The 48,208-nt window shown below is 61.1% G+C and carries 46 protein-coding genes and 1 pseudogene; 19 read left to right on the top strand and 28 right to left on the bottom strand.

Going from position 1 to position 48,208, the window contains the following annotated elements; genetic code table 11:
* Positions 1 to 85: 85 nt before the first annotated feature.
* The 7 genes from AC07SU_RS07115 to AC07SU_RS07085 all read right to left on the bottom strand — a co-directional run bounded on the left by AC07SU_RS07115 (position 86) and on the right by AC07SU_RS07085 (position 7,755).
* Positions 86 to 1,444 carry a DUF1329 domain-containing protein gene (locus AC07SU_RS07115; protein ID WP_176996968.1) on the bottom strand — a complete coding sequence of 453 codons (1,359 nt, stop codon included), beginning with the start codon at positions 1,442 to 1,444 and terminating at the stop codon, positions 86 to 88.
* A 26-nt stretch (positions 1,445 to 1,470) separates the two neighbouring features.
* On the bottom strand, positions 1,471 to 3,261 hold the full coding sequence (locus AC07SU_RS07110; protein WP_494996596.1) for a DUF1302 domain-containing protein: 1,791 nt from the start codon (positions 3,259 to 3,261) through the stop codon (positions 1,471 to 1,473).
* A gap of 483 nt (positions 3,262 to 3,744) precedes the next feature.
* A complete protein-coding gene (locus AC07SU_RS07105; RefSeq protein ID WP_494996595.1) occupies positions 3,745 to 4,656 on the bottom strand; it encodes an SDR family oxidoreductase in 912 nt (303 codons plus the stop codon).
* Between the two features lie 206 nt (positions 4,657 to 4,862).
* Positions 4,863 to 5,768, bottom strand: a complete 906-nt coding sequence (locus AC07SU_RS07100; RefSeq protein WP_494996594.1) for an alpha/beta fold hydrolase — start codon at positions 5,766 to 5,768, stop codon at positions 4,863 to 4,865.
* Entirely contained in the window at positions 5,768 to 6,550 is a 783-nt protein-coding gene (locus tag AC07SU_RS07095) for a class II aldolase/adducin family protein (RefSeq protein WP_494996593.1), read from the bottom strand. Before AC07SU_RS07095 ends, AC07SU_RS07100 begins: the two co-directional genes overlap by 1 nt.
* Positions 6,551 to 6,692: 142 nt before the next feature.
* Complete coding sequence (locus AC07SU_RS07090; RefSeq protein WP_176996963.1) at positions 6,693 to 7,379, bottom strand: LrgB family protein; 687 nt, start codon at positions 7,377 to 7,379, stop codon at positions 6,693 to 6,695.
* The gene (locus tag AC07SU_RS07085) at positions 7,369 to 7,755 is read right to left on the bottom strand and encodes a CidA/LrgA family protein (RefSeq protein WP_176996962.1); all 387 of its coding nucleotides are present in this window, start codon (positions 7,753 to 7,755) and stop codon (positions 7,369 to 7,371) included. The genes AC07SU_RS07090 and AC07SU_RS07085 overlap by 11 nt, the downstream gene beginning before the upstream one ends.
* 98 nt (positions 7,756 to 7,853) lie before the next feature.
* Here AC07SU_RS07085 and AC07SU_RS07080 point away from each other — a divergent pair, with 98 nt between their 5' ends.
* Positions 7,854 to 8,750, top strand: coding sequence for a LysR family transcriptional regulator (locus tag AC07SU_RS07080; RefSeq protein ID WP_494996592.1), 897 nt, complete (start codon positions 7,854 to 7,856; stop codon positions 8,748 to 8,750).
* On the opposite strand, the gene AC07SU_RS07075 is transcribed toward AC07SU_RS07080, so the two are convergent.
* Entirely contained in the window at positions 8,731 to 9,186 is a 456-nt protein-coding gene (locus tag AC07SU_RS07075; RefSeq protein ID WP_016971066.1) for a flavodoxin, read from the bottom strand. The two genes, AC07SU_RS07080 and AC07SU_RS07075, sit on opposite strands and share 20 nt — an antisense overlap.
* Positions 9,187 to 9,315: 129 nt before the next feature.
* Between AC07SU_RS07075 and AC07SU_RS07070 the strand changes: the two genes are divergently transcribed.
* Together AC07SU_RS07070 and AC07SU_RS07065 are read left to right on the top strand one after the other, a co-directional pair.
* Positions 9,316 to 9,783, top strand: a complete 468-nt coding sequence (locus AC07SU_RS07070) for a PAS domain-containing protein (protein ID WP_494996591.1) — start codon at positions 9,316 to 9,318, stop codon at positions 9,781 to 9,783.
* Between the two features lie 56 nt (positions 9,784 to 9,839).
* Positions 9,840 to 10,445 (top strand): hypothetical protein, encoded by a 606-nt coding sequence (locus AC07SU_RS07065; protein WP_494996590.1) that lies wholly within the window; start codon positions 9,840 to 9,842, stop codon positions 10,443 to 10,445.
* Positions 10,446 to 10,447: 2 nt separating this feature from the next.
* Here AC07SU_RS07065 and AC07SU_RS07060 read toward each other — a convergent pair whose 3' ends face one another.
* Positions 10,448 to 11,404 (bottom strand): MerR family transcriptional regulator, encoded by a 957-nt coding sequence (locus tag AC07SU_RS07060; protein ID WP_494996589.1) that lies wholly within the window; start codon positions 11,402 to 11,404, stop codon positions 10,448 to 10,450.
* A gap of 212 nt (positions 11,405 to 11,616) precedes the next feature.
* Here AC07SU_RS07060 and AC07SU_RS07055 point away from each other — a divergent pair, with 212 nt between their 5' ends.
* Genes AC07SU_RS07055 through AC07SU_RS07030 form a run of 6 tightly spaced genes read left to right on the top strand, consistent with a single transcriptional unit; the run spans position 11,617 to position 14,550 of the window.
* Positions 11,617 to 12,177: a putative antibiotic biosynthesis monooxygenase gene (locus AC07SU_RS07055; RefSeq protein WP_176996956.1), complete on the top strand. Its 561-nt coding sequence runs from the start codon at positions 11,617 to 11,619 to the stop codon at positions 12,175 to 12,177.
* 56 nt (positions 12,178 to 12,233) lie between these two features.
* On the top strand, positions 12,234 to 12,944 hold the full coding sequence (gene folM / locus AC07SU_RS07050; protein WP_494996588.1) for a dihydromonapterin reductase: 711 nt from the start codon (positions 12,234 to 12,236) through the stop codon (positions 12,942 to 12,944).
* Positions 12,945 to 12,964: 20 nt separating this feature from the next.
* A complete protein-coding gene (folE, locus tag AC07SU_RS07045; RefSeq protein WP_176996954.1) occupies positions 12,965 to 13,525 on the top strand; it encodes a GTP cyclohydrolase I FolE in 561 nt (186 codons plus the stop codon).
* 2 nt (positions 13,526 to 13,527) lie between these two features.
* Entirely contained in the window at positions 13,528 to 13,899 is a 372-nt protein-coding gene (gene folX, locus AC07SU_RS07040; RefSeq protein ID WP_003176029.1) for a dihydroneopterin triphosphate 2'-epimerase, read from the top strand.
* A gap of 23 nt (positions 13,900 to 13,922) precedes the next feature.
* Positions 13,923 to 14,219, top strand: a complete 297-nt coding sequence (locus tag AC07SU_RS07035) for a DUF1244 domain-containing protein (protein ID WP_176996953.1) — start codon at positions 13,923 to 13,925, stop codon at positions 14,217 to 14,219.
* Complete coding sequence (locus tag AC07SU_RS07030) at positions 14,212 to 14,550, top strand: HopJ type III effector protein (RefSeq protein ID WP_312493766.1); 339 nt, start codon at positions 14,212 to 14,214, stop codon at positions 14,548 to 14,550. Before AC07SU_RS07035 ends, AC07SU_RS07030 begins: the two co-directional genes overlap by 8 nt.
* 170 nt (positions 14,551 to 14,720) lie before the next feature.
* Here the strand turns inward: AC07SU_RS07030 and trxB are convergent, their stop codons facing one another.
* On the bottom strand, positions 14,721 to 15,683 hold the full coding sequence (gene trxB / locus AC07SU_RS07025; protein WP_010206474.1) for a thioredoxin-disulfide reductase: 963 nt from the start codon (positions 15,681 to 15,683) through the stop codon (positions 14,721 to 14,723).
* Between the two features lie 281 nt (positions 15,684 to 15,964).
* On the opposite strand from trxB, the gene cysZ reads away from it, so the two are divergent.
* Positions 15,965 to 16,732: a sulfate transporter CysZ gene (cysZ, locus tag AC07SU_RS07020; protein WP_494996587.1), complete on the top strand. Its 768-nt coding sequence runs from the start codon at positions 15,965 to 15,967 to the stop codon at positions 16,730 to 16,732.
* A 54-nt stretch (positions 16,733 to 16,786) separates the two neighbouring features.
* Positions 16,787 to 17,965, top strand: a complete 1,179-nt coding sequence (locus tag AC07SU_RS07015; RefSeq protein WP_494996685.1) for a glycosyltransferase family 4 protein — start codon at positions 16,787 to 16,789, stop codon at positions 17,963 to 17,965.
* Between the two features lie 383 nt (positions 17,966 to 18,348).
* Here AC07SU_RS07015 and AC07SU_RS07010 read toward each other — a convergent pair whose 3' ends face one another.
* The 7 genes from AC07SU_RS07010 to rplU form a co-directional block, all read right to left on the bottom strand.
* The gene (locus AC07SU_RS07010; protein ID WP_494996586.1) at positions 18,349 to 19,452 is read right to left on the bottom strand and encodes an NADH:flavin oxidoreductase; all 1,104 of its coding nucleotides are present in this window, start codon (positions 19,450 to 19,452) and stop codon (positions 18,349 to 18,351) included.
* A gap of 202 nt (positions 19,453 to 19,654) precedes the next feature.
* Positions 19,655 to 20,137 (bottom strand): glutathione peroxidase, encoded by a 483-nt coding sequence (locus AC07SU_RS07005; protein ID WP_494996585.1) that lies wholly within the window; start codon positions 20,135 to 20,137, stop codon positions 19,655 to 19,657.
* 101 nt (positions 20,138 to 20,238) lie between these two features.
* Positions 20,239 to 20,703 carry a CreA family protein gene (locus AC07SU_RS07000; RefSeq protein ID WP_015885841.1) on the bottom strand — a complete coding sequence of 155 codons (465 nt, stop codon included), beginning with the start codon at positions 20,701 to 20,703 and terminating at the stop codon, positions 20,239 to 20,241.
* A gap of 15 nt (positions 20,704 to 20,718) precedes the next feature.
* A complete protein-coding gene (gene proB, locus AC07SU_RS06995) occupies positions 20,719 to 21,837 on the bottom strand; it encodes a glutamate 5-kinase (protein WP_494996584.1) in 1,119 nt (372 codons plus the stop codon).
* 111 nt (positions 21,838 to 21,948) lie between these two features.
* Entirely contained in the window at positions 21,949 to 23,172 is a 1,224-nt protein-coding gene (gene cgtA, locus AC07SU_RS06990) for an Obg family GTPase CgtA (RefSeq protein WP_176996947.1), read from the bottom strand.
* A 194-nt stretch (positions 23,173 to 23,366) separates the two neighbouring features.
* Entirely contained in the window at positions 23,367 to 23,624 is a 258-nt protein-coding gene (rpmA, locus tag AC07SU_RS06985) for a 50S ribosomal protein L27 (protein WP_003176049.1), read from the bottom strand.
* Positions 23,625 to 23,658: 34 nt separating this feature from the next.
* Positions 23,659 to 23,973, bottom strand: coding sequence for a 50S ribosomal protein L21 (rplU, locus tag AC07SU_RS06980; RefSeq protein WP_007950961.1), 315 nt, complete (start codon positions 23,971 to 23,973; stop codon positions 23,659 to 23,661).
* A gap of 239 nt (positions 23,974 to 24,212) precedes the next feature.
* On the opposite strand from rplU, the gene AC07SU_RS06975 reads away from it, so the two are divergent.
* The 3 genes from AC07SU_RS06975 (at position 24,213) to AC07SU_RS06965 (ending at position 26,152) form a co-directional block, all read left to right on the top strand.
* Positions 24,213 to 25,181 carry a polyprenyl synthetase family protein gene (locus tag AC07SU_RS06975; protein ID WP_176996946.1) on the top strand — a complete coding sequence of 323 codons (969 nt, stop codon included), beginning with the start codon at positions 24,213 to 24,215 and terminating at the stop codon, positions 25,179 to 25,181.
* A 211-nt stretch (positions 25,182 to 25,392) separates the two neighbouring features.
* Positions 25,393 to 25,734: a zinc ribbon domain-containing protein YjdM gene (locus AC07SU_RS06970; RefSeq protein WP_017735022.1), complete on the top strand. Its 342-nt coding sequence runs from the start codon at positions 25,393 to 25,395 to the stop codon at positions 25,732 to 25,734.
* A gap of 160 nt (positions 25,735 to 25,894) precedes the next feature.
* A complete protein-coding gene (locus AC07SU_RS06965; RefSeq protein ID WP_003194088.1) occupies positions 25,895 to 26,152 on the top strand; it encodes a PA4570 family protein in 258 nt (85 codons plus the stop codon).
* A 151-nt stretch (positions 26,153 to 26,303) separates the two neighbouring features.
* Here the strand turns inward: AC07SU_RS06965 and bamJ are convergent, their stop codons facing one another.
* Complete coding sequence (gene bamJ, locus AC07SU_RS06960; RefSeq protein WP_106578202.1) at positions 26,304 to 26,921, bottom strand: BamJ family beta-barrel-assembly machinery protein; 618 nt, start codon at positions 26,919 to 26,921, stop codon at positions 26,304 to 26,306.
* A 176-nt stretch (positions 26,922 to 27,097) separates the two neighbouring features.
* Between bamJ and AC07SU_RS06955 the strand changes: the two genes are divergently transcribed.
* The 3 genes and pseudogenes from AC07SU_RS06955 (at position 27,098) to AC07SU_RS06945 (ending at position 34,879) form a co-directional block, all read left to right on the top strand.
* Complete coding sequence (locus tag AC07SU_RS06955; protein WP_494996583.1) at positions 27,098 to 32,794, top strand: membrane-targeted effector domain-containing toxin; 5,697 nt, start codon at positions 27,098 to 27,100, stop codon at positions 32,792 to 32,794.
* Between the two features lie 75 nt (positions 32,795 to 32,869).
* A pseudogene (locus AC07SU_RS06950) lies at positions 32,870 to 34,024 on the top strand (methyl-accepting chemotaxis protein); the annotation flags it as partial.
* Positions 34,016 to 34,879: a methyl-accepting chemotaxis protein gene (locus tag AC07SU_RS06945; RefSeq protein ID WP_371319360.1), complete on the top strand. Its 864-nt coding sequence runs from the start codon at positions 34,016 to 34,018 to the stop codon at positions 34,877 to 34,879. The pseudogene AC07SU_RS06950 and the gene AC07SU_RS06945, both read left to right, overlap by 9 nt.
* Positions 34,880 to 35,522: 643 nt before the next feature.
* Here AC07SU_RS06945 and AC07SU_RS06940 read toward each other — a convergent pair.
* The 4 genes from AC07SU_RS06940 to AC07SU_RS06925 form a co-directional block, all read right to left on the bottom strand.
* The gene (locus AC07SU_RS06940; protein ID WP_494996582.1) at positions 35,523 to 35,891 is read right to left on the bottom strand and encodes a glyoxalase superfamily protein; all 369 of its coding nucleotides are present in this window, start codon (positions 35,889 to 35,891) and stop codon (positions 35,523 to 35,525) included.
* 157 nt (positions 35,892 to 36,048) lie between these two features.
* Entirely contained in the window at positions 36,049 to 37,515 is a 1,467-nt protein-coding gene (locus tag AC07SU_RS06935; RefSeq protein ID WP_494996581.1) for an N-acyl-D-amino-acid deacylase family protein, read from the bottom strand.
* A 1-nt stretch (position 37,516) separates the two neighbouring features.
* Positions 37,517 to 38,377 (bottom strand): MurR/RpiR family transcriptional regulator, encoded by an 861-nt coding sequence (locus AC07SU_RS06930; protein WP_494996580.1) that lies wholly within the window; start codon positions 38,375 to 38,377, stop codon positions 37,517 to 37,519.
* Between the two features lie 12 nt (positions 38,378 to 38,389).
* Entirely contained in the window at positions 38,390 to 39,739 is a 1,350-nt protein-coding gene (locus AC07SU_RS06925) for a GntT/GntP/DsdX family permease (RefSeq protein WP_256349852.1), read from the bottom strand.
* 261 nt (positions 39,740 to 40,000) lie between these two features.
* Here AC07SU_RS06925 and AC07SU_RS06920 point away from each other — a divergent pair, with 261 nt between their 5' ends.
* Positions 40,001 to 40,393, top strand: coding sequence for a lysozyme inhibitor LprI family protein (locus AC07SU_RS06920; RefSeq protein WP_494996579.1), 393 nt, complete (start codon positions 40,001 to 40,003; stop codon positions 40,391 to 40,393).
* 145 nt (positions 40,394 to 40,538) lie between these two features.
* Here the strand turns inward: AC07SU_RS06920 and AC07SU_RS06915 are convergent, their stop codons facing one another.
* From AC07SU_RS06915 to AC07SU_RS06895, 5 genes are all read right to left on the bottom strand, one after another.
* Positions 40,539 to 41,984: a SulP family inorganic anion transporter gene (locus tag AC07SU_RS06915; protein ID WP_178923599.1), complete on the bottom strand. Its 1,446-nt coding sequence runs from the start codon at positions 41,982 to 41,984 to the stop codon at positions 40,539 to 40,541.
* A 220-nt stretch (positions 41,985 to 42,204) separates the two neighbouring features.
* Complete coding sequence (locus AC07SU_RS06910; protein WP_494996578.1) at positions 42,205 to 43,098, bottom strand: NAD-dependent epimerase/dehydratase family protein; 894 nt, start codon at positions 43,096 to 43,098, stop codon at positions 42,205 to 42,207.
* Between the two features lie 158 nt (positions 43,099 to 43,256).
* Complete coding sequence (locus AC07SU_RS06905) at positions 43,257 to 44,153, bottom strand: LysR substrate-binding domain-containing protein (protein ID WP_494996577.1); 897 nt, start codon at positions 44,151 to 44,153, stop codon at positions 43,257 to 43,259.
* Between the two features lie 30 nt (positions 44,154 to 44,183).
* On the bottom strand, positions 44,184 to 44,774 hold the full coding sequence (gene mdaB, locus AC07SU_RS06900) for an NADPH:quinone oxidoreductase MdaB (RefSeq protein WP_176996934.1): 591 nt from the start codon (positions 44,772 to 44,774) through the stop codon (positions 44,184 to 44,186).
* Positions 44,775 to 44,892: 118 nt separating this feature from the next.
* A complete protein-coding gene (locus AC07SU_RS06895; protein WP_494996576.1) occupies positions 44,893 to 45,657 on the bottom strand; it encodes a sulfite exporter TauE/SafE family protein in 765 nt (254 codons plus the stop codon).
* Positions 45,658 to 45,846: 189 nt separating this feature from the next.
* On the opposite strand from AC07SU_RS06895, the gene AC07SU_RS06890 reads away from it, so the two are divergent.
* The gene (locus AC07SU_RS06890) at positions 45,847 to 46,737 is read left to right on the top strand and encodes a LysR substrate-binding domain-containing protein (protein ID WP_176996932.1); all 891 of its coding nucleotides are present in this window, start codon (positions 45,847 to 45,849) and stop codon (positions 46,735 to 46,737) included.
* Here AC07SU_RS06890 and AC07SU_RS06885 read toward each other — a convergent pair.
* A complete protein-coding gene (locus AC07SU_RS06885) occupies positions 46,683 to 48,089 on the bottom strand; it encodes an amino acid permease (protein ID WP_176996931.1) in 1,407 nt (468 codons plus the stop codon). The two genes, AC07SU_RS06890 and AC07SU_RS06885, sit on opposite strands and share 55 nt — an antisense overlap.
* Between the last annotated feature and the right edge of the window lie 119 nt (positions 48,090 to 48,208).

The raw sequence follows: 48,208 nt of genomic DNA, 5'->3' as shown, positions 1-48,208 counted from the left end.
ACTCCCCCCCCCCCCCCCCCCCCCCCCCCCCCCCCCCCCCCCCCCCACCCCAGCTCCCACAGTTGAACAACATTTCACATTGCGATCAGCGAATGCCCTCGGACCTCAGGGCTGCCGGGGTGTAGTCCGCCGCTTTCGCTGCGAAGCCGAACACGAAGCTGCTCTTCTCTTCGTTTTTCATGCCCAGGGCGATGTAGCGTCCGGCGATGAGGTCATACAGGGTTTCCACGGTGTAGGCCGGCACCTGATGGTCGTAGTAGAACTGTGCATGACCTTCGGCCACCCGCCACAGTTGGCCACGGCCGTCGTAGTGATCGACCAGCGCCACCTGCCAGCTGTCTTCGTCGATGTACATGTGGCGCTTGGCGTAGATGTGCCGCTCGCTAGGCTTGACCGTACCGACCACTTCCCACACGCGGTGCAGCTCATAGCGGGTGAGATCCTGGTTGATGTGGCCTGCCTTGATGATGTCGTCGTATTTGAGGGTTGGCTGGTCGAGCTTGTAGCTGTTGTAGGGAATGTACATCTCCTTCTTGCCCACCAACTTCCAGTCGTAGCGGTCCGGCGCGCCGGAGAACATGTCGAAGTTGTCCGAGGTGCGCAGGCCGTCGGACGCCGTGCCCGGCCCGTCATACGCCACTTGCGGCGCGCGACGCACGCGGCGCTGGCCGGCGTTGTAGATCCAGGCCAGGCGCGGTTCCTTCACTTGGTCGAGGGTCTCGTGCACCAGCAGCACGTTACCGGCCAGGCGCGCCGGCGCGGTCACCGACTGCTTGAAGAAGGTCAGCACGTTGGCGCCCTTGGCCGGGTCCATGTCCGGGATCAATTGCGGTACCGCCACCTCCTCTTCGAAGCGGATCGGGGTGTAGCTGCCGTTGGTCTGCGGGGTGGCCTGGGTGATGATGCGGCGCAGGTTGCCACCGTGGTAGCGGGTGATGTGGTTCCACAGCACCTCCACGCCGTTCTTCGGAATCGGGAACGCGTAGTAGCGGTTGCCGGTGAAGTTCTCCAGGCCGTTACCGTCGTTGATCGCGTGCACGTTCAAGGCGCTGCGCTTGATCGACTCGTAGATGTCCGCCGGCAGGTTGACCGTGCGATGGCTGGGGTAGACAGGGATCTTGTAGGTCTCAGGGTAACGCTTGAACATCGCTACCTGGCCGTCGGAGAGTTTGTCCTTGTACTTGTCGACGGTGGCTGCGGTGATCACGAACAGCGGTTTTTCGCTGGCGAACGGGTCGGCGAGAAAGCCCTTGCTGTCGACCGCACCGGCGTTTTTCGGGATGCCGCCGGTCCAGGCCGGGATCGAGCCATCGGCGTTGCCGGCTTTTTCCGAGCCCATGGGCGTCAAGGTGGTGCCGAGCTTGGCGGCTTCTTCAGGCGACACCGCCGCCATCACGTTGGCGGCCAACAGGCTGAGGGCCATCACCGCAAATATCTTACGCATAGAGTCTTATCCTTCTTTAAGCCAGATCAGAAGTTCGCGCCGAAGCTGAGGGCGATAAAGTCACGGTCGGTCAGGGTGTTGTAGTCACCGCCAAAAAAGTCGGTGTAGCTCAGGCTTGCGGTATAGGTGCTGCGGTAATCCGCATCCACCCCAACGCTGATGGCCTTGGCGCCTTTGTTGAACAGGCCGTTGGGGCCATAGCCGGCCACGTCATGGGACCAGGACAGGTTAGGCTTGAGGTTCACCCCGGCAATGGCGTTGTTGTAATCGAGGATCGCCCGGGCGCGGTAACCCCAGGAGTTGGCCGTGACGAAACCGTCGGTGTCACCCTGGAAACCGTAGGCGCCGTATACCGAGTCGCGGCCATAACGCAGTTTGGATTTGTCTTCCAGCCCGCCGACGTGCACGTAAGCCGCTTCGCCTACCAGTGTCAGACGTTCAGCGCCCAGCACCTGGTCGAAGAACTGGGTCATGGTGCTTTGAATCTGGGTGATTTCCTTGCGGCGGTAACCTTTGTTGTCGTCACCGAAGTTGCTGCGGATCGGCGAAGCCAGTTGCCCGGCGACCGGGTTGATCAGGGCCAGGGTCAGGTCGGTGGTGTTGAGTTGCACCGGAGCGTTGGGGCGGTAGCTGATCTCGCCGGTCCACGCCGTGCCGGTGGGCAAGGTGGTGGAGAAGCTGGCGCCGAACAGGCGGATATCTTCCGGGTAGTCGAGGTAATACTGGCCACGCCCGAGCATCAGGCTCTGGACCAGACCTGCGCCAGAGCCGGGCGCGAGACCATTGGCTGCACCGGCGATCGCACCGAGCCTGGCCAGGCTCGTGTTGTTGGTGATGGTGCCCACGGTCGGGGTGCGGCTGTGGTAGTTCATGAAATACAGGCCGTATTCCGTATCATCCCCCAACCAACGCAACGCCGTACCGAATTGGCCACTGTCACGGGCGTCGCGATCCTGTGCACGCTGCACGATCACCCCTTCGCGCGTCACTTGAAAGCCCTGCCCAAACGCGGCGGCGACGGGCTGCAACGGCGCAATCGCCGGGTTACCGACCGTGTAGTTGTCATTACAGCCATGGGCCGCCACATCCCCACCAAAGAATGTGCCGCAGTTATCCAGCACGGTGTTTTCCCAGTTCAACTGGTAGAAACCTTCCACTGTCAGCTGGTTGGTCAGGCTCTGGGAGGCGAACAGCATGTTCACCGGGATCAGCCCTTCCTTGATCTCTGCGCCTGGGCGACGGAACGCCGAAACGTCGATGGGGTTGATGCTATTGATGGAATTACCGATAAAGGTGCTCTCGCCCCAGCTGACCACTTGCTTGCCCAGCCGCACGTTGCCCGGTTGATCGCCGATGGAGTAATTGTGATAAACGAAGGCGTCGAGCAATTCATAGCCCGAAGAACGCGCGCCCTCGTCACGATGGTGGTTGCTGATCTGCTTGAACTCGCGGTCTTCGTCCTGCAACTCGAAGTCGTACCAGTACTTGCCGCGCACAAACACGCCGCTGTCACCGTACTTGAGTTCCAGGTCGTGAATGCCCTTGAAAATCTTGGAAAAGGTCTCGCCTTTCTTGAAGTTCAGGCGTCCGTCATCGCCGGTAGACGCCTGGCCAGTACCACCGTTGACGGTGCCCACCAGCTTCTTGTCGGCATCGCGCATGCCCCAGCTCGCGCCGACCGACAGCGAGGAGTCGAATTGCCCTTCGATCTCGCCAATGTTGAACGAAACAGCCTGCGCCTGGGCACAGCAACCCAGTGCAACCGCAGCCGCCAGCGCTTGCGGCGTGAAGATGGCGCGCATTGTTGTTTTTGTCATGCGTCTTCCCCGGTGAGTGACAGAAGGCCCCACCCTACTGCCGCGCATCAGGAGCGATAAGCGCACCAAAGGGGTATTCGTGCTGTCGCTCGAAAGGATTAACCGGCGCGCTGGCCGGGGTTTTGGCGGGGGCATGGACCAGGTGGATGGTGGGTTATCAGGGGGATGGATAGCACGCAAAGCAACTGTTGCCGATTCAGTAACAGTCCTTGTCCCGATCCGCTATTACTCATTCTGTTACAACCGACTATTCTTAGCGGGCTTTCAGGGCGAACCGCCCGCTTCCCCAGCCGGAAGAAAAGCTGGATTCAAATGGATTGATGCCTGTTTTCAATCTGTTATCGGTGTTCACTGACGTTGATTTGTTGCTCCTTGATCCAACGTCTTACTTCGGCCGCTGCCTTTGCAGCGGCCTTTTTTATGCCCAAAACAAAACGGGGCGCTATTCGCGCCCCGTGGGATTCAACAGCGTTCAAGCAACGATCAGAGGCTGAACTTCTGTAAGTTGGCCATCATCTCCTTCAATGCTTCGATGTTGTCCTTGGGATGAGCGGCGCCTTCGAAGTCGCAGATCTGTGCCCAATGCGCGGCCACATCGTCCGGCGAGAACCCCGCGTCCGGGTCGAAGCCCACGCCCAGGCTGCGTTCCCAACGGGTCTTGCCGATCCAGCCACCGCCCACTTCAAACAACCCCGACGTTTCCTGACAGGCCTCACTGCCCAGGTACACCACCAACGGGCTGACCAGTTCCGGCTTGAGCCGCTCGAACACTTGCGGCGGGATCAGGCCTTCGGTCATGCGCGTACCGCCCGTGGGAGCAATGGCGTTGACCAGGATGTTGTTCTTGCGCCCTTCCAGCGCCAGGGTGCGGGTCAGGCCATACAGGCCGAGCTTGGCCATGCCGTAGTTGGACTGGCCGAAGTTGCCGTAGATGCCGGAGGTGGACGCCGTGAAGATCACCCGGCCGTAAGCTTGTTCACGCAGGTGCGGCCAGGCGGCGCGGGTGACTTTGTAGGCGCCTTCGACATGCACCCGGTAAACCAGGTCCCAGTCGCTGTCGTCCATTTTGTGGAAGGTCTTGTCGCGCAGGATGCCGGCGTTGTTGACCACCACGTCGATGCGGCCGAAGGCGTCCAGCGCGTTCTGGACGATCTTGTCGCCATCGGTGACGGAATCATGGTTGGCTTCGGCAATGCCGCCTGCTTCGCGGATTTCGGCGACCACGCGGTCGGCAGCGGAGGCATTGGCGCCTTCGCCCTGGGTAGAGCCGCCCAGGTCGTTGACCAGCACTTTGGCCCCATGCCTGGCGAACAGCAGCGCATGGGCCCGGCCCAACCCGCCGCCGGCACCGGTGACGATCACGACCTTATCCTGGAACTGCACTGACTCACTCATACCGAACTCCGCTGGCGACAATGGGAATAGGTTGAGTGTCAGGCACAGGGCCTGCGGTCACAATAAAGTCAGCCAGGGCTGAATGGTGCTCGATAAGGCAGCGGGATGATTGTGCGAAGGTTCACGTATTTGGACGCTGGCTTATGTGGGAGCCGGGCTTGCCCGCGATGCAGGCACCTCGGTTTTTCAGTTGTACCCAGGTGATGCTATCGCAGGCAAGCCAGCTCCCACACAGGCCCGGCGATGCGCTCGCGAAACGCCAGGTAATGCTTGAGCACCTGCACCGGCGCCTCGATCTGCGGGTAATGACCAATGCCGGCCAGCAACACCGTGTCAGCGTGCGGCACCAACTGGTGATAACGCTCCACCATGTGCGCACCGGAGATCGGGTCGACCTCGCCGTCGATCACCCGCAAAGGCACGTCACCGCGCTGCATCGCCGCCACCCACCGCTCACGCTGGCGACGGCGCTGGGGAATGTAGGCGATCAGTTTGTGCAGGATGCGCGTGCCGTCGTTGCAATTGATCAGGCTCCAGAAGTCATCCAGAGCACTTTCGCTGGGCCGGGTGTGAGGCCCGAAAATCTGGCTGAAGCTGTCCGACAGCGCGTTGCGCCCGAAGGCGCGGCCGATCATCCACCCCAGGGGGCTGAGCAGCAGTTTCTGCACCAGGGCCGGGCGATGGGTTTCCGGAAACAAGCCACCGTTAAGGAACACACAACTGGCCATCTGAAACCGGCCTTCGTAGTGCCGCGCCAATAATTCCTGGGCGACGCTGTCACCATAATCATGGGCCAACACGTGCACCGGCTGCTCCACCCGCAAATGGTCGAGCAAGGCCTGTTGCAAGTCAGCCTGCTCCAGCAGGCAGTAGTCGTGATCCAGCGGCTTGGCGGACTCACCGAACCCCAGCATGTCGCACGCGATCACCAGGTTGCGCTGGGCCAGGGGTTGCCACAGGTAATGCCAGTCCCAGCTGGCGGTGGGGAAGCCATGAATCAACAGCAGCGGTTCGCCTTGCCCGGCCACCCAGTAACGGATCGTGCGGCCACGGAAGTCGAAGGCCTGGCTGCGTTTGCGCCAGGCTCTGAGCGGGATCTCGGCGAGTGGCATCAGCTTTTATACCCCGGGTCTTGGCTGTCCAGCTTACGCAGCAGCGCCGGCCAGGCCAGCGCGCCTCCCATGCCTTGCGCGCTCTTTGTGACAGCGGCCACCATCGCCTTGGCCCCGGCCAGAATCTGCGGCCCGATGGCGATCAGTTCCGCCCCACCGTTTTGCGCCAGCACCTGGATTTCGCAGGCGCGCTGGAAGGTGAACATCATCAGGAAGGTGTCGGCGATGGTGCTGCCGCAGGTGAGCAGGCCGTGGTTGTGCAGCATCAAAAAGCTGTTTTCGCCGAGGTCGGCCTGCAAGCGGGCTTTCTCTTCGTGGTTCAGCGCCACGCCTTCATAGGCGTGGTAAGCCAGGCTGGACAGCACGAAAATCGATTGCTGGCTGATCGGCAACACGCCCTGCTTCTGCGCAGCCACCGCCACACCTGCTGCGGTGTGGGTATGCAGTACGCACGTCACATCGTGGCGCACTTCATGGATGGCGCTGTGGATGGTGTAGCCCGCCGGGTTGATCTCGTAGGGGCTGTCCATCAGCTTGTTGCCGGCCTGGTCGACCTTGACCAGGCTCGATGCGGTGATCTCATGGAACATCAGCCCATAAGGGTTGATCAGGAAGTCATCGGTGCCCGGCACCTTGGCCGATATGTGAGTGAAGATCAGGTCGTCCCAGCCATGCATCGCCACCAGGCGATAACAGGCCGCCAAGTCGACACGGGCTTGCCATTCGGCAGCGCTGACTTGGGCTTTTACATTATGTGGCGTGAGAGCGGGGGCTAGGCTCACGGCAATGACCTCCTTGGCGCACTTCTTATTTATTGTTTTTTTAGTGATGGGCCAGTCTAGTCAGACACCCCAGCCGCCGTAGTTGCCTTGGCAGCCAGCTTGATGACCGTACGAGTCAGTCAGAAGAATAGTCCAAATGGCGTCAGAGAAGCGCCGCCAATAAAGGCACGGCAAACAGGTTAAGCAACCCCGTCAACACCATCACCAGGCCCGCCACCGAGCCCTCTTCGCCGCCCACTTCCCTCGCCCGGCTGACACCCGCGCCATGGGCGCCCACGCCAAACAGAGCGCCCCGCGCCAGCGGTGTGCGCAGTGGCAACCACTTGAGCAGCACACCGCCGAGCATGGCGCCGAACACACCGGTAAACATCACGAACACGGCGGTGAGTTCCGGCACGCCGCCGAGGTCGGAAGATACGGGCATGGCAAACGGTGTGGTGATGGAGCGCGGCACCAAGGACATCGTCACCGAGCTGTCCAGCGCCAACGCCTTGGCCAGGCCGAACGAGGTGGCGATGGACGCCGCGCTGCCTGCGACCATGCCCAACAGCAACGCCGACCAGTGACGTGCCAGCAAGCGGCGCTGTTGCCAGATCGGCACGGCGAACGCCACGGTAACCGGGCCCAGCACGAGCATCAGCCAATGGGTGTCGGCGGCGTATTCGGCGTAGGCGGTTTTCATCGGCACGGCCACCGCCAGTAACAGCACGGGTACCAGGATCAATGGCGACAGCAGATAGCGCCCGGTGCGGCGATAGATCCAGCGGCTGAAAATATAGGCACCCAGGGTCAGGGCGAGCCAGAACACCGGCATCAGCTCAAGCTTCACGGCGCATTCTCCAGCGGCACACCAGCTCGACGGTGAACGCGGTCACCAGCATCACCGCCAACGTGCTGAAGCCGATCACCAACAGGATGCGCCAGCCATCGTTGCGCAACAGGCCGCCGTAATCGAGCAGGCTCATCAAGGCCGGAATGAAGAACAGCAGCATCTCCGCCATCAACACCCCGGCGCCCAGTTGCAGGGCGGCCGGCTTGACCAGCCCACTGGCAAAGGTCGCCAGCAACAGGCCCAGGCCCACCACGCCGCCCGGGATTGGCCAGTTCAGCCACACGGCCAGTTCGCAGCCCAGCAGGTAGATGGCCAATAGCACGACCAGCTCAGTCAGCAGGCGGCCGAGATGTTTGAGGGTGAAACGTTTCATGGGCTTGGGTTCCTCGCAGAAGGCCATTTTAAAGAGGCCATGCCCATCCCCACAGCGAATTGTTAGACTGCCAACTATTCCAAACTGGAATTTGGCCCATGGAATTCAAACAGCTGCGCAGCTTTGTCGAAGTGATCCACCGAGGGGGTTTTACCCAGGCCGGTAAAACCCTGCACATCAGCCAATCGGCCGTGAGCAAACAGGTTGCGCAACTGGAGCAAAGCCTGGGCACGCCGTTGCTGGAGCGCACGGGCTCGCAGATCCGCCTGACCGCCGCGGGCGAGGTGGTGTTGCAGCGTGCCGAGGCCATGTTGCGCCTGCAGTCCGAATTGCTCAGCGAACTGGATGACATGCAGCAACTGACCCGTGGCGAGTTGCGCCTGGGCCTGCCGCTGCTGGCGGGGGACACGTTGTTTGCCGGGCTGTTTGCCGAATACCGCAGGCGCTACCCGAACGTCACCATCCAATTGCTGGAAGGCGGCAGCCGCACCATCGAGCAGGCGATCTTGAGTGGCGAACTGGACGTGGGTGGCAGCCTGATGCCGAGCGACCCGGCCTTTGCCTGGCAAGCCTTCTGCGATGAACCGCTGGATGCCCTGCTGCCGATGGACCACCCCTTGGCGGAAAACGCCCAGGTGCGCCTGGAAGAATTGGCCGACACGCCATTCCTGATGTACCAGCGCAGCTTTGTGTTGAACGATCGGTTGATGCAAGCCTGTCAGCAGCTGGGCTTCACCCCGAAGGAGATCGGCCGCAGCGGGCAGGCGGATTTTCTCGTGGCACTGGTGGCAGCCGGCCAGGGGGTGGTGCTGCTGCCCAGTGTGGTCGCCCGTGGGCTAGTGCGACCGGGGGTGGTGCGCCTGACGCTCAAGGCGCCGGACTATCTGCGCTGGGACATCGCCTTTATCTGGCGTGAGGGCGCCTATCTGTCGAAAGCCGCCCAGGCCTGGTTGGCGTTGCTGCGCGAGTTTCCGGTCAGCCGCGCAGTGCAGTGACCAACTCCGCCAGCCACGGCTCGGCATCGGCTTCGGGGGTCACGCTTTCGCTGGCGTCCAGGCGCAGCATTGGCAGCACTTCGCGCACGCCCAACTCGCCGAACAGCTCGCGCATTTGCTCGCCGCCGCCGCAGAAGGTATCGCCGTAGCTCGCGTCGCCCAAGCCGATCACGGCGCCAGGCAGGCCGCGCCAGGCGGCAGGCAGTTGGTCACGAATAGTCGAGTACAGCGGCTGCAGGTTGTCGGGCAGCTCACCCATGCCGGTGGTGGACGTCACCGCCAGGAACGCCTCGGGAGCGAAGGCCTGCACGTCGGCCAAGGTGGCGCGCGGGTTGTGCCAGGCTTCGAAACCGGCGGCGTTGAGGATGCCGGCGGCGTGGCGGGCGACTTCTTCTGCGGTACCGTACACCGAGCCGGAAAGGATGGCGACTTTCATCAATCTGATCCTGTAGTTGAGCGAAAGCGTGGGATATTAGCAGCTACCGCAAATGTTTCGGCGTGCGTCGTGCAACATTCAAGGCATGCCATAAACTCCACTTTTCAAACTCCAGCCATGGACCGCTCAATGATCAACGCCCAACTGATGCAAATGGTCATCAACGCTTCCAACGATGGCATCGTCATCGCAGAGCGCGAAGGCAAGGACAAACCGCTGATCTACGTCAACCCGGCGTTCGAGCGGATAACCGGCTATGGTGTGGACGACATCCTTTATCAGGATTGCCGCTTCCTGCAGTCGGGCGACCGTGACCAGCCCGCCTTGATCGCCATTCGCCAGGCCCTCGACAGCGGCGATTCCTGCCGGGAAACCCTGCGCAACTATCGCAAGGACGGCACCCCCTTCTGGAACGAGCTGTCGATTTCGACGGTGTATAACGAGGCCGACAGGCAGACCTACTTTGTGGGCGTGCAAAAAGACGTGACCACGCAGGTCAAGGCGCAGCAGCGCGTTGCGCAGTTGGAGGCACAAGTGGCCGAATTGAAAGACCAGTTGGCGGCCCTTCAGGCGACGAGCGGAACCAACAAATTGTAGAAAACGCGGCCTTTAGAGCGATAATGGCTTTTTAATGTCTCACCGTGAGCACCCTCATGCATCGCGACGCTCTACTGACCCAGGACGAACTGGACTTCATCCAGAACATGCAGCACAACCCGCAGCTCAACCTGCGGGACGCATCGTCGAGCCTGACCGTCAACGGCGGCGCGCAGATCCGTGACTTGCTCACCCGGCTGGCCGCTCACGACCACCTCACCATCCAGGCACAATTCGACAACCAGCAACTCACCTTCCCCCTGCATCTGGTGGAGGATGAGTTTCACGCGGTGCATTTGCGCCTGGGCGTGCCGAGCATTTTTGAAGATGGGCCGATGATCCGCCCGTGGCGGCTGGCACTGGAAACCCCGGTGGCACTGGAGAACGTCAAGGGCAACCTGGGCGCGCTGTGGGTGCACGAGGTGTCATTCAAGGGTGTGTTGGTGGAAATTCGTGGCCGGATCAAACCACCGAAAACCTTTTCGCTGTGGTTCAGCCCTTCCGGCTACGAACGCATCGCACTGCGCGGCACGCTGGAGCGGGAAACCGCCCGGGGTTTGTTCGCCTATCGCCTGAGCCAGGGCGATGCGGATGAGACCGAGCGCCTACGCCAGTTCATCCTGCATCAGCACCGTTTGGTGCATCCACAGGTGCACGCCTGAGATCAGGTATCCAGCTGACCGCTGAGAAACTGCTGCAAGCGACGCTGCATCAGCCGTGCGTCGTTGCCCAGGCAGCCAATCGACGAGCCCATCAGGCTCGCCTCTGCCAAGTCTGATGCATCACCGGCCAGCAGCAGCGGGCAATCCAGCGTCATGGCGAGGCGCTTGAGGCGCAACGGCAACTCACTGCCAGGAAAACGATTGGAAAACATCACCAGCGCCTGGGGCCGGGTCTTTTCGCAGACCAGCGTCAGCTCATCGAAGGGCTGACCAACCCCCAGGACTTTGACCGCGAGGTTTTCCGTCGACATCAACAAGCCTGCAACCAACAACTCCAGCTCGCGGCACTCCCCGGCGATGGCGGATAACAGCACCCTGGGCGCAGGCGTTGCCGTCGCCATTTGCAGGCGTTGCGCGGTACGTGAGCGCAGGAAGTTGTCGAAGAACAGCCACTCGCTGGCCTGGCCGAAGTCACCATGGTGACGCAGCAATTGCTGCCACAGCGGCATCAGGATGTCCTGGAACACCACGGCCATGGAGTAGGCCGAGAAAATCTGGCCGTATAGGCGGTCAAGCTGGCGGTCATCGAATGCACTGATGGCCTGGCGCAATTGCACTTGCCATTGGCTCCACTCCATCTCGGTATCGATGCGCGATGTGCTGGTTGGCGCGCTGCGCAACTCATCCCGCGCCAGGATCTTGCTCACCTTGCTCACCGCTACGCCGCGCTCGATCCAGTCGAGAATGCGGTGCACGGTGTCGATATCGCTGCTTGAGTACAGCCGATGCCCACTTTCGGTGCGCACGGGCTGGATCAGCCCGTACCGTCGCTCCCACGCACGCAATGTGACCGGGTTGACGCCGGTCAGCCTTGCGACTTCGCGAATCGGAAACAACACCACGTCGTCAGCCTGGCTGTCTTGTGTGGTTTCACGCTGTGGGGCAATGATTTCGGGCATCTGGAGTCGGAAACAGCCGTGCAAATGTGGATCCTATTTAACGCCGATTGCCGTCGTCGATTCAAGGTCTGCGGCGATCTGTCCGAAGTCTCTGGCGTATTTGGGCAAAACAGGAATAATCCTTGCCTGTTTTTACGTAGCAGCCCCACCCGGCCGCTACGTTTGTGCGCCGCCTACCCGGCCCAGCGCACCTGATTACTTGGAGATACACAATGTCTACCTCACCCGTCACCCTGATGGTTGCGCGCCGCGTGGCCAAAGGGCGCTATGAAGAATTGATGAGCTGGCTGCGCGAAGGCGAACAACTGGCCACCGACTTCCCTGGTTACCTGGGCTCAGGCGTGCTTGCCCCGCCGCCCCACGACGACGAATTCCAGATCATTTTCCGCTTTGCCGACGAAAAGACCCTGCATGCCTGGGAGTTTTCCGCCTCCCGCAGCGCCTGGCTGGGTCGTGGCAGTGAGCTGTTTGCCGACCCGTCAGAGCATCGCGTGAGCGGCATTGATGGCTGGTTTGGCGCAGCAGGTTCACGACCACCGCGCTGGAAGCAGGCGGTGGCGATCTGGCTGGCGTTTTTCCCGGTGTCGCTGATTTTCAACTTTGTACTGGGCCCGTTGCTCGGCGAGTTGGACCTGGCTCCCCGCGTATTGGTCAGCACCCTGGCACTCACGCCATTGATGGTTTACCTGTTCATTCCGCTGTCGACTCACCTGCTGGCCAGCTGGCTGCATCCCGCACCCGCACCTCGCAAGGCTACTGAAGCCGCCGCGTGAGTACAGGGGGCGCGGTCGCTGGTATGATTTGAGCCTGCCAGCGAATCGAGTCCCCCATGATTGCAACAGACGCCCCGATCCTGATCACCGGTGCCGGCCAGCGTGTCGGCCTGCATTGTGCCGAGCGCCTGCTGGATGACGGCCACTCGGTGATTTTCAGCTACCGCAGCGAACGCCCTGGCGTACACGCCCTGCGCGAGCGTGGCGCCGTGGGCGTGTTTGCCGACTTCTCCAGCGAGGCCGGGATCCTGGCCTTTATCGCTGAGCTGAAGACTCACACCGACAGCCTGCGCGCGATCATCCACAACGCCTCGGCGTGGGTTGCAGAAGCCCCAGGCGACGAGAGCCAAGCGTTTAGCGACATGTTCGGCGTGCACATGCTTGCGCCCTACCTGATCAACCTGCATTGTTCACCCTTGCTGCAACGCTCGACACCGGCAGACATCGTGCACATCAGCGATGACGTGGTGCGCAAGGGCAGCCGCCAGCACATCGCCTACTGCGCCACCAAGGCCGGGCTCGACAGCCTCACGTTGTCGTTCGCCGCGCAGTTCGCGCCGCTGATCAAGGTCAACGGCATTGCCCCGGCGATGGTGATGTTCAACGAGGGCGACGACGCGGCCTACCGCGCCAAGGTGCTGGCCAAGTCGGCCCTGGGCATCGAGCCCGGGCCCGAAGTGATCTACCAGAGCGTGCGTTACCTGCTGGATAACCCTTATGTCACTGGTACCACCCTGACCGTCAACGGCGGGCGGCATATCAAGTAAGCCGTTTGTGAGGATGTTGTATGACCTTGTCCCTGCCCCAACACTACCGCGAGATCCTCAAGAGCCTGGGCGAAGACCCGGAGCGCGAAGGGTTGCTCGACACGCCCAAGCGCGCCGCCAAGGCCATGCAGTATCTGTGTCATGGCTACGAGCAGAACCTGGAAACCATCGTCAACGGCGCACTGTTCACCTCCGATAACGACGAGATGGTGATCCTCAAGGACATCGAGCTGTACTCACTGTGTGAGCATCACCTGCTGCCCTTTATCGGCAAGGCCCACGTGGCCTACATTCCGACGGGCAAGGTGCTGGGCCTGTCGAAGCTGGCGCGCATTGTCGACATGTATGCACGGCGCCTGCAGATCCAGGAGAACCTCACGCGGCAAATCGCCGACGCCATCCAGAGCGTCACCCAGGCGGCCGGCGTGGCGGTGGTGATTGAGGCGCAGCACATGTGCATGATGATGCGCGGCGTGGAAAAACAGAATTCAACCATGAACACCTCGGTGATGCTCGGCGCGTTCCGCGAGTCGAACACCACGCGCATGGAGTTCCTGCAACTGATTGGACGGAGCAAGTAGCAATGCCACAACTTCAACCAGGCATGGCGCGCATCCGGGTCAAGGACCTGTGCCTGCGTACGTACATCGGCATCAACGAGGATGAGATCCTCAACAAGCAGGACGTGCTGATCAACCTGACCATCCTGTATGCCGCGCAGGAAGCCGTGCGCGACAACGATATCGACCACGCGCTGAACTACCGCACCATCACCAAAGCCATCATTGCCCACGTCGAAGGCAACCGCTTTGCCCTGCTGGAGCGCCTGACCCAGGAGCTGCTGGACCTGGTGATGAGCAACGAGTCTGTGCTGTATGCCGAAGTCGAAGTGGACAAGCCCCATGCGCTACGCTTTGCCGAATCGGTGTCGATTACCCTGGCGGCCAGCCGCTAACCCCTGAGATTTGCGTGAGCCCTATGAACGATCAACAACGCCTCGAACTCGAAGCCGCCGCCTTCCGCCGGCTGGTGGCCCACCTGGACAGCCGCAAGGATGTGCAGAACATCGACCTGATGAACCTCTCCGGTTTCTGCCGCAACTGCTTGTCCAAGTGGTACAAGGCCGAGGCCGACGAACGCCACATCGAGCTGAGCCTCGATGACGCCCGCGAAGTGGTGTACGGCATGCCGTATGCCGAGTGGAAAGCCCACTACCAGAAAGAAGCCAGCGCTGACCAACAGGCGGCGTTTGCCAAAGGAAAAACCCATGACTGATTTGAATGCCCTGCGTGCCAGCCTCAACAGCGGCGAACATGTATTTGCCGACACCCTGGCTTTTGTAGCCGCGGGTTACGACTACCAGCCGCAAGCCTTCACCAACGGCGATGTTGAAAATGCCGCCGGCCAGAACGAGGGTTCGTGCAAGACCTTGGGTTTGGCACTGCTGGAAGGTTTGAGCGATCAGGAAGCGCTGCTGGCGTTTGGTGAGCATTACCGTTCGGTGGTGGCCACGCCGGAGGGAAGCGATCACGGCAATATTCGTGCGCTGATCGCGCACGGCCTGGCCGGTGTGAAGTTCACCGCACAGCCCCTGACCCGCCGCTGATTCAACAACGGAACACTGTCAATGTGGGAGCCGGGCTTGCCCGCGATGGCGGTGGTGGCTGACACACCGCTATCGCAGGCAAGCCAGCTCCCACATTTGTCTTGTGGTGTTAATTGGATCGCGGGCACAAAAAAACCGGCCTCTCAGCCGGTTTTTTTATTTCAACGGGTTTAGAACGAAGCGTCCTTCAACCCATCAAGGTAACGCTCGGCATCCAGGGCCGCCATGCAGCCGGCGCCGGCCGAGGTGATGGCCTGGCGGTACACGTGGTCAGCCACGTCACCGGCGGCGAAGATGCCTTCGATGTTGGTAGCAGTGGCGTTGCCTTCACGGCCGCCCTGCACCACCAGGTAGCCGTCTTTGGCTTCCAGCACACCTTCGAACAGCGACGTGTTCGGGGTGTGGCCGATGGCGATGAACACGCCGTCGACTTTCAGCTCGTCGAAGCTGCCGTCGTTGTTTTTCAGGCGGGCACCGGTCACGCCCATGTTATCGCCCAGGACTTCGTCCAGCGTGGCGTTGAGCTTGAGGATGATCTTGCCTTCAGCGACACGGGCGTGCAGCTTGTCGATCAGGATCTTCTCGGCGCGGAAGGTCTCGCGACGGTGAACCAGGGTCACGGTGCTGGCGATGTTGGCCAGGTACAGCGCCTCTTCCACCGCGGTGTTACCACCACCGACCACAGCCACCGGCTTGTTGCGGTAGAAGAAACCGTCGCAGGTCGCGCAGGCCGAAACGCCCTTGCCCATGAACGCTTCTTCCGACGGCAGGCCCAGGTAGCGGGCGCTGGCGCCGGTGGCGATGATCAGTGCGTCACAGGTGTAGACGCCGCTGTCACCGGTCAGGCTGTAAGGCTTCTTGGAGAAGTCGACCTGGTTGATGTGGTCGAACACGATCTCGGTTTCGAAGCGCTCGGCGTGCTCTTTCATGCGTTCCATCAGCACCGGGCCGGTCAGGCCGTGGACGTCGCCCGGCCAGTTGTCGACTTCGGTGGTGGTGGTCAACTGACCGCCCGCCTGCATGCCGGTGATCAACAACGGCTTGAGGTTGGCCCGGGCAGCGTAGACGGCAGCGCTGTAACCGGCAGGGCCGGAACCGAGAATAATCACTCGCGAATGACGGGTATCAGACATGACTCACTCCTATCGACCACCCGGGCAACAGGGCGGCTGGAATAAAAAAGGACTGCGAAGCACTTGGGGAAGGCTTGAACTCGCACGTCCTGAAAATAATGGGTGCAGCGTATAGAGGGGGGCAAGATTAAGGAAATACGGAATAACAATCCAGCTCATAGGTGGTCTCTATGCTGTCGACCTAGTTGATCGATGGGTTTGTTACTGCTGATGTCGTGGCTTTCGCCTGTGAAGCAAAGCCGGTAAGGTCGGCGCGTTCGTCCCTCTGCTCGGAGTTCTCCATGCCCGCCCCTGCTCTTTCCGGCCCGCAATACCTGCGTGAAGGCCTCAAACTGGTGTTGAGCCCTGGCCTGCGCCTGTTTGTGCTGCTGCCGCTGGCAATCAACCTGGTGCTGTTCGTCGGCTTGATCTATTTCGCCGGCCACCAGTTCAGCTTGTGGGTCGACCATTTGATGCCGACGCTGCCCAGTTGGCTGGGTTTTCTGAATTACCTCTTGTGGCCGCTGTTTGTGGTGCTGGTGGTGTTGATGGTGTTTTTCACCTTCACCATGCTGGCCAATATCATCGCCGCGCCGTTCAACGGTTTTCTCTCGGAGAAAGTTGAGGTGGTGGTGCGCGGCACGGATGACTTCCCGGCCTTCAGCTGGGGTGAACTGATCGCCATGGTGCCGCGCACCCTGGCCCGGGAAATGCGCAAGCTGGGCTACTTCCTGCCACGGGCCATCGGCCTGTTTATCCTGTCGTTCATCCCGGTGGTCAACCTGGTCGCCGCGCCGCTGTGGCTGTTGTTCGGCGTGTGGATGATGGCGATCCAGTACATCGACTACCCGGCCGACAACCACAAGCTGGGCTGGAACGAAATGCTCGCCTGGCTGCGCCAGAAGCGCTGGCAGAGCATGAGCTTCGGCGGGATCGTCTACTTGGTGTTGCTGGTGCCGGTGGTGAACCTGCTGATGATGCCGGCGGCAGTGGCCGGGGCCACGCTGTTCTGGGTACGCGAACAGGGTGCCGAGGCGATGGCACAGCAGCAAAAAGTGACCCCGTCATAAATCCATCATCTGGAAGACACAATGACGACATGGCCCACGGTGACACTGTGGGTCATGACGACAGCCTCGCTTCACATCACCCTCATTACCGAAACCTTCCCGCCAGAGATCAACGGGGTGGCCAACACCCTTGGCCGCCTGTGCGAGGGTTTGCGCGCGCGCGGCCATCAAGTCGAGCTGGTGCGCCCACGCCAGGGCAGTGACCAGAGCCGCCCCAGCGACGATGAATTGCTGCTGTGTCGTGGCTGGCCATTGCCGGGTTACCCCGGCCTGCAATGGGGCCAGTCGTCGATGCACAAGTTGCTCAGGCGCTGGACGCGCCAGCGCCCGGATGTGCTGTATATCGCCACGGAAGGGCCGTTGGGCTTGTCTGCCCTGCGCGCAGCCAGGCGCCTGGGCATCAGCGTGGTCAGTGGATTTCACACCAATTTCCAACAGTATTCCAACCAATACGGTTTGAGTGTGTTGAGCCGGATGGTCACCCATTACTTGCGCTGGTTTCACAACCGCTCGACCTTGACCCTGGTGCCGAGTGCCAGTCAGCGCCTGGAACTGGAGCGTCGGCATTTCGAGCGTTTGGGCATGCTGTCGCGCGGTGTCGACAGCCAGCTGTTCCACCCGGCAAAACGCGATAACGCGCTGCGTGAAAGCTGGGCCTTGAACGACGAGCAAACCGCTGTGTTGTATGTAGGTCGATTGGCGCAGGAAAAGAACCTGGGACTGCTCAAGCGTTGCTTCGAGACGTTGCAAGACACCTACCCTATGCGCCAGATGAAACTGATCATCGTCGGCGATGGGCCGCAACGGGCCATCATGGAGAAGGAACTGCCCGAGGCAATCTTCTGCGGCACCTTGCGCGGTGAAGCGCTGGCGCGGCATTACGCGTCAGGTGACGTGTTCCTGTTTCCCAGCCTGACGGAAACCTTTGGCAATGTGGTGCTGGAAGCGATGGCGTCGGGTTTGGGAGTGGTGGCCTATGACCAGGCCGCAGCGACCCAGCATATTCGCCATGGCTACAACGGCGTGCTGGCGATGCCGGGGGACGAAGATGCGTTCTGCGATGCCGCCAACTGGCTGCTCGAAGACGCCGAAAGCCTGCGCCGCATGCGCCTCAATGCCCGGCAACATGCCAGCCGTCAGGGCTGGCCGGCGATTATCGAGCAGTTTGAGCAGCAGTTACGAGGTGTGTGCCAGGGAGAGTTCGTTGCTCCGCCGTTACCGTCCCCACGCTGATTCGTCGACAGCGCACGTCGTCCACTTCACCACTCAGCGGCTACAGCCGACGGTTTACGTGACAGCCATTCGGAATAGGCAATAGTCATTGTCTGAGTCGCCGCTATCAAACTGCATATGTCGGGAACGCCGCTCCGATTATGGCCACCCATAACTCACCTGCCTGGTGAAGGTGGGCACCCCATAATCTGAAAGAGTTTTTTATGTCGACACACATCAGCGCAGCAGCGACTCACAGCAATTGGCACTTCAGCACTCCAGGGACTACGGGCAATCCAGCGCAAACGCCCGAGGCACACCACCCGCAACAGTGGCATCGCCCGCGCCCATCCCGGCCGGATTACCCACATACCCGGCCCCTCTCCAACGCCCAACGGGCCTGATCACACCAATGTGGTCAACGCCTCACGACTGAACGGCAGGATGTCACCCTCGCGCCCTTCGCGCACCTTCACCGCCCAATCCGGGTCCACCAGCAGGGCTCGGCCCACGGCAACCAGGTCAAACTCGTCGTTATTCAAACGCTCCAGCAACTTCTCCAGACTGGCGGGTTGCGCGACCTTATCGGTATTGACCATGAACTGCAGGAACTCGCCATCCAGGCCGACGCTGCCCACGGTGATGGTCGGCTTGCCAGTGAGCTGACGGGTCCAGCCGGCCAGGTTGAGGTCGGAACCTTCGAATTCCGGCTCCCAGAAACGGCGAGTGGAGCAGTGGAAAATATCCACACCCGCGTCAGACAACGGCTTGAGGAACTCACCCAGCGCCTCAGGGGTTTGCACCAGGCGTGCGGTGTAGTCCTGCTGCTTCCACTGGGAGAATCGGAAGATGATCGGAAAATCCGGGCCGACGGCGGCACGGGTGGCCTTGATCAGTTCGATGGCAAAACGCGAGCGATTGGCCAGGCTGCCACCGTATTCGTCGGTGCGCTGGTTGCTGCCTTCCCAGAAGAACTGGTCCACCAGGTAGCCGTGGGCACCGTGGATCTCCACGCCGTCCATGCCGATGCTCTGGGCATCCTTGGCGGCCTGGGCGAAGGCGTTGATCACGTCCTTGATGTCTTGCGTGGTCATGCCGTGGACGACCACATTGCCGTCCTTGAGTTTTTCCATTGGGCCGTAGGCCGGCACGCTGGCATCAGGCTCGGTACCGATACGGCGCACGCTGCCCACGTGCCACAACTGCGGGACGATCTTGCCGCCCTCGGCGTGCACGGCGTCGACCACTTTCTTCCAACCGGCCAAGGCAGCTTCGCCGTAGAAGTGCGGCACATTCGGGTAGCCATTGGAAGCCTGGTGGCCGACCACAGTACCTTCGGTGATGATCAGTCCCACGCCGGCAGCGGCGCGACGACGGTAGTACTCGATCACTTTGGAGTTAGGCACGCCACCCGGAGAGAACGAGCGGGTCATCGGCGCCATCACGACACGGGTCGACAGTTGCAATGCGCCGAGCTGGAAGGGTTTGAACAAGGCTTGCACAGGCATGGGAGCACTCCACGTCAGAGGGATTTATGATGTGGATAATATGGAGAGTGCAACGTGTTGGATAGCACTATTGATTTGGGTGATTAAGGGGTAAAAGCGGCGCAAGCTCTGTAGGAGCCGGCTTGCCGGCGATAGCATCCGCAAGTACGCAGCAAGACTTGCTGGCCTCATCGCCGGCAAGCCGGCTCCTACAGCGAGGGTTTCAGCTCAGGGCTTTTTCGATGGCCTGGACAATCGTTGGATCATCTGGCGCGGTACGCGGCGAGAAGCGCGCAAGCACGCGGCCATCCTTGCCCAGCAGGAATTTTTCAAAGTTCCAGGTGATATCGCCTGGAAACTCAGCGCCCTCGCCCGCCAGCAAACGGTACAACTGATGACGGTCATGGCCATTGACGTCGAGCTTGCTGCCCAGAGGGAATGTCACGCCGTAGTTCAAGCCGCAGAACTCGCGGATCTCCTCTTCGGTGCCTGGCTCCTGGCCGGCAAACTGGTTGCACGGCAGGCCAAGCACGGTAAACCCCTGGTCCTTGTATTGCTGGTAGAGGTTTTCCAAAGCCGCGTATTGCGGGGTCAAACCACATTTGGAGGCCACATTCACCACCAGCACTACTTGCCCCTTGAAGGGCGCCAGCGGTAGCTCTTGTCCGTCCAAAGCTTTGAGTTTCAGGTCGTGGAAAGCACTCATGACGAACTCCAGATATCCCATGTTCTTCGCATTGCGGCGCTTCGAGATTACAACCCGCAAGCCTGCAATCATAGCCGTCGATTGCAAAACTCGCCTGCGGGTTACTGAGCGGTCGGCCAGGGCAGAATCGGAATCGCGGTCACCGCGTTTTGCGGGCTGCCTTCGATCAAACGGTCGCTGTACACCAGGTAAACCAGGGTGTTGCGCTTCTTGTCGAGGAAGCGCACCACTTGCATGGTCTTGAACACCAGGGAGGTGCGCTCCTTGAACACTTCATCGCCGTCCTTGAGCTCGCCCTTGAAGCGGATCGGGCCCACCTGGCGGCAGGCAATCGAGGCTTCGGCGCGGTCTTCAGCCAGGCCCAGGCCGCCTTTAACGCCACCGGTCTTGGCGCGCGACAGGTAACAGGTCACGCCGTCGACCTTGGGGTCATCGAAGGCTTCGACGACGATCCGGTCGTTGGGGCCGACAAATTTGAACACGGTCGACACCTGGCCGATTTCTTCGGCCGAGGCCAGCAGCGGCATGGCCAGCAGCAGGCCAAGTAATCCCTTCATTACGCGCATCGTGTATTCCTTTGGTTAGACCAGGATCAGGTTGTCGCGGTGAACCAGTTCCGGTTCCGCCATGTAACCCAATAGTCCGACAATCGCATCGGACGATTGTCCAATGATTTTCTGGGCTTCCAGGGCGCTGTAGTTGGCCAGGCCACGGGCGATCTCACGACCATCCGGCGCAACGCACACCACCATCTCACCACGCCGGAAGCTGCCCTGCACCAGCTTGACGCCGACCGGCAGCAGGCTCTTGTTGCCTTGGGACAATGCAGACACCGCACCATCGTCCAGCACTAGGGTGCCCCGGGTTTGCAGGTGACCGGCCAGCCATTGTTTGCGCGCCGCCAGCATGCCGCGTTCCGGCGACAGCAGCGTGCCGATGCGCTCGCCGGCCTTGAGGCGGTCCAGCACGCGCTCGATGCGCCCACCGACGATGATCGTGTGCGCGCCGGAACGTGCAGCCAGGCGCGCTGCACGAAGCTTGGTCTGCATGCCGCCACGGCCCAGGGCACCGCCGACGCTGCCGGCCACGGCGTCCAGGGCCGGATCGTCGGCGCGGGCTTCGTAGATCAACTGGGCATCGGGGTTGTTGCGTGGGTCAGCGTCAAACATGCCATCGCGGTCGGTGAGGATCACCAACAAGTCGGCTTCCACCAGGTTGGCCACCAGGGCGGCCAGGGTGTCGTTGTCGCCAAAGCGGATTTCGTCGGTGACCACGGTGTCGTTTTCGTTGATCACCGGGATGACTTTCAGTTCTACCAGCGCGCGCAGGGTACTGCGGGCATTGAGGTAGCGCTTGCGGTCGGACAGGTCGTCGTGGGTCAGCAGGATCTGCGCCGTGTGGCGGCCGTGCTCGGCAAAGCTGGATTCCCAGGCTTGCACCAGGCCCATCTGGCCGATGGCGGCGGCGGCTTGCAGTTCGTGCATCGCGCTGGGTCGCGCGGTCCAGCCGAGGCGGCTCATCCCGGCAGCAACCGCCCCGGACGACACCAGCACCAACTCCACACCGGCCTCATGCAAGGCCACCATCTGCTCAACCCAGACGCCCATGGCTGTGCGATCCAGACCTTTGCCATCCGCCGTCAACAGCGCACTTCCGATCTTTACGACCCAGCGCTGCGCACCTGTCACTTTGCTCCGCATCATCTTCAACCTTAGATTGAGGGCTGCGCGACCCAGCGCGGCCCATAACGTTAAACCCGGATACTAAAACGCCGCTCTAAAAGGAGCGGCGTTCAAGTTTACTGCAACGAATCAGTCGCGCACGTAAATGATTTCCGGACCGTCTTCATCATCCACGTCTTCTTCGTCCCAATCGTCGTCGCCGATGTCATGGACCGACTTCACGCCGCTGCGGCGCAGGGCACGCTGGTCGTCCAGGGCCTGCAGCTGGGCGCGGGCTTCGTCTTCGATGCGCTGGTCGAGTTCGGCCAGTTCGGCCTTGAACACCGGGTCGGCCGCCAGGCGGTCGGCGCGGTCTTCCAGGTAGCGCATGATGTCGCGGGTCAGGCGCTCAGTGCCTTCTTTGGCGATGGCCGAGATCACGTAGACCGGGCCTTCCCACTCCAGGCGGTCGACGATTTCCTTGACGCGCGCCTCGTGCTCTTCTTCGAGGATCTGGTCGCATTTGTTCAGTACCAGCCAGCGATCACGCTCCGCCAGGGACGGGCTGAACTTGGTCAGCTCGCTGACGATCACTTCAGCGGCGTCCGGTGCGCTGGTGTCATCCAGCGGCGCCATGTCCACGAGGTGCAGCAGCAGACGGGTGCGGGACAAGTGCTTGAGGAAGCGAATCCCCAGGCCTGCACCATCGGAAGCACCTTCGATCAGGCCGGGAATGTCGGCGATCACGAAGCTTTTCCAACGGTCGACGCTGACCACGCCCAGGTTTGGCACCAGGGTGGTGAACGGGTAGTCGGCGACTTTCGGCTTGGCGGCCGAAACCGAGCGAATGAACGTACTTTTACCGGCGTTCGGCAAGCCCAGCAGGCCCACGTCAGCCAGTACTTTCATTTCCAGCTTCAGGTCACGCTGCTCACCCGGCTTGCCAGGTGTGGTCTGGCGCGGCGCACGGTTGGTACTGGACTTGAATCGGGTGTTACCCAGACCGTGCCAGCCACCTTGCACAACCATCAGCTTCTGGCCGGCCTTGGTCAGGTCGCCGATCACTTCCTGGGTAGCGGAGTCGATGATCGTGGTGCCGACCGGTACACGCAGTACCAGGTCTTCGCCTTTCTTGCCGGTGCAGTCGGTGCTGCCGCCGTTGGAGCCACGCTCGGCATCGAAGTGCCGGGTGTAACGGTAGTCGACCAGGGTGTTGAGGTTTTCGTCGGCCATCATGTAGATGGAACCGCCGTCACCACCGTCGCCGCCGTTCGGGCCACCGTTTTCGATGAATTTTTCGCGACGGAAACTCATGCAACCGTTACCGCCGTCGCCTGCTTTTACTCGGATGGAAACTTCATCAACGAACTTCATAACAAAACGCCTCTCGTCGCATGGACGAGCTTAAGAAACCAAGACATAAGACTCTTGCAAAAATGAGCGTAGCGACCTCAAGCAACCGCCGCAAATCCGGCGGCTTGCGTCCATTACAAACAGCTTTGCAAGAGACTCACCCCACAAACGAAAAAGCCCCGTCGCAAGACAGGGCTTTTCCAGCGATCTCGCAATTAAGCTGCGACAACGCTCACGTAACGGCGGTTGAACGCGCCTTTTACTTCAAACTTGATCACGCCTTCGATTTTCGCGAAGAGAGTGTGATCTTTACCCATGCCTACACCGTAACCGGCGTGGAATTGGGTGCCGCGCTGACGCACGATGATGTTGCCCGGAATGATTTTCTGGCCGCCATACATCTTCACGCCAAGGCGTTTGGCTTCTGAGTCGCGACCGTTACGGGTACTACCACCAGCTTTTTTGTGTGCCATGAGTCAATTCTCCTAGTGAGGAATTAGGCTGAAATTAAGCCTGAATACCGGTGATTTTGATCTCGGTGTACCACTGGCGGTGGCCCATACGCTTCATGTGGTGCTTACGACGACGGAACTTGATGATGCGGACTTTATCGTGACGACCTTGGGAGATCACTTCAGCCACAACGGTAGCGCCAGCAACAACTGGAGCGCCGATGTTCACGTCATCGCCATTGGCGACCAACAGAACGCGATCAAAAGTCACGGATTCGCCAGTAGCGACTTCCAGTTTTTCGATCTTCAGGTATTCACCTGGGGCGACCTTGTATTGCTTGCCACCAGTAACAATTACTGCGTACGACATGGTATTTCTCCGATAATCCTGCTCACCCAGCGCTTTATAAGAAAAGGTATTGGCTGGCATGGCTGCATGGGATGGACGTCCCGAATGCAATTGCGTAAGGCAGGTGCTGCCCAGGAAGTTCAGGGTGCGCGATTGTACGCAAGCCAACATCGTGTTGCAAGGGGCCGTCTATCGCGCCTTGACACCCGGGGGTGAGGGTCCTAGCATGCCGCGCAACCCTTCTGGAGCGACTGTCGCTGATGCAACCCCAAGCTTTCTACCGCGCGGTCGCGGACGATTTTAGCGCCGTCGACGGCATCATCAAGCAGCAGCTGACGTCTAAAGTGCCGCTGGTCTCCAAAATTGGCGACTACATTACGTCGGCGGGCGGCAAACGCCTGCGTCCTTTATTAGTGTTGCTGTGCGGCAAGGCCCTGGGCCGTGAGGGCGATGACCTGCGCCTCTTGGCCGCCACCATTGAGTTCCTGCATACCGCTACCCTGCTGCATGACGACGTAGTCGACATGTCCGGCATGCGCCGTGGCCGCGAGACCGCCAACGCAATGTGGGGCAACGCCCCTAGCGTTTTGGTGGGTGATTTCCTCTATTCGCGCTCCTTCGAAATGATGGTCGAGCTGGGCTCGATGCCGGTGATGAAGATTCTTTCACAGGCCACACGTATCATCGCCGAGGGCGAAGTGTTGCAGCTGTCGAAGGTCCGCGACGCCAGCACCACCGAAGAAACCTATATGGAAGTGATTCGCGGCAAAACCGCGATGCTCTTCGAAGCCTCGACCCACAGTGCCGCCGCATTGTGTGGTGCCACCGCCGAACAGGCCGAAGCGCTGCGCACCTTTGGCGACCACCTGGGCGTGGCGTTCCAGCTGGTGGACGACCTGCTCGACTACCGTGGCGATGCCGAAACCCTGGGCAAGAACGTCGGTGACGACCTGGCCGAAGGCAAGCCGACCCTGCCGCTGATCTACACCATGCGCGAAGGCACGCCAGAACAGGCTGCGCTGGTGCGCAAAGCGATCCAGAAAGGCGGGATCGAAGACCTGGAGGCCATTCGTGCCGCCGTAGAGGCTTCGGGCTCTCTGGATTACACCGCTCAATTGGCACGCGATTTCGTCGCCCGTGCCATCCAGTGCCTGGAAGTGATTCCAGCCAGCGAATACCGGGATGCCCTGGTTGAGCTGAGTGAATTTGCGGTAGCCCGCACTCACTGACCCGGCCCCATGTAGGAAAGGGCTTGTGTGGGAGCGGGCTTGCTCGCGAAAGCGGTGTATCAGTAAGTATATGTGCTGACTGAGTCCCGCTTTCGCGAGCCAGCCCGCTCCCACATTTAGTTTGTATTGCCAGCTCAAGACTGCGTCCTCCCTCGCAATAAACCCTATATAATGTGCGCCCTTTAGCCATCCTGACTCTCAAGGAGCCTTAGTGAGCACGTTGCCACCCTGCCCGAAATGCAATTCCGAATACACCTACGAAGACGGCGCCCAGCTGATCTGCCCGGAATGCGCCCATGAGTGGTCCGCCAACGGCGAGACCGAAGCGGCCGGCGATGAAACCGTGAAGAAAGACTCCGTCGGCAATGTGCTGCAGGACGGCGACACCATTACCGTGATCAAGGACCTCAAGGTCAAGGGCACCTCCCTGGTGGTCAAGGTTGGCACCAAGGTCAAGAACATCCGCCTGTGCGACGGCGACCACGATATCGATTGCAAGATCGACGGTATCGGCCCGATGAAGCTCAAGTCCGAGTTCGTGCGCAAGGTCTGAACCTGCTGCTTCCATCCCGCGCCCGTCGCGGGATGGCGTTTCGCTCTCCCCGTTGATCCCGCGCAATATCCACACAGAAAAATCCAGAATCCGCCAATAGGCACTTGCTATTCCACGAATAAGAATTATTCTCATTGAAACTCATCAAGGAGAATGACTCATGACGTATTTGATCGATGCCTGGCTGGATCGCCCACACCCTTACCTGCGGATCCTGCATCGGGAAACCGGTGAAGTCTGTGCGGTACTGGAAGAAGAAGCGCTGAATGAACTGCAGGACCAGGGCGACCTGGACGTGAACGGCCTGAGTTCCAGTGAGCCTGGGGTGCTGAAAGAGGTCGTGCGTAATCTGTTTCTGTTCTGCTATGCCCGAGCATTGCGCCCGGCCACGGAGTTGAATGGCAAGTTCCATCCATGAAGCAAACTGTACGGTCTTTGGGAATGGGCTTTATGTGGGAGCGGGCTTGCTCGCGAAGCGGACAACACGGTGTATCAGACAGACCGCGTTGATGCATTCGCGAGCAAGCCCGCTCCCATACAAGCCCAACACCCGCAGTAATCAGCAGGTCTTACAGAACGTCGAGCAGCTCGACGTCAAACACCAGAACGCTGTGCGGCGGGATGCTACCAACGCCTTGAGCGCCGTAAGCCAGTTCACTCGGCACGTACAGGCGCCATTTGCTGCCGGCATTCATCAGTTGCAGGGCTTCGGTCCAGCCAGCGATCACGCCGCCGACCGGGAATTCTGCAGGCTGGCCGCGCTCGTAGGAGCTGTCGAACACAGTGCCGTCGATCAGGGTGCCGTGGTAGTGAGTACGCACTTGGTCTTCACGGGTCGGCTTGGCGCCAGTACCGGCAGTCAGCACTTCAAATTGCAGGCCGGAAGCCAGGGTGGTGATGCCATCACGCTTGGCGTTTTCAGCCAAAAATGCCAGGCCAGCGCCAGCGGCCGCTTCAGCCTTGGCAGCCGCTTCGGCTTGCATGATTTCGCGGATGACCTTGAAGCTGGCAGCCATTTGCTCTTGGTCGACACGGCTTGGCTTGCCGGCGAAAGCGTCGGTCAGGCCGGCCAGGATCGCGTCGATGCTCACGCCCGGTGGCGGGTTGTCGCGCAGTTGGTCGCCCAGTTGGCGGCCAATACCGTAGCTGACGCGGGTTTCGTCGGTGGACAGATTAACTTCGGACATGAAGGTGCTCCGCTGTAGGAAGGCACGATTTACCGTGCCCTCCAGATCTAAAAGGGCCAGCAGACTAGCACACAACACCCAACCTTGATGAGCGCCACGGCATAGCTATCTACAGCCGGGCACAAGCCGCCGCCGCCCATGCTGGTGATTCCATTCATCACCCTGGGACCGTACCGATGAGTACGCAGAATAACCCGCTAGCCCTGCAACAAATCCATAGCCATCTGCTGGAAATCGATCCGACACTGCGCCCTTACAGTCGACGCCCCGTCACCCTGCCAGCCGAGCGGCTGGCACTGGACACCCTCAACACCGCCCTCAAGCGCATCAACCTGGCCTACATGACCCAGGCCAGAGCCTTTTACCAAACACTGGACCTGACCGACCCCAGCCAACTGAGCCAGCTGAAAACCCGCCTCGACACCCAACTGCAAGATCTGGACGACACCAGTGCCGTCCATGGCCAGAGCCGCAAGACCTACCTGACCGACACCGCCGGCATCAAAGCGCTGGAACAGGAAACCCGGCTTAACGTCAGTGATGCCCTGCTATCCCCCTCCGACCTGCAGATGCTGGAAGACTGCTCCCGCCCTCCGGCACTACGCCCCGGCCTGTACGCCTTGACCTTCGATTACCAGGACGAGCGCATCGAGTTTGCCGGGGCGTTCGTGCTGACACGCCAGGCCAACCCAACTGTAGACAGCCTGAGCGGTGACACGAACGTTGGGCCGGTGCTGCTCTTCACGCCCTCACGCGGGCTGGAAGCCTTCGCTACCTTGCAAGACCTCGACCGTGGCCTGCTGCAAGCCATGACACCGCGCAGCGGCCATGCTGAATTCAGTCGTCATTTGCCAGTGCGGTATCAACACTTGGCCGTCACCGATATCTGGCCGCTGGCACTGCAACCGATCACAGGTCAACCGCTGTTCGAATACGCCTATCAAGCCCTGCTCGAAAAGCGCAAAAAAGACATCCTCCACGCCCTGGCCTTGGCCGAGAACGCTCAGCTGAACGCCACCCAACTCAAGCAGCACCTCGACGACGCGCTCCACGCCGCGCTGCCCGACCTCACTGCCCGCTTGGACTTTCGCGCGCAGCGCCTGCTTGAGCGCAACCTGTTCAACGCCCTGCCCGACTGGTATCGCAGCGCCAATACGCTCGAGCGCACGACCATCGACCAGCAGCTGCACCACTACAACAGGGCTCGCCAGACTTTCCTCGACCTGTTCGGCCCCGCCGCGACCCCTCAAGCACTGGCCCGCCATCAATGGGCCGAGCAATTGGCCGATGAGCTGGATATCCACGACCTGGACCCAGACCTGCTACACATCACCACCGTTCGTACGGTGCCTCAGGTCGGCACCTACAACCAGCAACGCTCATTGGTGGAATTGACCTTGCGCGGTGTGCATCCCGGTGACAGTACACCCGGCTCAGCGTTTCTGGAGCGCAGTACCCTGACCTACGCCGGTGCGCCGCTAGGTGTGGCCCACGCCCACCTCAACGTGCAAACCCTGATCACACTGCTGCAAGACCTGCAACCGCGGCTGGACTTCGCCAGCACGCTGAAAACAGCACTGGCCACGCCACAGATCAAGCTGGCTGCCTGCAACTTCTTCGATCAGCGCCTCGTACTCATGGCCCACATCGCCAGGCTGCAAGGCCATCTGGCCCCGGATGATTTTCGAAGTTTCGAAGACCTGCAAAAACACCCGAGCCAACAGTTGCATGCCCAGACCGTGCTGCTTCACGGCGCACAACTCAAGGACCTGTGGCTGCTGCGCGAAGAAGACGGCCAGGGCCGGATCACGCGCTTGCTGCTGTGTACGCCCGATGCGCCGAGCGCCCAACAGTTCATCGCATTCCGCACGCTACGTGAGTGCCAGACCCACATCATCGGCTGGACAGCCAGTACGGCTCGCCTCAAGGGGCGCAGCATGAGCGATTACCTGCTGGAACAAGTGCCGCTGCGTTTCAAGCCAAAGATGCGTGACTTCCTGCGCAGTATCAGCCTGCGCCCTGACGCCAACGAGCACCTGGAAGTAACCTTCGGCACACCAAGCACCTATAACGACTGCCTGGAAGCGATAGCCGCGCACCAACTGACGATACAGTTGGATGACTATGAGTTCAGCTCACCGGGCTGGTACCGCAAGGCCTCTGCCAATGACCGCAGCCGCCTGGCAAACCTGGCCGATGATGCCGCCGGCGCACTGAGTGTCTACAACGCCAGGCCGGACGCTGAATCCAGCGTTCCTGCGTTTGAACGCTACCTCCACGAACAAGCCAGGCTCAGTCTCAACCGGCTGCTAGGTCGTCAGCAAAACGATATTGACCCGGACACAGTGTTCGCCTACGCCCCCAAACCACTGATCGGCGCTGCCCCGGCGCCGGTGTCTTACACCACACTGTATCGAGACGGGTATGAGGATGGCATCGGCTTTATCAATGAAAAGTTTTCAGCCTCCGCGACCTTTCGCGGCCCGCCCGGTGTTGACCTGAGCCCGTTGACAGCACAGAACGTCGCACGCTCCGTCACAGGCGTGTGGATCGGCCAACGCTACACCGACGAAATCCGCCGGCGCCTGCAAAACAGTGACAGCCCGGGTTATGACAAACGACGCAATGCCGTGCTGGCAATCATACAGCTACAAATGAAAGGCGCCGCTCTGGAATCCTGCCTGCAAGGGCACCTCACTCAGGCTGACCTGGCCTGGCTGGAGAAAGCCATTGACGGTCTGTCCGACAGCGGCACCCTCGAGCGCAACACCTACAGGGTGCACCGGCTGTCCATTAATGGGGACTGGGTGATCGGCAACTACCTGTTCAGCCACGGCGACAACCCGATATTGCTTTACACACCTGATGCGCCGGATGGCATTGGTTGGCGCGAGGCCAGGCTGTTCAACTACCTGCTCAAAAAAGTCGAGGGCATGCCTGCTTACTGGGGCGCGCGGGTACCGTTGCCGTCAATGGCACGGGTTGCACAGTTCCTGGAAACCGCTCGTGAAGGGTTGCCGGTAGAGATCGACCGCACCACCCCGAGCCCTGCACGGCATGACAATATCCAGCACATCACACCGCTGACCGATCTGCGCCATGAGTTCTACAACATGAACCTGCAACGCAAGATTGATGACGTGCACGCCACTACGGCCAATCGGCTTCAGATGATTACCGGTATTCTGTGGACCTGCGTCGAGTGGCTGACCGCCGTGGCCACCATGCCCTTCCCGTTACTCAGCCTGACCCTGGGCGGGCTGCTGGCCTTCAAGGACGCCATGCTTGCCCTGAATGCCTACCACCAGAACGACAAAGACAGCGCCCTGCAACACTACCTCGGTTACCTGGCCAACGTGAGCGGCGCGCTATTGTTCGACGTACGTCCAGCGTTCAAGGGCGTCTTCAAGTCACTGCGCCCGACGATCCACACCAGCACGCAAGCCGTCGACAAGGCGCTGATCAACCAGATGACGATGCTCAAGCCCGAGGGTATGCAACCGGTGTTGTTTGACGGGAGTTCACTGTGGGCGGCAAATACCCCGGATGCATTGGGTCGCTATTTGCTCTATCGCCATGACCCGCAGAGCGGCCAGTTGCTGTCCACTGCACGGTGGGTCAACCGCAATGCCGATGGCCAATGGGTGCGTTCCGGTGTGATCGGTGGCGGGCGCAAGAAGTACGAAAAACTGCTGGCCGATGAGAGCAGCCCGCTGGAAGTATTCGACGTAGCGCCCGACCAGGCCAAGACCTTCCGCGCGTTGTTCGACCCGGAGTTCAAGACCTATTTTCAGGATATGGAGGCCGACTTTGCCGGTGCAGCCCAAGGTAAGGTCTTCACCGAAGCGGCCCCCTTGCGCACGGCGTACGCCAAACAGATCGAGCTGCTGGCCCAGCGCGCCGAGGCGTTCTTTTCGGCGTTGCCCGTTGCCGCGCCCAAATCCCCCTTGCCCGTGTTCGCGGTCGAAGCCGCGCCTGTGGATATCCTCAAAACCCTGTTCAATCGCAACAAGCGCCTGATCATCGGCGCCCTCGACAGCTCCATTGCCAGCAAACAACTGTTGATCGAACAATTGCCTGCACTGGCCGAACAGGGGCTCAAGCGCGTCTACATCGAAAACCTGCCCCGCGACCTGTTCCATCGCAAGCTGAAGGTCCTCAACAACCAGCTCGGCGGCAGCAAGGCCTATGCGCTGGCACAGGTCGAACAACATCTGATGCAAGTCGATCGAACCCTGGGGCTCACCGCCGATGCCCCCTTCACTTATCGAAAATTGCTGCTGGAGACCCAACGCTTGAATATCGCCCTCGATGGCATCGACGGGTCCGCCTCGTACCATATGGAGCACGTACTGGCTCTGGGGGATGGTCCGCGCTTCATTCCCCGCAGCAGCAAGCTGCGCAATTTCTACTCCCACTCGGTGATTGAACAAAACCTGAAAAACAACCCCGGCGAAGGCTGGGTGGCGCTGGTGGAGTCCAGCCGCCTGGGTACTTATGAACAGGTCGCGGGCCTGGCAGATCTGCAAAACACCCCGGCCCTGCGGGTTGAAGATGCCGCCCCCGGCCAGCGCATCGGCGTATGGCCCGACACCGCCACTAGCGCACAATCCCGCGGTGATTTCACCCTGGCCCTGCCAACCACCCACGTCACGATACGCACACCCAGCACATCGGGCACGCCGGCAATCGCTGTCAGCCACTACGCCGTGTTCGACCTGCCCTCAGGCATTCGCAGCGATATCAACCTGATCAGGCAGACCCATCGCGGCCTCGACACTCGCTACTCAATTTCCACCCCCCGACATGCTGCCGCGCAATCTACCTTCAGCCAAACCCGGCAGCGGCTTTCGGACGAGGCCAAAGCATTTTTCAGCGATTTCACAGTGCCCCCACGCAATGTGCCGGCAAACCTGGCCACGACCAGCAGTGAAACCGTGTTCATCGAGCGGCTGTACCAACAAAAACTCGGGCTGGTCATCGGCGAAGCCCACAGTGCCCGCGCCAGCAAGCGGCTGCTGATCGACAACTTCAAGCACCTGAAAAAACAGGGGGTCAAGACGCTATACATGGAGCATCTGCTCACCGACCTGCACCAGGCCGCACTGGAGACTTACCAGCGCACGCTGAAAATGCCGCGCATTCTGGAAAATTACCTGCTCGGTATGGACGCCGGCCATATGCCGCAATACCAGGGCCCGGACAGCTTCACCCAGGTGGTCAAGGCTGCCAATAAACACGGGATCCGCATCCGCGCGCTGGACTGCACCGCCAGCTATCACGTCAAAGGCCTTAGTGGGGAAAACAAGCGCGCCCAGCTGTTCAGCTACTTTGCCAACCAGGTGATCAGCTCGGACCAACAGGCCCTTGGTCCGCATAAGTGGGTGGCGTTCATGGGCAGTGCACACACGGACATGTATGTCGGTGTACCGGGCATCGCGCAGTTGCAGGATGCCGTCAGCCTCCATGTGCGTGACACCACACCGCAATTGGCCAAGCCATTGCATAGCGCTGGCTGGCAATCGGTTGATGACAGCTACGGCGTGGCCTTGCGCAGCGACTACCGCGTCGAAGTGGGCATTGCAGGGCGGCCGCAGCCCCTCCCCGTCGAACCTCCGCCGGACCGCAGCAAGCTGACGGCACCCGGGCACTTCTTCATCGAGCGCCCCAACGCTAACGAGGTCAACCTGGTGCATTTTTCACGTAGCAATGAAATTCTCACCACACCGATTCAAATCGACGAAAAGGGCCAGTATTTCGTTGCGCGCTGGGAAGCCTTCAGCCAATTACGCTTCTACTATCTTTCTCAATTGGTCGAAGCGCTCAAGGCCTCCCCTCCAAGAGGCATGGGGCTGACACTAGTGGCGGGATAGGCCGCCAGCCCCCTGCCCGTTCATCGGGCAGGGTGCCTGTTTTAACCCCCCAGCCGAAAAAGTCATTTCAGAATCATGTATCGCCGCCGATACCCATCTACTTACTTTGGCTGGGTCAAACAACAACACCGTCCAGCAGACAAACATCAACTTGCGGAGCATTCGATGAACAGCTGGTTCGGCAACATCAGCGTCAACCTCAAACTGGGCCTGGGCTTCGGCCTGGTACTGGTCCTCACCTCGATCCTGGCCTTGACCGGCTGGACCAGCCTGGGCGGCCTGATCGATCGCAGCAACTGGATGAGCGACATTACCCAGCTCAACGCCTCGCTGACCAAGCTGCGCATCGTGCGCCTGCAATACATGCTGGCCAACGGCGACGAAGCCGTGGCGCAGAACGTACAGACCAACCTCGACGCCTTCGCCGCCCAGCAACAGAAACTGCTGGACAGCTTCAAGAGCCCGGAAAACCTCAAGCTGCTCAACGAGCAGAAGACCATCATCACCGCGTACCAGCAGTCCCTGAACAAGATGCGCGAGGCCTACCGCAACGGCAGCGCTGCGCGCCAAGTCATGGGCGACAAGGCAGACATCGCCAACGCACAGATCAACGCCCTGGACACCAGCGTGCAGCAAATGCCCGAGAGTGCCGAGCGCTACACGCAATACCAGGCCGTGACCAATGCCAAGGAAGACTTCCAACTGGCTCGCTACGAAGTGCGCGGCTACACCAACAACGTCAACGCCGAAACCGAAGCCCGCGCCGCCGCGCAAATCGAGAAAGCCATCAGTGGCTTGAAGCATCTCAGCGCCGCGTTCGGCAGCAGCCAGCAAGCGGCATTGGCCTCGCTAGAGACCGCCCTCGGCGCTTACCGCACCGCCGTGCAAAGCTACAAGGCCGCCAACGCCAACATCGTCACTGCCCGTGCCGAGATGACCACCCAGGGCACTGACATCGTTTCGATCAGCGATAAGCTCTACGACATCCAGCTCGACCGCCGCGACGCGGAAAGCGCCCAAGCCCGCAGCCTGCAACTGATCAGCACATTGCTGGCCCTGCTGGTCGGCATCGTTGCCGCCCTGGTCATCACCCGCCAGATCACTCGCCCTCTGCAAGACACCCTGGCCGTGGTTGAACGCATCGCCTCGGGCGACTTGAGCCACAACATCCAGGTGACCCGCCGCGATGAGCTGGGCGTGCTGCAACAAGGCATCCAGCGCATGGGCACCACCTTGCGTGAGTTGATCAGTGGTATCCGCGACGGCGTGATGCAGATCTCCAGCGCCGCCGAAGAGTTGTCGGCCGTGACCGAACAGACCAGTGCAGGCGTGAACAGCCAGAAGATCGAGACCGATCAAGTGGCCACTGCCATGCACGAGATGACCGCCACCGTGCAGGAAGTGGCGCGCAATGCCGAGCAAGCTTCTCAGGCCGCGTCCGACGCGGACGGCCAAGCCCGTGAAGGCGACAAGGTGGTGGCCGAAGCCATCGCTCAGATCGAGCGCCTGGCCGCCGAAGTGGCGCGCTCCACGGACGCAATGACGCACCTGCAGCAAGAGAGCAACAAGATCGGCAGCGTGATGGACGTGATCAAGGCCGTGGCTGAACAGACCAACCTGCTCGCCCTCAACGCTGCGATCGAAGCCGCGCGGGCCGGTGAGGCCGGCCGCGGGTTTGCCGTGGTCGCCGACGAAGTGCGCGGCCTGGCCCAGCGCACGCAGAAGTCCACCGAGGAAATCGAAGGCCTGGTCGCCGGTTTGCAAAACGGCACGCAGCAAGTGGCCAACGTGATGAACAACAGCCGCAGCCTCACCGACAGCAGCGTCGAACTGACGCGCAAGGCCGGTGTGTCACTGGAGAACATCACCCGTACGGTGTCGAACATCCAGTCGATGAACCAGCAGATTGCGGCCGCCGCCGAGCAGCAGAGCGCCGTGGCGGAAGAGATCAGTCGCAGCATCGTGAATGTGCGGGATGTGTCGGAGCAGACCGCAACGGCGAGTGACGAGACCGCCAAGTCGAGTGTGGAACTGGCGCGTTTGGGCAGCCAGTTGCAGCAGATGGTCAGTCATTTCCGGGTCTGACAAACCAAAAAAGCCGCCTCGGCATGCACCGAGGCGGCTTCACTTCTCAGGCCTTACAGGTCATCGAAGCTGTCCCGCAGGAATGTCCACACGTGATAAACACGCAAGGCATTCACTACGAGGTCCCACGTACGTCGTGCAAACTTAGACATACTCGGCCCTCCCTAGGTTGGGCCTTACCTCCAGCGCACTTATCGGAACACGTGAGCCTTCGGACGCGAGTCGATTGCGTCCATTGAGGTGGCCGGGCTAATGGTCCTTCCGCATCAATCCGGCACGGATTACTAGCCCGTGGCGGTCGGTCCAGAATTCGCGCGCATACCCGGCTCACCCAAAAAGCGACAAACGCAGAACGGGGAAGATCCTAACGAAGATCCTCGTTTGAGGTGTGTCCGACAGTGGTCAAATATCCAGTATCGTTCGCTGGATTCATTACAAGTTTTTGCAGTTGAGCCTGTGCAGAAAAAATGCGGTAAAGCGAGCTTTATCAGGCATCGCTCGGCCTTGCGTGATGAAATGACGGGCGTTAGTATCTGCCTGCGGGTCGATTGCGTCCTTTGAGAGTGCAACCCCAGCCACTAACTGGGTTTGCAATAAAAAACCGCCCTTACTAAGGCGGTTTTTTATTGCCTGCGATTTCCCCTCAGCCCTCGCCTTCCTCGACAAACACGACCCGATTCCCAAACGGGTCCTTGATGCTCATCTCACGCGAGCCCCAGGGCGTTTCTTCAACCCCAGGCTTGGCATACCGGTAGTCCTTGCCCACTAACTGCTGCTGATAGGCATCCACCCCTTGCGCCTGGATCCGCACCGCTGCGCCCGGTGACGCATCGCCATGGTGCTCGGACAAATGCAGTACGCAATCGCCCAGCGAAACCTGCAAATACAGCGGAAAATTCGCCTCGAAGCGATGCTGCCAATCCACCTTGAACCCCAGGAAATCGACGTAAAACTCCAGCGCCTTGGCCTCGTCGAAAATCCGCAAAATGGGGGTGACTTTTCCTAAGTGCATGCATCCGCCTCCGTGCCTGAAAACCACAACTATAGGGGGTTCCATTGTTGAATGGCAGACCGCAATCGCAGGCAGCTCCCCCAGTGGAGCGCATTCATCCAGCCCCACCCCGATCCACTGTGGGAGCTGGCTTGCCTGCGATGAAAGCCAAACCGATCTACCGACCCGCCACGAACCCACTCCGCAAATCCCCACTGCGCGCCAGGAACCGCCCCGGCCTTTCGCCGTTCGCCTGCCCTTCGCTGTAGCTCAATACGCCGTTGACCCACACGCCATCAATGCCCTCCGCCGCCCGTTGCGGTTCCTTGAAGTCCGCCACATCACGTACGCGCAACGAGTCGAACAGCACCAGGTCAGCCCAGTGCCCTTCGCGGATTTCGCCACGCTCGGATAGCCCAAAACGTGCGGCCGACAGCCCGGTCATCTTGTGCACGGCGGTATGCAACGGGAACAAGCCGACATCCCGACTGAAATGCCCCAGCACCCGTGGAAACGCCCCCCACAAACGCGGATGCGGGAACGGATCCTCCGGCAGCCCATCCGAGCCCACCATCGACAAGGGATGCGCCAGAATACGCCGCACGTCCGCCTCATCCATTCCGTAATACACCGCCCCCGCCGGTTGCAGCCGGCGTGCAGCATCCATCAGCGAAACATCCCACTCGGCGGCAATAGCCTGCAAATCACGCCCGCCCATCTCCGGGTGTGGCGTCGACCAGGTGATGGTGATGCGAAACGCATCGGTAACCTGCTTGAGGTCCAGCGTCGAAGAACTCGCCGCATACGGGTAGCAATCGCAGCCTACCGGATGGGTTTTCGCCGCGTGCTCCAGCGACGCCAACAGCTGTGGACTACGCCCCCAGTTACCGGCGCCAGCACACTTGAGGTGGGAAATGATCACCGGCGCCCTGGCATGCCGGCCGATCAGGAAGGCCTCGTCCATCGCCTCCAGTACCGGTTCGAATTCACTGCGCAAATGGGTGGTGTACACCGCGCCAAACGCCGTCAGCTCTTCACTCAGTTGCAGCACTTCATCGGTCTCGGCGTTGAAGGCACTGGCGTAGGCCAGGCCTGTGGATAAACCGAGGGCGCCGGCTTCCAGGCTTTCCTTTAACTGCGCACGCATGGCCGCAATTTCATCCGGCGTGGCGGTGCGATGCAGGTCATCCATATGGTTGCTGCGCAAGGCCGTATGGCCGATCAGCGCAGCAACGTTGACCGCAGGGTGAGCACTCTCCACCGCCGCACGGTAGTCGGCAAAACGCGGGTAAGTGAACGCCGCACGCGTGCCCAGCAGGTTCATCGGGTCCGGTGGATCACCGCGCAAACTGACCGGCGAGGCACTGATGCCACAGTTGCCGACAATCACCGTCGTAACCCCTTGGCTGAGCTTGGGCAACATCTGCGGTTGGCGGATCACCACCGTGTCATCGTGGGTGTGCACGTCGATAAAGCCCGGTGCCAACACACGCCCCGTCGCGTCCACTTCATGGGTGGCCGTCGCCTCGGATAAATCGCCAATGGCCTCGATGCGCCCCTCGCGTACCCCAACGTCAGCGACATAACCGGGCGTGTTGCTGCCATCGATGATCAGCGCCTGGCGAATCAGCGTGTCGTACTTCATGTCAGTCTCCAAGCGGCAGGCTGTCGGGGCCGCCGCGATAATCGTCCAGGGCCAGCTTGATCCGGCGCAGACGCTCCTGGTTGTCGTCCGGCATGGCCAGCGCCAGCTCGGTGGCGAGCAGGTCGATGGCCAGCAGCATTCCGTAGCGCGCCGCCGTGGGTTTGTAGATAAAACTGGTTTCGGCCGGTTGCAGCGGCAGCACCACGTCGGCCAGTTCGGCCAGCGGGGAACCGGCAAGGGTGATGGCGAGGATGCGCGCATCGTAGTTGCGCGCCAGCCTGACCACGTCCAGCAGCTCCGGCGTAAGGCCGGTGAGCGAGCACACGATCAACGCGTGCTCAGGGCCCAACGTCGCGGCAGTGACCCGCATCATCACCGGGTCATGACTGGCGGCAATCGAATAACCCAGGCGCACCAGGCGTACCTGCAACTCATCGCTGCACAGGCTCGACGGACCGCCCATGCCAAACGCATGGATCATCCGCGCCTTGCCCAGCAGGCTCACCGCATCGGCGAAACTCGCCTGGTTGAAACCCGATAAATGCTGGCGCAAGGTCGCCTCGATGTCCCCCAGGATCTGCCGATGAAACGCCGATTGTTCCGGCAACCCCGACGGGTCCAGGAAGCGGCTGCCCACCCCATTGGCCTGGGCCAGTTGCAGGCGCAAATCGCGCAGATCCCGACAGCCCACACTGCGCGCAAACCGCGACAGGGTGGCCGTGCTGACCTCGGCCCGTTGCGACAACGCTTCCAGGCTGGCCGACGCGGCAAAACCCACGTCCTCAAGCATCAGCTTGGCGATACGCCCTTCACCGGCGCTGAAGGAATCCTGGCGGGCGCGGATCTGGTAGAGGATGTCCATGGGGTCTCCGGGTTACAGGATGCAGGACAGACCATAGGTCAGACCGAAAGCGACCACAGAAATGAGGGTCTCCAACACGGTCCAGGTCTTGAAGGTCTGGATCACCGTCATATTGAAGTATTCCTTGATCAGCCAGAAGCCGCCGTCGTTCACGTGGGAAAAGATCACCGAACCTGCCCCCGTTGCCAGCACCAGCAATTCAGGGTGTGGATAACCCAGGCCCACGGCCACAGGGGCAACCACGCCGGACGCAGTCGTCATCGCCACAGTGGCCGAGCCCGTAGCAATGCGCATCAGCGCAGCAAACAGCCAACCCATTACCAATGGCGACAGATGAAAGGCGTGGGCCAAACCGAGAATTTCGTTGGTAACGCCCGCGTCGACCAGGATGCGATTCAAACCACCGCCCGCGCCCACCAGCAAGGTGATACTCGCGGTCGGTGCAAGGCACTCGTTGGTGAACTTGAGGATCGACTCGCGGTTAAACCCCTGCGCAATACCCAAGGTCCAGAAGCTCACCAAGGTCGCCACCAACAACGCGATCACCGAGTTGCCGATGAACAACAGGAACTGATTGAAGCCGGTGCCCGGTGTGGAAATCACATTGGCCCAACCGCCGATCATCATCAGCACCACCGGCAGCAGGATAGTGCCCATGGTCAGCGTGAAGCTCGGCAGGCGGGTGCGCGGTTCGCGGTCGATGAACTGGCGCTCCAGCGGGTTTTCGGCCGGCAAGTGAATACGCGGCACGATGAATTTGGCGTAGACGGGCCCGGCGATGATTGCCGTAGGAATGCCGATCAGAATCGCATACAACACGGTCTGCCCCACCGAGGCGTTGTACGCCAGCACCGCCATCATCGCCGCCGGGTGCGGTGGCACCAACGCGTGCACCACCGACAAACCGGCAACCATCGGCAAGCCGACCATCAGGATCGACACGCCCACACGCCGCGCCACGGTAAAGGCGATTGGCACCAGCAGCACAAAACCGACCTCGAAAAACAGCGGCAACCCCACCAGGAAGGCAATGCACACCATGGCCCAGTGGGCATTGCGCTCGCCGAAACGGTTGATCAGCGTACGCGCCACCTGCTCGGCGCCACCGGACTCGGCCATCATCTTGCCCAGCATGGTGCCCAGCGCCACGACCAGGGCGATGTGCCCCAGGGTCTTGCCGACGCCCGCCTCGTAGGAGCCCATGATGGTGTCGGCCGGCATGCCGGCCATCAGCGCCAGGCCAATCGACACCAGGGTGATGACGATGAACGGGTTGAGCCGGTAACGTGCAATCAGCACGATCAATGCAATGATGGCAATGGCAGCGTATGCCAATAGCCCGAAGCCCGGTGATGCGGCCATGCGGTACTCCTCGGAAAGGGTCACGTCGATTTGTTGGTGAAACTCATAAATCATTACCGAGGAGCATTTTCAATTTTTATGAAAGTAATTTTCGCCCACGGATAAGCGCTGTCGCTTGGGGATATGCCAGGCGCTAGCCCATGAAAATTCGGGGGGTGTTCTTACATGAAGTTTTTTGCGTGCGGAAACTCAATGGCCGGGGCCGAGTCTCAGATTGCGGCGCCCTCACCGCCCAGTACTCACGACCAGGAAAGACAGACAATGAATCGCAAAGCCCTGCTAGTTCCTTTTGCCGCCAGCGCCCTGCTGCTCGCCCTGTGCGGCAACGCATCGGCCGCCGATAACCCGGCGCTGAAAAAATGCATGGACAGCGCCAACACCACCGCGGACATGGTCGGCTGCAATACCAAGGAAGCCAAGGTGCAGGATGACCGCCTGAACAAAGCCTACAAGACCGCGCTGGCCGCCCAGGAAGGCGATCGCAAACAGAAGCTGCAAGACGTGCAGCGCCTGTGGATCAAATACCGCGACGCCAATTGCGGTTTCGCCGGCAGCGCCACCGGCGGCACCATCGACCAGGTCAACGGCACCGGCTGTGTGCTCGACATGACCCAGACCCGCGCCCAGGAACTCGAAGACCTGGTCGGGCCGTAACCCCAACTGTAGGAGCCGGCTTGCCGGCGATGAGGCCCTCAATATCAACGTTGATAGTGAGGCAGCCCTCGCCCCCCCCCCCCCCCCCCCCCCCCCCCCCCCCCCCCCCCCCCCCCCCCCCCCCCCCCCCCCGGCTCCTACAGGGTCAGTCGTGGTGGACCTTGGCGCGCTTGAGCAGCTTCTTGCACCGCTCGGACAAATGCAGCACCCGCAGGTGCTTGCCGGCCTTGGTGTAGCGCTCGCGCAGAGTCATCAGCGCAGCAATCGCTGAATAGTCGACAAAGCTCAGGTGACGGCAATCCAGCGTCACCTGGGCCGGGTCGTTGGCCGGGTCGAAGCGGTTCAAAAACGGCGTGGTCGAGGCGAAGAACAACGTGCCGTGCACGCGGTACAACTTGCTGCCATCGGCTTCCAGATGCTCATCGGCATACAGCTCCCGCGCCTGCTGCCAGGCGAAGTTCAGCGCCGCAATTACGATCCCGCACAGCACTGCCGTGGCCAGGTCGGTGAACACCGTGATCACGGTCACCGCCAGAATCACCAGCACATCGTTGAGCGGCACCTTGTTGATCACCCGCAAGGACGCCCAGGCGAACGTTTGCTGGGACACCACAAACATCACCCCCACCAGCGCCGCCAGCGGAATCCGTTCGATGAACGGCGACAGAAACAGAATGAACAACAGGATCATCACCCCGGCGAACACCCCGGAGAAACGCCCGCGCCCACCGGAGCTGAGGTTGATCACGGTTTGCCCGATCATCGCGCAACCGCCCATGCCGCCAAACACACCCGAGACCATATTCGCCGCGCCCAGGGCCACGCTTTCGCGGTCGGGGTAGCCACGGGTCTCGGTGATTTCGTCGGTGAGGTTGAGGGTGAGCAGGGTTTCCAGCAGGCCGACCATGGCCATCAGGAACGCATAGGGCGCAATGATCGCGAGGGTTTCCAGGGTCCAGGGAACCTGTGGCAGCGCGAAGGTTGGCAGGCCACCGGCGATGTGCGCCATGTCGCCCAGGGTGCGCGTGGGCAAACCGAGCAGGTACACCGCCAGACCTACGCCGAGAATCGCCACCAAAGCCGGCGGCACGGCGCGGGTGATACGTGGCAGCAGGTAGACGATGGCCATGGTCACCAGCACCAGGCCGATCATCACGTACAGCGGCGTGCCGTTGAGCCAGTGTTCACCGCTCTTGAAGTGCTCCAATTGCGCCAGCGCAATGATGATCGCCAGGCCGTTGACGAAGCCCAGCATCACCGGGTGCGGCACCATGCGCACCAGTTTGCCCAGGCGCAACAGGCCAAAGGCGATCATGATCAACCCGCCGAGCAACACCGTGGCGAGCAGATACTCCACACCGTGCTGCACCACCAGCGCGACGATCACCACCGCCATCGACCCGGCTGCGCCCGAGACCATGCCCGGCCGGCCACCGAACAACGCCGTGAGGGTGCAAATGATGAAGGCGCCGTAGAGCCCCATCAGCGGGTTGAGGTGGGCCACCAGGGCAAAGGCGATGCATTCGGGCAGCAGCGCGAACGACGTGGTGAGGCCGGCCAGGGCATCGGCGCGCAGACGGGAAAGGGTCATGAGGTACCAGGGTCATGCGGGGATAAGGCCGGGGATAGTACGGAATTGAGCGGATCAGAACCAGTAGGAGCCGGCTTGCCGGCGATGGCTACCTCAAGGCCAGCGGCGATCTCAAGGGCTTCATCGCAGGCAAGCCAGCTCCCACATTTTGATTTGTGAACACATTCGAGTGTGGGAGCTGGCTTGCCTGCGATTGCAACGACGCGGTGCTAAGCGAACATCACACCATCTCGTGGCGAATCCACTCCACCACCGACGTGCGCTTCGGCGCCCATCCCAGCAGCTCGCGCGCATGCTTGCCGCGCACCCGGCTGTTGGAGCCCAGGCCATAGTTGGCCATTTCATAGCCCCACTCGGCTTCGGCGTCGGCCAATGGCCAATCCTGCGGTTCACCCAGGTTCAGGGCTTGAGCAATCGCGGTGGTCATGTCGATAAACGACGCTTCGCTGCTTTCGACAAAGTAGAACGTGCCCGGCACATTCTTGGTCAGCGCCAGCAGGTACAAGGCCACCACGTCTTCGATGTGCACGTTGGACCAGATGTTCTGCCCGGTGCCCACATGGCGCACCACACCGCTCTTGCGGGCCTGCTTGAGCAAGCGCGGCAATTGCACGCTGTCACGTTTCACGCCCAGGCTGTGGCCGTAGATCAAGGTGTTGCAGATGACTGCCGAATTCACACCTTCTTGGGCGGCGGCCAGGATCAGGTTGTCGATGGCCACACGTGCCGCCTTGTCGACGGTCGGCTCCGGCAAGTTGTCTTCAAAGTAGATGACTTCGCTGGATTTGCCGCCCGATGCATCACCCACGATGCTCGAACCGCTGGTGTGCAGGAAGGGCTTGTTCGAACCCTTGAGCGCAGCCAGCAGGGTTTCCACAGCGGCACGGTGGTCGCTGCTCGCGGCGTTGATCACTGCATCGGCGTTCTGCGCCTGTTCGGTCAATACAGCGGCGTCATCCAAGGTGCCGATGACGGGGGTAATGCCCAGCGAAGTCATCTCGGCCGCCTGTTCGGTGCTGCGTACCAGGCCGGTAACGTTATGACCGGCTTTGACCAAGCCAGTGGCAATGGAACCGCCGATAAAACCTGCGGCACCGGTTACGAATACATTCATGGAGTGTTCTCCTGACTGGGTAAGTGATGGGTGTAGGAGTTGTCGAGCGCAAGCGAGGCTGCGATGGGTGCGACTCGATGTATGCCTAGATGATGAAGGGACGACGGCTATCGAATAAGCCCGTCCCACCCAATTCACTCTTGCGCAACAGTCACGAATCAGCAGGCATACCGCGCCAGCTTGGCCTGCATAAAGTCCAGGAAACACTGGATACGCAACGCCAACTGCGAGTTACGGTAGAACACCGCGTGAATCGGCTGGCGATACCCACTGTTGTAGCTCTCCAGCACCGGCACCAGGCGTCCGGCCTCGATGTCGTCGATGGTCATGAAGTTCGACAGGCAACAAATGCCCTGCCCCTCCAAGGCCAAATGCCGCACGGTTTCACCACTGGACGCCGCCACACTGGGCTGGATCAGCCAGCGATCACCCTCCACATGACGCAGCGGCCAATGGTTGAGGGTTTCGGTCTGGGTGAAGCCGAGCAAGGTGTGATCGGCCAATTCGGCGACCGTCTGCGGGGTGCCGTGCTGCTTGAGGTAGTCCGGGCTGGCGAGGATATGCAGCGGCGTGCAACCGAGGGAGCGCGCGTGCAGGGTGGAGTCGGCCAGCACACCAATGCGGATAGCGATGTCGGTGCTCTGCTCCAGCAGGTCGATGATCAGGTCATCGCTGTTGAGCTCCAGCTGGATGTCCGGGTACAGGCTGCGAAATTCGGCGATGTACGGCACGATCCCATGCAGCATGAACGGCACGGCGGCGTTGATCCGCAGCCGCCCGGCCGGTTTTTTCTGACGCGACGACAGGCGCTCTTCCAGCTCATCCATCTGCGCCAGGATCACCTTGGCCTGCTCGAAGAAGTACTTGCCCTCCTCGGTCAGGTCCATGCGCCGCGTGGTGCGGTTGATCAGCGTGGTGTCGAGCTTGGCTTCCAGGCGCGACAAGGTGCGGCTGACCGCCGACGGCGTCTGCCCGACCTGCTCGGCCGCCGCGGAAATCGAACCGCACTCAATCACGCTGACAAAGATCTGTAGCTCATCGGATCGGGCTTTCACGGGCTGTCCTCGTTTTCGGTTGCTGGCAGCTTACACCGAGAAATTGAACACCTGCGCCAGATGCTCTTCGTAGCGCGCCACGTCAGCCTCGATCGCCGGGCGCTTCATCACGTCCACGCACAGGAAGGTCGGCAGGCCGGTCATGCCGAGGAATTCGTTGGCCTTGTGGAACGGGAAGTACACCGCGTCCACGCCCTTGGCTTCGAAGAAGTCGGTAGGGTCGTCGAAGGCTTGCTGCGGTGCATTCCAAGTCAGCGACAGCATGTACTGCTTGCCCTGGATCAGGCCGCCGCTGCCGTACTTCTGCGACGAATCGGAGCGCGTGCGGCCGTCGCTGGCGTAGAGGCTGCCGTGGCCTTCGGTGAAGACTTCGTCGATGTACTTCTTGACGATCCACGGCGCGCCCATCCACCAACCGGGCATCTGGTAGATGATCACGTCGGCCCAGAGGTATTTGGCGACTTCTTCGGCCACGTCGTAGCCTGCGTCGATGTGGGTGACCTTGACGTCGATGCCGGCACGGTCCAATACCGCCACGGCGGCGTCATGCAGGGTGGTGTTGTAGCGGCCGTCGGAGTGCGCAAATTGCTTGCCGCCGTTGAGCAGGAGGACTTTTTTCATGGGGGGATTCCAAAGGGTTAGAAATGTCTGCCGGCAGGCTATCGACATTGACCCCTCGGAATAAGCAGCGGCGCGGCAAAATACATTTGATCAAAATGCACGAATAAGGCGTTGATCTTTAACCGCTGATCAGCAGATGGGCACCCAGCAACGCCATGCCGACGAAAAACACGCGCTTGAACAGCACCGCGCTGATGCGCTGGCGCACCGCCTGGCCCAACCACATGCCCAGCAGCGCAGGCACCAGCGCCAGCAGCGAGGCGTTGATTTCCCCGCCCCCCAACGTACCGCGCCAGGCCAGCCCCGCGGCCAGCGCCAGGGTCGACACGGTGAACGACAGCCCCAGCGCCTGCACCAGTTGATCACGGTTCAAGCCCAAGGCTTGCAGGTACGGCACCGCAGGAATCACGAACACGCCGGTGGCCGAGGTGATGATGCCGGTGATCACACCGCACACCGGGCCCAGCCAGCGCTCGGCTTCAGGCTTGACCTTGAAGGTGGGCAGGAACAACCCGCTGAGCGCATACACCAGCAACGCGCCGCCCAATGCATGAACCACCCAGCCACCGCCGTCCATGCCCAGCCACAGCGTACCGAGCCCGGTGCCAAGGAAAATCAGCAGCAGCATCGGCCACAGGCGTTTGAGCAACGCACTCAAATGACCGCCGAACGCCAGTTGCCACAGGTTGGTGACCGTCGACGGAATGATCAGCAACGCCGCAGCCTGCGCCGGCAACATAGCCAGGCCGAGCAGGCCCATGGCCACGGTGGGCAGGCCAAGGCCGATCACGCCCTTGACGGTGCCAGCCAGCAGAAAAGTGCCGATCACCAACAGCGTCAAGGCCGGGCCGATGTCTTGGTAGAACGCGAGGAAGGTATTCATGGGGGGATTGTGGGGGATTTCGGCCTGTTCGGAAATTCGCCATATACTGAGGCAGCCTCTTGTTTTGCGGGAGGCTGATGACGCTATCGCCGGCAAGCCGGCTCCTACATTGGGATGTGTGAATACATTCAACTGTAGGAGCCGGCTTGCCGGCGATGAGGCCCGCCCAGACACCGAGAACCTCACGCCATGCACTTTGACCTGATCGACCTGCGCCTCTACCTGCACATCCTCGACACCGGCAACATCACCGCCGGCGCAGCCCGCAGCCATCTGTCCCTGGCCGCTGCCAGCGCACGCATCCGCGCGATGGAAGCCTCACTGGGCATCGAGTTCCTGGAGCGCAACCGCCGCGGTGTCACGCCCACCCCCGCAGGCAAAGCCCTGGCCCGTCACGCCCGCCTGTTGCTGCAACAGGCCGAACACCTGCAACAGGACCTTGCGGAATACGCCAACGGCATCAAAGGCCAAGTGCGCCTGCTGTGCAATACCACAGCACTCAGTGAATACCTGCCGGAATTGCTCGCGGACTTTTTGCGCCAGCACCCCAACCTCGATATCGACCTGCAAGAGCTGCCGAGCCTGCGCATCACCCAAGCCCTGCGTCAGGGCACGGCAGACCTCGGGATCATTTCCGACGCGGTGGACACCCATGGCCTGCAAACCCTGCCCTTTCGCGACGATCCGCTGGTGCTCATCACGCCGCTGGATCACCCCTTCACGGGAGGAAGTTTTATCGACAGCCTGCAACACGACTTCGTCGGCCTGGCTGCCAACAGCGCATTGACCGTGTACCTGGAAGAACAGGCGCTGCACGCAGGATTCCGCCTGCAAACGCGCATCCGCGCCGAAGGGTTTGATGGGGTGATGCGCATGGTCGCCGGCGGTGCGGGCCTGGGGATTGTCCCCCAGGCGGCACTGGAGCGCTGGCCGTCGGCGCCGCGTTTCAACACCCAGCCTTTGCAGGAAGACTGGGCCTGCCGAAAATTGCTGCTCGCGGCGCGTGCGTTCGAACAGTTGCCCGGTTACGCCAAAGCCTTGTTCGACGCCTTGGCCCTGCCCTTGCGGAAGAACCCGTAGTACACCGCCGACAGAATCAGCAGGAAGGGCACGCCAAACACCAGGGTCATCTTGAACGCCTCGGTGAAATAGGTGGTGATCATGACTGCGCCCATCAGCACCAGGCCCAGCAGCGTGCTGTAGGGAAACAGGCGCAGTTGGAACGACAGCTTCGGCCCGCCATGGCGCTTGCGGTAACGGCGGAAGAAGAAATGCGTGAGGAAGATCATGAACCAGGTGAAGATCGCGCCAAACATGGAAATAGCCATCATCAGCGTGAACGAGCTTTCCGGGTACACCACGTTGAGCAACGTCGCCAAGGCAATCCCCGAGCTGGACAGCAACAGCGCGTTCAGCGGGATGCCGCTCTTGCTCAAGGCGCCCATGGCCTTGGGCGCAAACCCGGCGCGGGACAGGCTGAACATCATGCGCGTGGTGATGTAGAGCTGGCTGTTCATCGCCGACAGCGCCGCGATCAGGATCACGAAATTCATCACCCCGGTGGCGCCGGGAATGCCGATGGTCTGCATCACCGTGACGAACGGGCTCTGGGTCTGCCCGGCCTGGTTCCACGGCACGATGGCCAGCATCAACGCCAGGGTCAGCAAGTAAAACACCACCAGGCGCACGATGGTTGCGCGGAAGGCTTTCTTCACCGCCTGCTCCGGGTCGGCGGCTTCACCGGCGGCCACGGCGATCATCTCCACGCTCAGGTAGCTGAAGATCGACACAATCACCGCGATCCACATGCCGCTCAGGCCATGGGGGAAAAAGCCGTCGTGGGCCGTGTAGTTCTGCACGCCGTATTCCGGGTTGCCCGAGCCGAACACCACGTACACAGCGAGGATGATGAAGCCAACGATGGCGCTGATCTTGATCGTGGAAAACCAGTATTCGAAGTTGCCGAAGGTTTTCACGCTGATCGCATTGAGCAGGATCAGCACGCTGGAAAACGACACGATCCACACCCATTCCGGCACGTTGGCGAACCAGTACTTCATGTACATCGCCACCGCCGTGACCTCGGCGCCCACGGCCAACACAATCGCCGCCCAGTAGGCGTAACGCACCAGGAACCCCGCCAGCGGGCTGATGTAGAACTCGGCGTAGGCACCAAACGAACCCGAGGTGGAATGGGCCACCGTCATCTCCGCCAGGCAGCCCATCAACAGCAGGGTGATCAACGCGCCGATGGCGTAGCTCACCAGTACACTGGGCCCGGCGTAACCAATGGCGTAGGCGCTACCCATGAACAGCCCGGTGCCGATGGCGCCACCGATGGCGATCATGCTCATCTGGCCGGAAGTGAGCTGGCGCCTCAGGCCCAGTTCGCGGTGGGTGATCTCTGCAAAGCCGTTGTCTGGCGTGGTCACGTGGTGTGCCCCTTTATTATTGTGATGGTTGTTGCTCGCGCGCGCCCTTGTAGGAGCACGGGGGGGGGGGGGGGGGGGGGGGGGGGGGGGGGGGGGGGGGGGGGGGGGGGGGGGGGGGG

The sequence above is a fragment of the Pseudomonas sp. GW821-FHT05H12 genome, from assembly GCF_059419385.1.
This window is presented reverse-complemented; position numbering and strand designations above follow the sequence as displayed.

Coding starts and splice junctions, on each gene's coding strand:
- folX (WP_003176029.1), top strand. CDS start 13,528: ATGCCACAACTTCAACCAGGCATGGCGCGCATCCGGGTCAAGGACCTG.
- AC07SU_RS07055 (WP_176996956.1), top strand. CDS start 11,617: ATGTCTACCTCACCCGTCACCCTGATGGTTGCGCGCCGCGTGGCCAAA.
- trxB (WP_010206474.1), bottom strand. CDS start 15,683: ATGTCTGATACCCGTCATTCGCGAGTGATTATTCTCGGTTCCGGCCCT.
- AC07SU_RS06940 (WP_494996582.1), bottom strand. CDS start 35,891: ATGCACTTAGGAAAAGTCACCCCCATTTTGCGGATTTTCGACGAGGCC.
- AC07SU_RS07105 (WP_494996595.1), bottom strand. CDS start 4,656: ATGAGTGAGTCAGTGCAGTTCCAGGATAAGGTCGTGATCGTCACCGGT.
- AC07SU_RS06935 (WP_494996581.1), bottom strand. CDS start 37,515: ATGAAGTACGACACGCTGATTCGCCAGGCGCTGATCATCGATGGCAGC.
- cysZ (WP_494996587.1), top strand. CDS start 15,965: ATGCCCGCCCCTGCTCTTTCCGGCCCGCAATACCTGCGTGAAGGCCTC.
- AC07SU_RS06965 (WP_003194088.1), top strand. CDS start 25,895: ATGACGTATTTGATCGATGCCTGGCTGGATCGCCCACACCCTTACCTG.
- AC07SU_RS06930 (WP_494996580.1), bottom strand. CDS start 38,377: ATGGACATCCTCTACCAGATCCGCGCCCGCCAGGATTCCTTCAGCGCC.
- AC07SU_RS07110 (WP_494996596.1), bottom strand. CDS start 3,261: ATGACAAAAACAACAATGCGCGCCATCTTCACGCCGCAAGCGCTGGCG.
- AC07SU_RS07100 (WP_494996594.1), bottom strand. CDS start 5,768: ATGCCACTCGCCGAGATCCCGCTCAGAGCCTGGCGCAAACGCAGCCAG.
- AC07SU_RS07030 (WP_312493766.1), top strand. CDS start 14,212: ATGACTGATTTGAATGCCCTGCGTGCCAGCCTCAACAGCGGCGAACAT.
- AC07SU_RS07035 (WP_176996953.1), top strand. CDS start 13,923: ATGAACGATCAACAACGCCTCGAACTCGAAGCCGCCGCCTTCCGCCGG.
- AC07SU_RS06895 (WP_494996576.1), bottom strand. CDS start 45,657: ATGAATACCTTCCTCGCGTTCTACCAAGACATCGGCCCGGCCTTGACG.
- AC07SU_RS07005 (WP_494996585.1), bottom strand. CDS start 20,137: ATGAGTGCTTTCCACGACCTGAAACTCAAAGCTTTGGACGGACAAGAG.
- folE (WP_176996954.1), top strand. CDS start 12,965: ATGACCTTGTCCCTGCCCCAACACTACCGCGAGATCCTCAAGAGCCTG.
- AC07SU_RS06955 (WP_494996583.1), top strand. CDS start 27,098: ATGAGTACGCAGAATAACCCGCTAGCCCTGCAACAAATCCATAGCCAT.
- bamJ (WP_106578202.1), bottom strand. CDS start 26,921: ATGTCCGAAGTTAATCTGTCCACCGACGAAACCCGCGTCAGCTACGGT.
- AC07SU_RS07015 (WP_494996685.1), top strand. CDS start 16,787: ATGACGACAGCCTCGCTTCACATCACCCTCATTACCGAAACCTTCCCG.
- AC07SU_RS07070 (WP_494996591.1), top strand. CDS start 9,316: ATGATCAACGCCCAACTGATGCAAATGGTCATCAACGCTTCCAACGAT.
- AC07SU_RS06920 (WP_494996579.1), top strand. CDS start 40,001: ATGAATCGCAAAGCCCTGCTAGTTCCTTTTGCCGCCAGCGCCCTGCTG.
- mdaB (WP_176996934.1), bottom strand. CDS start 44,774: ATGAAAAAAGTCCTCCTGCTCAACGGCGGCAAGCAATTTGCGCACTCC.
- AC07SU_RS07010 (WP_494996586.1), bottom strand. CDS start 19,452: ATGCCTGTGCAAGCCTTGTTCAAACCCTTCCAGCTCGGCGCATTGCAA.
- folM (WP_494996588.1), top strand. CDS start 12,234: ATGATTGCAACAGACGCCCCGATCCTGATCACCGGTGCCGGCCAGCGT.
- AC07SU_RS07115 (WP_176996968.1), bottom strand. CDS start 1,444: ATGCGTAAGATATTTGCGGTGATGGCCCTCAGCCTGTTGGCCGCCAAC.
- cgtA (WP_176996947.1), bottom strand. CDS start 23,172: ATGAAGTTCGTTGATGAAGTTTCCATCCGAGTAAAAGCAGGCGACGGC.
- AC07SU_RS06925 (WP_256349852.1), bottom strand. CDS start 39,739: ATGGCCGCATCACCGGGCTTCGGGCTATTGGCATACGCTGCCATTGCC.
- AC07SU_RS07000 (WP_015885841.1), bottom strand. CDS start 20,703: ATGCGCGTAATGAAGGGATTACTTGGCCTGCTGCTGGCCATGCCGCTG.
- AC07SU_RS06945 (WP_371319360.1), top strand. CDS start 34,016: ATGGGCACCACCTTGCGTGAGTTGATCAGTGGTATCCGCGACGGCGTG.
- AC07SU_RS06910 (WP_494996578.1), bottom strand. CDS start 43,098: ATGAATGTATTCGTAACCGGTGCCGCAGGTTTTATCGGCGGTTCCATT.
- AC07SU_RS06975 (WP_176996946.1), top strand. CDS start 24,213: ATGCAACCCCAAGCTTTCTACCGCGCGGTCGCGGACGATTTTAGCGCC.
- AC07SU_RS07065 (WP_494996590.1), top strand. CDS start 9,840: ATGCATCGCGACGCTCTACTGACCCAGGACGAACTGGACTTCATCCAG.
- AC07SU_RS07060 (WP_494996589.1), bottom strand. CDS start 11,404: ATGCCCGAAATCATTGCCCCACAGCGTGAAACCACACAAGACAGCCAG.
- AC07SU_RS06915 (WP_178923599.1), bottom strand. CDS start 41,984: ATGACCCTTTCCCGTCTGCGCGCCGATGCCCTGGCCGGCCTCACCACG.
- AC07SU_RS07080 (WP_494996592.1), top strand. CDS start 7,854: ATGGAATTCAAACAGCTGCGCAGCTTTGTCGAAGTGATCCACCGAGGG.
- rpmA (WP_003176049.1), bottom strand. CDS start 23,624: ATGGCACACAAAAAAGCTGGTGGTAGTACCCGTAACGGTCGCGACTCA.
- AC07SU_RS07085 (WP_176996962.1), bottom strand. CDS start 7,755: ATGAAACGTTTCACCCTCAAACATCTCGGCCGCCTGCTGACTGAGCTG.
- AC07SU_RS06890 (WP_176996932.1), top strand. CDS start 45,847: ATGCACTTTGACCTGATCGACCTGCGCCTCTACCTGCACATCCTCGAC.
- AC07SU_RS07075 (WP_016971066.1), bottom strand. CDS start 9,186: ATGAAAGTCGCCATCCTTTCCGGCTCGGTGTACGGTACCGCAGAAGAA.
- proB (WP_494996584.1), bottom strand. CDS start 21,837: ATGCGGAGCAAAGTGACAGGTGCGCAGCGCTGGGTCGTAAAGATCGGA.
- rplU (WP_007950961.1), bottom strand. CDS start 23,973: ATGTCGTACGCAGTAATTGTTACTGGTGGCAAGCAATACAAGGTCGCC.